46 protein-coding genes (2 of these 46 running past the window's edge) are annotated in these 57,671 nt (G+C 70.3%); 28 read left to right on the forward strand and 18 right to left on the reverse strand.

What is annotated here, in order from left to right:
- From FHX60_RS09525 to gabD, 7 genes are all read left to right on the forward strand, one after another.
- On the forward strand, positions 1-1,480 hold the 3' portion of the coding sequence (locus FHX60_RS09525) for a GMC family oxidoreductase (protein ID WP_183283182.1). It extends 191 nt beyond the left edge of the window; the window shows 1,480 of its 1,671 coding nt (coding positions 192-1,671); its start codon lies beyond the left edge, outside the window; it ends in the stop codon at positions 1,478-1,480.
- Between the two features lie 40 nt (positions 1,481-1,520).
- Positions 1,521-2,432, forward strand: coding sequence for a TauD/TfdA dioxygenase family protein (locus tag FHX60_RS09530; protein ID WP_183283183.1), 912 nt, complete (start codon positions 1,521-1,523; stop codon positions 2,430-2,432).
- Between the two features lie 30 nt (positions 2,433-2,462).
- Positions 2,463-3,884: an aldehyde dehydrogenase family protein gene (locus FHX60_RS09535; RefSeq protein ID WP_183283184.1), complete on the forward strand. Its 1,422-nt coding sequence runs from the start codon at positions 2,463-2,465 to the stop codon at positions 3,882-3,884.
- Positions 3,885-4,103: 219 nt separating this feature from the next.
- On the forward strand, positions 4,104-5,318 hold the full coding sequence (locus tag FHX60_RS09540; RefSeq protein WP_112776583.1) for an AI-2E family transporter: 1,215 nt from the start codon (positions 4,104-4,106) through the stop codon (positions 5,316-5,318).
- Positions 5,319-5,425: 107 nt separating this feature from the next.
- Positions 5,426-5,641, forward strand: a complete 216-nt coding sequence (locus FHX60_RS09545) for a hypothetical protein (RefSeq protein ID WP_092315739.1) — start codon at positions 5,426-5,428, stop codon at positions 5,639-5,641.
- 100 nt (positions 5,642-5,741) lie between these two features.
- Positions 5,742-5,954, forward strand: a complete 213-nt coding sequence (locus tag FHX60_RS09550) for a DUF3079 domain-containing protein (protein WP_112776582.1) — start codon at positions 5,742-5,744, stop codon at positions 5,952-5,954.
- Positions 5,955-6,026: 72 nt separating this feature from the next.
- Complete coding sequence (gene gabD, locus FHX60_RS09555; protein WP_112776581.1) at positions 6,027-7,475, forward strand: NADP-dependent succinate-semialdehyde dehydrogenase; 1,449 nt, start codon at positions 6,027-6,029, stop codon at positions 7,473-7,475.
- A 12-nt stretch (positions 7,476-7,487) separates the two neighbouring features.
- Here gabD and FHX60_RS09560 read toward each other — a convergent pair whose 3' ends face one another.
- Genes FHX60_RS09560 through FHX60_RS09570 form a run of 3 tightly spaced genes read right to left on the reverse strand, consistent with a single transcriptional unit; the run spans position 7,488 to position 9,507 of the window.
- A complete protein-coding gene (locus FHX60_RS09560) occupies positions 7,488-8,321 on the reverse strand; it encodes a hypothetical protein (protein ID WP_183283185.1) in 834 nt (277 codons plus the stop codon).
- 27 nt (positions 8,322-8,348) lie between these two features.
- Entirely contained in the window at positions 8,349-8,672 is a 324-nt protein-coding gene (gene flhD, locus FHX60_RS09565) for a flagellar transcriptional regulator FlhD (protein WP_311728441.1), read from the reverse strand.
- Between the two features lie 31 nt (positions 8,673-8,703).
- Positions 8,704-9,507 (reverse strand): helix-turn-helix domain-containing protein, encoded by an 804-nt coding sequence (locus FHX60_RS09570; protein WP_244981242.1) that lies wholly within the window; start codon positions 9,505-9,507, stop codon positions 8,704-8,706.
- Between the two features lie 248 nt (positions 9,508-9,755).
- On the opposite strand from FHX60_RS09570, the gene FHX60_RS09575 reads away from it, so the two are divergent.
- Together FHX60_RS09575 and FHX60_RS09580 are read left to right on the forward strand one after the other, a co-directional pair.
- Positions 9,756-11,729 (forward strand): PAS domain-containing hybrid sensor histidine kinase/response regulator, encoded by a 1,974-nt coding sequence (locus tag FHX60_RS09575; protein WP_112776577.1) that lies wholly within the window; start codon positions 9,756-9,758, stop codon positions 11,727-11,729.
- Positions 11,730-11,842: 113 nt separating this feature from the next.
- Positions 11,843-12,823, forward strand: a complete 981-nt coding sequence (locus FHX60_RS09580) for a Bug family tripartite tricarboxylate transporter substrate binding protein (RefSeq protein WP_183283186.1) — start codon at positions 11,843-11,845, stop codon at positions 12,821-12,823.
- 10 nt (positions 12,824-12,833) lie between these two features.
- On the opposite strand, the gene FHX60_RS09585 is transcribed toward FHX60_RS09580, so the two are convergent.
- Positions 12,834-13,664, reverse strand: coding sequence for an IclR family transcriptional regulator (locus FHX60_RS09585; protein WP_092315725.1), 831 nt, complete (start codon positions 13,662-13,664; stop codon positions 12,834-12,836).
- Entirely contained in the window at positions 13,661-14,488 is an 828-nt protein-coding gene (locus FHX60_RS09590) for an IclR family transcriptional regulator (protein WP_183283187.1), read from the reverse strand. Before FHX60_RS09590 ends, FHX60_RS09585 begins: the two co-directional genes overlap by 4 nt.
- 312 nt (positions 14,489-14,800) lie before the next feature.
- On the opposite strand from FHX60_RS09590, the gene FHX60_RS09595 reads away from it, so the two are divergent.
- The 4 genes from FHX60_RS09595 to FHX60_RS09610 all read left to right on the forward strand — a co-directional run bounded on the left by FHX60_RS09595 (position 14,801) and on the right by FHX60_RS09610 (position 19,334).
- Positions 14,801-15,760, forward strand: a complete 960-nt coding sequence (locus tag FHX60_RS09595) for an MBL fold metallo-hydrolase (RefSeq protein ID WP_183283188.1) — start codon at positions 14,801-14,803, stop codon at positions 15,758-15,760.
- A gap of 59 nt (positions 15,761-15,819) precedes the next feature.
- Complete coding sequence (locus tag FHX60_RS09600) at positions 15,820-17,562, forward strand: FAD-dependent oxidoreductase (protein WP_183283189.1); 1,743 nt, start codon at positions 15,820-15,822, stop codon at positions 17,560-17,562.
- 36 nt (positions 17,563-17,598) lie between these two features.
- Entirely contained in the window at positions 17,599-17,823 is a 225-nt protein-coding gene (locus tag FHX60_RS09605) for a DUF2783 domain-containing protein (RefSeq protein ID WP_183283190.1), read from the forward strand.
- 152 nt (positions 17,824-17,975) lie between these two features.
- Entirely contained in the window at positions 17,976-19,334 is a 1,359-nt protein-coding gene (locus tag FHX60_RS09610) for an MFS transporter (protein WP_183283191.1), read from the forward strand.
- Between the two features lie 56 nt (positions 19,335-19,390).
- Here the strand turns inward: FHX60_RS09610 and FHX60_RS09615 are convergent, their stop codons facing one another.
- On the reverse strand, positions 19,391-19,699 hold the full coding sequence (locus FHX60_RS09615) for a hypothetical protein (protein WP_010814535.1): 309 nt from the start codon (positions 19,697-19,699) through the stop codon (positions 19,391-19,393).
- A 173-nt stretch (positions 19,700-19,872) separates the two neighbouring features.
- Between FHX60_RS09615 and FHX60_RS09620 the strand changes: the two genes are divergently transcribed.
- On the forward strand, positions 19,873-20,094 hold the full coding sequence (locus FHX60_RS09620; protein WP_018007233.1) for a DUF2188 domain-containing protein: 222 nt from the start codon (positions 19,873-19,875) through the stop codon (positions 20,092-20,094).
- 59 nt (positions 20,095-20,153) lie between these two features.
- Complete coding sequence (locus FHX60_RS09625) at positions 20,154-21,539, forward strand: erythromycin esterase family protein (RefSeq protein WP_183283192.1); 1,386 nt, start codon at positions 20,154-20,156, stop codon at positions 21,537-21,539.
- A 34-nt stretch (positions 21,540-21,573) separates the two neighbouring features.
- Here FHX60_RS09625 and FHX60_RS09630 read toward each other — a convergent pair whose 3' ends face one another.
- The 4 genes from FHX60_RS09630 to FHX60_RS09645 form a co-directional block, all read right to left on the reverse strand.
- Positions 21,574-21,891: a hypothetical protein gene (locus FHX60_RS09630; RefSeq protein ID WP_092315711.1), complete on the reverse strand. Its 318-nt coding sequence runs from the start codon at positions 21,889-21,891 to the stop codon at positions 21,574-21,576.
- 84 nt (positions 21,892-21,975) lie between these two features.
- Positions 21,976-22,251 carry a BON domain-containing protein gene (locus FHX60_RS09635; RefSeq protein WP_112776567.1) on the reverse strand — a complete coding sequence of 92 codons (276 nt, stop codon included), beginning with the start codon at positions 22,249-22,251 and terminating at the stop codon, positions 21,976-21,978.
- A 25-nt stretch (positions 22,252-22,276) separates the two neighbouring features.
- Entirely contained in the window at positions 22,277-22,834 is a 558-nt protein-coding gene (locus tag FHX60_RS09640; protein WP_183283193.1) for a BON domain-containing protein, read from the reverse strand.
- Between the two features lie 32 nt (positions 22,835-22,866).
- Positions 22,867-24,030 (reverse strand): flavodoxin family protein, encoded by a 1,164-nt coding sequence (locus FHX60_RS09645; protein WP_260163808.1) that lies wholly within the window; start codon positions 24,028-24,030, stop codon positions 22,867-22,869.
- Positions 24,031-24,304: 274 nt separating this feature from the next.
- On the opposite strand from FHX60_RS09645, the gene FHX60_RS09650 reads away from it, so the two are divergent.
- Positions 24,305-24,883: a CinA family protein gene (locus FHX60_RS09650; RefSeq protein WP_183283439.1), complete on the forward strand. Its 579-nt coding sequence runs from the start codon at positions 24,305-24,307 to the stop codon at positions 24,881-24,883.
- Between the two features lie 81 nt (positions 24,884-24,964).
- Positions 24,965-25,321, forward strand: coding sequence for a hypothetical protein (locus tag FHX60_RS09655; protein ID WP_092315703.1), 357 nt, complete (start codon positions 24,965-24,967; stop codon positions 25,319-25,321).
- Between the two features lie 102 nt (positions 25,322-25,423).
- Here the strand turns inward: FHX60_RS09655 and FHX60_RS09660 are convergent, their stop codons facing one another.
- From FHX60_RS09660 to FHX60_RS09670, 3 genes are all read right to left on the reverse strand, one after another.
- Positions 25,424-26,041, reverse strand: coding sequence for a diguanylate cyclase (locus FHX60_RS09660; protein WP_183283194.1), 618 nt, complete (start codon positions 26,039-26,041; stop codon positions 25,424-25,426).
- A gap of 27 nt (positions 26,042-26,068) precedes the next feature.
- A complete protein-coding gene (locus FHX60_RS09665) occupies positions 26,069-26,521 on the reverse strand; it encodes a PA2169 family four-helix-bundle protein (RefSeq protein ID WP_112776564.1) in 453 nt (150 codons plus the stop codon).
- A 108-nt stretch (positions 26,522-26,629) separates the two neighbouring features.
- A complete protein-coding gene (locus tag FHX60_RS09670) occupies positions 26,630-26,929 on the reverse strand; it encodes a hypothetical protein (protein ID WP_244981243.1) in 300 nt (99 codons plus the stop codon).
- Positions 26,930-27,268: 339 nt separating this feature from the next.
- Here FHX60_RS09670 and FHX60_RS09675 point away from each other — a divergent pair, with 339 nt between their 5' ends.
- The 8 genes from FHX60_RS09675 to treY all read left to right on the forward strand — a co-directional run bounded on the left by FHX60_RS09675 (position 27,269) and on the right by treY (position 48,323).
- Positions 27,269-30,712 (forward strand): alpha-1,4-glucan--maltose-1-phosphate maltosyltransferase, encoded by a 3,444-nt coding sequence (locus FHX60_RS09675; protein ID WP_183283195.1) that lies wholly within the window; start codon positions 27,269-27,271, stop codon positions 30,710-30,712.
- A 21-nt stretch (positions 30,713-30,733) separates the two neighbouring features.
- Positions 30,734-34,087, forward strand: a complete 3,354-nt coding sequence (gene treS, locus FHX60_RS09680; RefSeq protein ID WP_183283196.1) for a maltose alpha-D-glucosyltransferase — start codon at positions 30,734-30,736, stop codon at positions 34,085-34,087.
- Positions 34,084-36,378: a 1,4-alpha-glucan branching protein GlgB gene (gene glgB, locus FHX60_RS09685; protein WP_183283197.1), complete on the forward strand. Its 2,295-nt coding sequence runs from the start codon at positions 34,084-34,086 to the stop codon at positions 36,376-36,378. The genes treS and glgB overlap by 4 nt, the downstream gene beginning before the upstream one ends.
- Positions 36,375-38,570 carry a glycogen debranching protein GlgX gene (glgX, locus tag FHX60_RS09690; protein WP_183283198.1) on the forward strand — a complete coding sequence of 732 codons (2,196 nt, stop codon included), beginning with the start codon at positions 36,375-36,377 and terminating at the stop codon, positions 38,568-38,570. The genes glgB and glgX overlap by 4 nt, the downstream gene beginning before the upstream one ends.
- On the forward strand, positions 38,567-40,810 hold the full coding sequence (malQ, locus tag FHX60_RS09695; RefSeq protein ID WP_183283199.1) for a 4-alpha-glucanotransferase: 2,244 nt from the start codon (positions 38,567-38,569) through the stop codon (positions 40,808-40,810). The genes glgX and malQ overlap by 4 nt, the downstream gene beginning before the upstream one ends.
- Before the next feature lie 120 nt (positions 40,811-40,930).
- Positions 40,931-43,474: a glycogen/starch/alpha-glucan phosphorylase gene (locus FHX60_RS09700; protein WP_183283200.1), complete on the forward strand. Its 2,544-nt coding sequence runs from the start codon at positions 40,931-40,933 to the stop codon at positions 43,472-43,474.
- Positions 43,475-43,665: 191 nt separating this feature from the next.
- A complete protein-coding gene (locus FHX60_RS09705; RefSeq protein WP_092315685.1) occupies positions 43,666-45,669 on the forward strand; it encodes a malto-oligosyltrehalose trehalohydrolase in 2,004 nt (667 codons plus the stop codon).
- Positions 45,666-48,323 carry a malto-oligosyltrehalose synthase gene (treY, locus tag FHX60_RS09710; protein WP_183283440.1) on the forward strand — a complete coding sequence of 886 codons (2,658 nt, stop codon included), beginning with the start codon at positions 45,666-45,668 and terminating at the stop codon, positions 48,321-48,323. Before FHX60_RS09705 ends, treY begins: the two co-directional genes overlap by 4 nt.
- A 10-nt stretch (positions 48,324-48,333) precedes the next feature.
- On the opposite strand, the gene FHX60_RS09715 is transcribed toward treY, so the two are convergent.
- Positions 48,334-48,912 (reverse strand): malto-oligosyltrehalose synthase, encoded by a 579-nt coding sequence (locus FHX60_RS09715; RefSeq protein WP_112776555.1) that lies wholly within the window; start codon positions 48,910-48,912, stop codon positions 48,334-48,336.
- A 469-nt stretch (positions 48,913-49,381) separates the two neighbouring features.
- On the opposite strand from FHX60_RS09715, the gene FHX60_RS09720 reads away from it, so the two are divergent.
- Genes FHX60_RS09720 through FHX60_RS09730 form a run of 3 tightly spaced genes read left to right on the forward strand, consistent with a single transcriptional unit; the run spans position 49,382 to position 50,472 of the window.
- Positions 49,382-49,753, forward strand: coding sequence for a BON domain-containing protein (locus FHX60_RS09720; RefSeq protein WP_092315679.1), 372 nt, complete (start codon positions 49,382-49,384; stop codon positions 49,751-49,753).
- Positions 49,754-49,801: 48 nt separating this feature from the next.
- Complete coding sequence (locus FHX60_RS09725; protein ID WP_183283201.1) at positions 49,802-50,032, forward strand: hypothetical protein; 231 nt, start codon at positions 49,802-49,804, stop codon at positions 50,030-50,032.
- A gap of 41 nt (positions 50,033-50,073) precedes the next feature.
- A complete protein-coding gene (locus FHX60_RS09730; protein ID WP_112776553.1) occupies positions 50,074-50,472 on the forward strand; it encodes a hypothetical protein in 399 nt (132 codons plus the stop codon).
- 69 nt (positions 50,473-50,541) lie between these two features.
- Here FHX60_RS09730 and FHX60_RS09735 read toward each other — a convergent pair whose 3' ends face one another.
- The 4 genes from FHX60_RS09735 to uvrA form a co-directional block, all read right to left on the reverse strand.
- The gene (locus FHX60_RS09735) at positions 50,542-51,216 is read right to left on the reverse strand and encodes a BON domain-containing protein (RefSeq protein WP_183283202.1); all 675 of its coding nucleotides are present in this window, start codon (positions 51,214-51,216) and stop codon (positions 50,542-50,544) included.
- Positions 51,203-52,090, reverse strand: a complete 888-nt coding sequence (locus FHX60_RS09740; RefSeq protein ID WP_092315671.1) for an endonuclease/exonuclease/phosphatase family protein — start codon at positions 52,088-52,090, stop codon at positions 51,203-51,205. The genes FHX60_RS09735 and FHX60_RS09740 overlap by 14 nt, the downstream gene beginning before the upstream one ends.
- Before the next feature lie 29 nt (positions 52,091-52,119).
- Positions 52,120-52,485 (reverse strand): endonuclease, encoded by a 366-nt coding sequence (locus FHX60_RS09745; protein WP_092315670.1) that lies wholly within the window; start codon positions 52,483-52,485, stop codon positions 52,120-52,122.
- 92 nt (positions 52,486-52,577) lie between these two features.
- A protein-coding gene (gene uvrA, locus FHX60_RS09750; protein ID WP_183283203.1) for an excinuclease ABC subunit UvrA crosses the window boundary here: on the reverse strand, positions 52,578-57,671 show its 3' portion. It continues 768 nt past the right edge of the window; the window shows 5,094 of its 5,862 coding nt (coding positions 769-5,862); the start codon falls outside the window, past its right edge; it ends in the stop codon at positions 52,578-52,580.

Consider the following 57,671-nt stretch of genomic DNA (forward strand, 5'->3'; position numbering starts at 1 on the left):
GGTGCCCAGGGCCGGGCCGCGCAACTACGCCTACTACACCGAGCCGCAGGCGGGCCTGAACGGCCGCCGCTCCTACCAGCCGCGCGGGCGCGGCCTGGGGGGCAGTTCGTCGATCAACGGCATGGTCTATATCCGCGGCCACCGGCGCGACTACGACGACTGGGCCGCGCTGGGTTGCAGCGGCTGGGGCTATGACGACGTGCTGCCCTACTTCCGCCGCAGCGAGCGCAATCCCCGCCTGGGAGGACACCAGGACGCACTGCATGGCAGCGACGGGCCGCTGCACGTCAGCGACCTGCGCTCGCCCAACCCGTTCGCGCAGCGTTTCGTCGAGGCCGCGATGCAGGCCGGACTGCCGCGCAACGACGACTTCAACGGCGCCACCCAGGAAGGCGCGGGCCTGTACCAGGTAACGCAGCGCAACGGCGAGCGCTGGAACGCGGCGCGCGCCTACCTGCACCGCGGCAACGCAGCCGACACCGCGCTGAACGGCGGCCGCCGCGGGCTGGCGGTGATGACCGACACGCAGGCACTGCGCATCGTGTTCGACGGCAAGCGCGCCACCGGCGTGGAGGTGGTCCGTGACGGCACGGTGCAGGTGATCCGCGCGCGACGCGAGATCGTGCTCAGCGGCGGCGCCTTCAATTCGCCGCAACTGCTGCTCGCCTCGGGCATCGGCCCGGCCGCGCACCTGCGCGAGGTCGGCATCAAGGTGATTCACGAACTGCCGGGCGTGGGCGAGAACCTGCAGGACCATCTCGACATCATCGTCAACAAGCAGCTGCAGACCACCGAGCTGTTCGGCAAGACCGGCCGCGGCATGCTGAAGCTGGCGCGCGAGGTGATGCGCTACCGCCGCACCCGCACCGGCATGGTGACGTCCAATATCGCCGAGGCCGGCGCCTTCCTGCGCAGCCGGCCCGAACTGGAGATCCCCGACGTGCAGCTGCACTTCGCGGTGGCGCTGCTCGGCAACCGCAACCTGGGCAACCTCGGCCACGGCTATTCCTGCCATGCCTGCGTGCTCCGCCCCAGGAGCCGCGGCCACGTGCGCCTGCGCAGCGCCGACACGCGCGCAGCGCCGCTGATCGACCCGCGCTTCCTGTCGGCCGAGGAAGACATGGCCGGCATGGTCGAAGGGGTGCGCGCGATTCGCCGCATCTTCGCCCAGCCCGCGCTGGCGCAGCACGGCGGGCGCGAGGTTCTGACCGATGCGTTCGGCCCCGACAGCAGCAACCAGGCGGCGATCCAGGACTTCGTGCGCAACCATGCCGATACGGTCTACCACCCGGTCGGCACCTGCAAGATGGGCGTCGACGACATGGCCGTGGTCGACCCCGAACTGCGCGTGCGCGGCGTGCAAGGGCTGCGCGTCGCCGACGCCTCGATCATGCCGACCCTGGTCGGCGGCAACACCAACGCGCCGGCCATCATGATCGGCGAAAAGGCCGCGGACCTGCTCAGGGCCGCGCGCCGCTGAGCCCGACCCGCATTGGCACGACACAACCAAGGAGACCACCATGCAAGCCACCGCACCCGCCACCATCAGCCCGCACGACTACCGGGCGCTCGAGCAGGAGCCCTTTCCCTTCACCGTGCGCCGCTGCACGCCGACCATTGGCGCCGAGGTCGAGGGCATCGATTTCCGCGAGGCCCTGGACCACGACACCTATCTCTCGCTGCGCCGCGCGCTGCTGAAGTACAAGGTGCTGTTCTTCCGCAAGCAGGCCATCACGCCGGCCCAGCACGTTGCGGTGGCGCGGCGCTTCGGCGAACTCGAAGTCCACCCGATGTTCACCAACCATCCGGAGCATCCGGAACTGGTGGTGTTCGGCCGCAACGACACGACCCGCGGCCGCGAGAACCTGTACCACTCCGACGTGTCGTGGCGCGAGATCCCGTCGATGGGCTCGATGCTGCGCTGCCTGGAGTGCCCGGAGGTCGGCGGCGACACCATCTGGATCAACATGGCCGCCGCCTACGACAACCTGCCGCAGGAGATGAAGGACCGCATCGCCAACCTGAAGGCGGTGCACGACGCCATGCCGGCATTCGGCACCGCGCTGAGCGAGGAAAAATACGCCGAGATGCGCGCCAAGTATCCGCCCATGGTGCACCCGGTGGTACGCACCCATCCGGAAACCGGCGAGAAGATCCTGTTCGTCAACGAGGCCTTCACCACGCATTTCGCCAACTTCGCCAAGGAACAGCCGTACCGCTTCGGTTCCGATTTCCGGCCGGCGGAACTGGACCTGATGCAGTACCTGTACCGCCAGGCCGCCGCGCCCGAATACCAGGTGCGGCTGCGCTGGCAGCCGGACACGATCGCGCTGTGGGACAACCGCTCCACCCAGCACTACGCCGTGCAGGACTATTTTCCCGCGGTGCGCCACATGAACCGCGCCACCATCATCGGCGACCGTCCGGTCTGACCGAAACCCAACCCATCGAGGCAACCGGACATGCATAGCGTCGACAAGTTCTATATCCAGGGCCAATGGGTGCAGCCCGCCCGGGGTGCTACCCACGCCGACATCATCGACCCCGCCACCGAAGCGGTGGCGGGCCGGCTCGCCATGGGCACCGCCGCGGACGTGGACCGCGCCGTCGCCGCCGCGCGCGAGGCCTTCCCGGCGTGGTCGGTATCCACCCGCGAGACCCGCATCGCGCTGCTCGAGCGCATCATCGCCGCCTACCAGGCGCGCATGGCCGATCTGGCGCAGGCGGTGCGCCAGGAGATCGGCGCGCCGATCACCCTGGCCACCAGCCTGCAGGCCGCAATCGGGCTGGGGCAGTTGCAGGCGACACTGCAGGCGCTGCGCGACTTTGCCTTCGAAAGCCCGCGCGGCAAGAGCCTGGTGCTGCGCGAGGCCATCGGCGTGGCCGCGCTGATCACGCCGTGGAACTGGCCGCTGAACCAGATCGCGGCAAAGGTGGCGCCGGCGCTGGCGGCGGGCTGCACCGTGGTGCTCAAGCCCTCGGAGATCGCGCCGCTGGACGCGCAGATCTTCGCCGAGATCATGGATGCCGCCGGCACGCCGCCGGGCGTGTTCAACATGCTCTATGGCGAAGGGCGCGTGGTCGGCGCCGCGCTGTCGTCGCATCCCGAGGTCGACATGGTGTCGATCACCGGCTCGACCCGCGCCGGCGTGGAAGTGGCCATCAGCGCCGCCCCCACCGTCAAGCGCGTGGCGCAGGAACTGGGCGGCAAGTCGCCGCTGATCGTGCTGGACGACGCCGACCTGCAGGCGGCGGTGACCAGCGGCGTGGCCCAGTGCATGGTCAATTCCGGCCAGACCTGCGTGGCGCCCACGCGCGTGCTGGTGCCGCGCGCACGCTACGAGGAAGCGGTGCAGATCGCGGCGGCGGTGGCCAATGCGGTGAAGGTCGGCGATCCGTCGGACCCCGAGACCAGGATGGGCCCGATTTCCAACCGCGGCCAGTACGACAAGGTGCAGCGCCTGATCGGCGTCGGCATCGAGGAAGGCGCGCGGCTGGCCGCCGGCGGGCCCGGCCGACCCGACGGCCTCGCGCACGGTTTCTATGCCCGCCCGACCATCTTTGCCGACGTGCGCAACGACATGACCATTGCCCGCGAGGAGATCTTCGGGCCGGTGCTGTGCCTGTTGCCGTACGACAGCGAAGAGGAAGCCGTGGCCATCGCCAACGACACGGACTTCGGCCTGGCCGCCTATATCGCCTCGGCCGACCCGGCGCGGGCGCGCAAGCTGGCGGCGCGGCTGCGCGCCGGCAACGTGCGCATCAATGGCGCGATGATGGATATCACCGCGCCCTTCGGCGGCTACAAGACTTCCGGCAACGGCCGCGAGTACGGCCCAGAAGGCATCGCCGAGTTCCTCGAGACCAAGACCGTGACGGGCTGACGGCGCCCCGGCCGAGTCATGCTCCGCCCGGCGGCCAGCGCAATGCTGGCCGCCGGGCGGTGTCGTTTACGGGGCGCATGCCGGGGCGCATGCGGCGGCGCATGCAGCCGCGCTGCCGCGCTTGTCTGACACCGGCAGGCGGCGGCGTCCGACAGTCCAACGCCTGCCAGGACGCTATCTTCGAGAGTAGCGCCAGGCCTTTTGCCGAAGCGCCCGGCTATGTCGACCGTTCCCGATCCCACCGCCCCGGCGCTGCCGCCAGCGCAGCCCGTCCCGCAACTGACCGACGATGGCCGCCCCGCTGGCGCCGCCGCCGATTCGTCCGCGCCAGCGCCCGCGCTGCTGACCGATGCCGCCGTCGCCGGCGCGCTGCATCGCGCCAGCACCGCGCTGATGGTGCTGGCGGTGCTGTTCTCGCTGTACGCCGTGCACGTGGCGCGCGACTTCCTGGTGCCGGTGGTGATCGCGGTGGTGATGGCCTACCTGCTCGATCCGCTGGTGTGCGCGCTGCAGCGGCTGGGACTGGCGCGCTCGCTGGCCAGCACCATCGTACTGCTGGCGCTGCTGGCCGCCTTGCTCAGCGGCGCCTACCTGCTGCAGGGCCAGGTCGAGTCGATGGTCAACAGCCTGCCGGAGATGGCCAGCAAGTTGTCGCGGTCCGTCGGCGCGCTGCTCAGCGGCGACGACTCGATGTGGCAGAAGATACGCCGCGCCGCCACCGTGCTCAGCGGCACCGGCCAGCCGCCGCCAGCGCGCGGCACGCAGGTGGTGGTGGAGCAGTCGTCGGGCCAGATCAACAACATGCTGCTCGCCGGCTCGGTCAGCATCTTCACCATGGCGGCGCAGGCGGTGGTGGTGGTGTTCCTGCTGTATTTCCTGATGCTTGCCGGAGATACCTTCAAGCGCAAATTCATCAAGATGGTGGGCACCACCATCTCGGAGAAGAAGATCAGCGTGCACATGCTGGATGAGGTCAACCGCTCCATCCGCCGCTACATGGGGATGCTGCTGGTGACCAACGCCGGCCTGGGCGTGTGCACCTGGCTGCTTTTGAAATGGCTTGGGGTCGACAATGCCGGCAGCTGGTCGATCGCGGCGGCGGCACTGCACCTGGTGCCCTACTTTGGGGCGCTGGCGATCGCGCTGTGCCTGGGCATGGTCACGTTCATGCAGTTCGGCACGTTGGGGATGGCTGCCGCGGCGGCCGGCGGCTCGCTACTGATCGCCACGCTGATCGGTTCGGTCATCACCACGTGGATGACCGGCCGTATGGCACGCATGAATGCCGTGGCGGTGTTCGTGGCGCTGCTTTTGTTCACGTGGCTATGGGGTGTGTGGGGAATGCTGCTCGCGATCCCGCTGATCACCATCGCCAAGGTGGTAGCGGATCACATTGAAGGCATGGAAGTGGTGGCCGAGTTCCTTGGCGAGTAACGTGCGTTTGCGCACCTGTCGCACCGGAGCCGCACCGCTATACTGAAACAGCGAATGCTGCACCACAGCATTATCGGGCACGGCGTTTCGCGCGGAGGAAAAACACCATGTCTTTATGCGACCTGTGCGAGTCGCAACTGGACCGCCCCGGCCATGTGCCGCCGCATCCGCGGCTGGCGATATCGGCGACGCTGCGCATGGCGAGCGGACAGAATGCGTTTGTGTACCGCTGCGGCCACTGCGGCGAAACACTATTGCTTGCAGCCGACGACGGTGAAGCGCCGGACCGCTGGACGCGCCTCGACGCCGACGGCTGGCGTTGAGCGGCGCTACGGCGCTGCTGGTGCCTTGTTGGTGCCTTGTTGGTGCCGCCTTGATCCCGCACAAGTCCGGGATCCGGAAGCGTCGAGATAATGGCCCATCATGGCCAAGAAATTTCCCATCCATCCCAGCCATCCCGAGCGCGTCTGCTGGGGCTGCGACCAATACTGCCCGGTCGACTCGATGCGCTGCGGCAACGGCTCCAGCCGCACCCAGCACCCCGTCGAGCTGCTTGGCGACGACTGGCTCGAATACGGCGACTGGGGCATCGAGGCGCCGCCCGCCAGGGCACCGTCCGGGACCACCCCCGGGTAGCGGGATTACAATCGTTGTCTCCGGCCCAACGACAAAGACCCGGCGCCACTGCCGGCATACACCGAGACAACCATGCTGAACCTCCAGGATTCCTCGCTGCTGCGGCAGCAATGCTTGATCGACGGCCGCTGGATCGATGGCGAGCGCCGCATCGACGTGACCAACCCCGCCACCGGCGAGCGCGTCGGCCAGGTGCCCCAGCTGGGCGCCGAAGAGACGCGCCAGGCCATCGAGGCCGCCAATCGCGCGCTGCCGGCGTGGCGCGCCCGCACCGCCAAGGAGCGCTCGGCGCTGCTGCGCAAATGGTTCGAGCTGATCATGGCGAACCAGGAGGACCTGGCCCGCATCATGACCGCGGAGCAAGGCAAGCCCATCGCCGAGGCGCGTGGCGAGATCGCCTATGCGGCCTCGTTCATCGAATGGTTTGCCGAGGAAGGCAAGCGGGTCTATGGCGATACCATTCCCGCCCCGGTCAGCAACCAGCGCATCGTGGTGACCAAGGAACCGGTCGGGGTCTGTGCCGCGATCACGCCGTGGAACTTCCCCGCCGCCATGATCACCCGCAAGGCCGGCCCGGCGCTGGCGGTCGGCTGCACCATGGTGGTCAAACCCGCGTCGCAGACGCCGCTGACGGCACTGGCGCTGGCGGCCCTGGCCGAGCGTGCCGGCATCCCCGCCGGCGTGCTGTCGGTGGTGACCGGCTCGGCCAGCGCGATCGGCGGCGAGATGAGCAGCAATGCGCTGGTGCGCAAGCTGACCTTCACCGGCTCGACCGAAGTCGGGCGCGTGCTGATGGCGCAGACCGCCGCCACCATCAAGAAGGTGTCGATGGAACTGGGCGGCAACGCGCCCTTTATCGTGTTCGACGATGCCGACCTCGACGCCGCCGTCGAAGGCGCGATCGTTTCCAAGTACCGCAATGCCGGTCAGACCTGCGTCTGCGCCAACCGCATCTACGTGCAGTCCGGCGTGTATGAGGCGTTTGCGCAGAAGCTGGTGGCCGCGGTGGCGGCGCTGAAGGTGGGCAACGGCATGGACGACGGCGTGCGCATCGGCCCGCTGATCGACGACAAGGCCGTGGCCAAGGTCGAGGAGCATATCGCCGACGCGCTCGGCAAGGGCGCGCGCCTGCTGCAGGGCGGCCAGCGCCATGCGCTCGGGCACTCCTTCTTCCAGCCGACGGTGCTGGCCGACGTCGCGCCCGGCATGCTGGTCGCGCGCGAGGAAACCTTCGGCCCGCTCGCGCCGCTGTTCCGCTTCGACACCGAGGACGACGTGGTCGCCATGGCCAACGACACCGAGTTCGGCCTGGCCAGCTACTTCTATGCGCGCGACCTGGGCCGGGTCTGGCGCGTCTCCGAACGGCTGGAATACGGCATGGTCGGCGTCAACACGGGCCTGATCTCGAACGAGGTGGCGCCGTTCGGGGGTGTCAAGCAATCGGGCGTGGGCCGCGAGGGCTCGCATTACGGCATCGACGACTACCTGGTGATCAAGTACACCTGCATGGCCGGCATCTGACCCGGCGCGCCCTCAGCCCGCCGCGTCCGCGGCGCGCCGGGGGCCGGACTGCGGCGGCGCCAGCCGGCAGCTGTCCCGAAAGCGCGCGATCTGGTCCTGCACCTGCTGCATCTGTTCGATCTGGTAGCTGGCCCGCTCCCGGCTGTAACGGGTGCCGAACTCGTACAGCGCCCCGTCCGCGGCGCGGGCCAGCCCTTCCAGCGACTGCGCCAGCGTGCGTCCCTCGACGCTGCGGTGCCGCCGCAGGCGCCAGGACAGCGCCTCCTGGCCCTGGTCGAGCAGGTTCTGCTGCAGGTAGCCGAGCCGCTCGGCAAGTCCCTGCGCGTCCTGCAGCACCGACAGATAGGCGCACACGACCGCGAGCCGCTGCTGCATCTCGCCGCCGGACAGCAGTTCACGCGCGCACGCGCCCCAGGCCTGCGCCCCGGGCCCGGGGTCCTGCCCGGCGCATTCGCGCGCATAGACCTCCAGCGGCAGCACCGACACCGCCAGCCCGGGCGGCAGCACGCTGGTGAAGCGGCTGGCGATGGCCTGCTGCAGGGTGCGGTCCAGCGCGCAGCACGTCTTGATATCCGCATCGACATAGAAGTCCAGCGCCGGCTGCCGGCCGTCGCCCACCGAGACCACCGCCCGTACCGGCGGGCGCCCGGCCATGGCCAGCGTTTCCAGGCCGGCTTCGATGCAGCGCTGCTCGGCGGCCTCGGCACCAAGGGCCTGGACGATGTCCTGCATCTGCAGCGTACCGGCGATTTCGGTGCGGTCGACCGCGGGCGGCCAGCCGCCGCGGCGATCGGCGGCCATGGTGATCCGCTTCAGCTCGACATGCGTCATCGCATTGCCCGTCATATACCCTCCGATTCCAGAAGTCGTGTCTCAATCCCGCCGTGATGCCATCACGATCGCCGCATGCATGCCGTGCAAGGCGTGCAGCGGCTCGGCCCGGGTCAGCGCGGCCACCAGCAGGCCGTCATCCAGCCGGAAGCGGTACCGCATCAGGCTGGACCGCGCCAGCGCGATGATCTGCGTCGGTGTCAGCGATGCCAGCAGGCGGCCCATCTCGCGCCCGAGGCCGAGCCGGAACAGCGCCTCGGCCTCGTTCTCGCGCATCAGCCGCTGTACCAGCAGCAGGTAGGACAGGTTCAGCGCCTCGAGCTGGCGCTGGCCGTCGGTGTCCGTTTCCTGTTGCGTGTCCGGCACGCTTGCGCAAGAGGGCCTGTCCTGTTCCATGTCATTCTTTCACCGGTGCGGACGCGCCGCCCGCCATGCGCAAACGCGGCGCGGGTGCGTGGGCGAGGATCATCGGGCGAGCGGCAATGGCCCGCAGCGCGGGCTTGTCGAGCAGCGTGATGGTGCGATGCCGTACCGTGATCAAGCCGCCCTCGGCCAGCCGCGAGAACTGACGGCTCACCGTTTCCAGCGTCAGGCCGATATAGCTGCCGATTTCCTCGCGGCTCATGCGCAGTACAAAGGCCGACGAGGAAAAGCCGCGCAGCGCGAAGCCGTCCGCCAGCCACAGCAGGAACGTCACCAGCCGCTCTTCGGCCGTCATCAGCGCCAGCATGGTCTGCACCGCCCGCGCGCGCTGGAGCTGGCCGTCCAGCGCCAGCAGCAGTTGCCGCCCGAGCGGCGCCAGCGTGGCCGCGGCCAGGCGCAGCGCGTCCACGGTGAACAGGCACAGCTTGGTGTCTTCCAGCGCGGTGGCGTACGACGCATAGTGCGGACGCGCCAGGCTGTCCAGTCCCACCATGTCGCCGGGAAAGTGGAAGGCGACCACCTGGGTGCGCCCGTCTTCGGTGGTGACATGGGTCTTGATGGTGCCGACGCGAATGGCATAGACCGAGGTCACCGGGTCTCCCAGCAGGTACAGGAATTCGCCCTTGCGCAGGCGCACCATGCGTTGCGCCGCTTCGACGCCTGGCGCGCCGCGTGCCTGGCCGGCCGGCACGCCGTCCGGGCAGGCGCCGGCCATCTGGCAACACGTGCTGCACGGCATGGCTTCGCGCTGCGGCTGGCGATCATCGGACTGTGTCATCGGCACTGTGGGCTGTGAGACCTTGAGAACCTCGTGCGTCAATTCTATGGAGCTGCCCTCACCAGACAATCCGTACATTCCGATTCTGGGCATGGAAGCGTCCGACCTTGCCGCGCGTGGGCCCCCGGGACGTCCGTGCTGCACATGACCGCGCGGGACGGTGCCAGCGAAGCGTAAGCAGGCGTATCCTTACCCCACCATCAGGATCGGATGCGCCGGCAGCGCCGGCACTTCGCCCAACCCATCCCATGACAAGACGCCCCGACGATCCACAACCCCTTGCCGGCAACGCCAGCAGCCCCGAGGCCAGCGGCCCCGACCATCCGAACGCGGCGGATACCCCTTACCGGACGCTGGTGGAAGCCGTGCAGGACTACGCCATCTTCACGCTCGACGTGGGTGGCCATGTCTCCAGCTGGAACAAGGGCGCGGCCCGCATCAAGGGATACCGGCGCGAGGAGATCCTGGGCAAGCATTTCTCGCACTTCTATACGCCCGACGCCGTGGCCCGGCGCTGGCCCGACGCCGAGCTGAAGGCGGCCGCCGAACTCGGCCGCTTCGAGGACGAGGGCTGGCGCGTGCGCAAGGACGGCAGCCGCTTCTGGGCCAACGTCGTCATCACCGCGCTGCGCGACCCCGACGGCCGGCTGATCGGCTTCGGCAAGGTCACGCGCGACCTGACCGAGCAGCGCCGCGCCGCCGAGGCGCTGCGCCAGAGCGAGGAATCGCTGCGCCTGCTGGTCGAGGGGGTCAAGGATTACGCGATCTTCATGCTCGATCCCGGCGGCCATATCGTCAGCTGGAATTCGGGCGCGTCCTATATCAAGGGCTACCGCCGCGATGAAATCATCGGCCGCCATTTCTCGCTGTTCTATCCGCAGGAGGACATCGCCGCCGGCAAGCCGGCGCGCCACCTGGACTTGGCCCGGCGCGCCGGACGCATCGAGGACGAAGGCTGGCGCGTGCGCAAGGACGGCTCGCTGTTCTGGGCCAATGTCACGCTGACCGCCGTCTACGACGATTCGCGCGCGCTGCGCGGCTTTGCCAAGGTGACGCGCGACATGAGCGAACGCCGCCGCCGCGAAGAGCTGGAACGCTCGAGCCAGCGCCTGAACGAATTTCTGGCCACGCTTTCGCATGAGCTGCGCAATCCGCTGGCGCCGGTGCGCAGCGCGCTGACCGCGATGCGGCTCGCCCCGGGCGACGGCGCGCTGGCCAACCAGAGCCTGGCCCTGATCGAGCGCCAGGTGACGCACCTGAGCCGGCTCGTCGACGACCTGCTCGATATCGGGCGCATCACCTCCGGCCGGATCGAGCTGCGCACCGGACCAGTGGAACTCGACGAGATCATCGGCCTGGCGATCGAGGGCGCGCGCCCGGCGCTCGATGCCAAGTCGCAGCGCGTCGACGTGCAGGGCGCGCCCGGCGCGATCCGCATGGATGCCGACAAGACCCGGCTGGTGCAGGTGCTGCAAAACCTGGTGCTCAATGCGTCGAAGTTTTCACCGGCGGGCACGGTGGTGACGATAGCCACGGCGGTGCAGAAACGTACCCTGGAGCTGCGCGTGACCGACCAGGGTCGCGGCATCTCGCCGCATGCGCTCGAGGACATCTTCCAGCTGTTCGTGCAGGAAAGCCGGCCGGGCACCGATGTGCAAGGCGGACTGGGCATCGGCCTGTCGCTGTGCCGCTCGCTGGTAGAACTGCATGGCGGCACCATCGAGGCCACCAGCGCCGGGCCGGGGCTGGGCAGCACCTTCACGCTACGGCTGCCGCTGCCGGCCGCGCGCCAGCCCGACGATGCGCACCACGCCGGCCTGCCCGCCACCGGCCAGGCCAATGCCGACCTGCAGGTGCAGCGCATCCTGCTGGTCGACGACAACCGCGACGCCGCCGACAGCCTGGCGATGCTGCTCGAAATGTGCGGCCATGAGGTGACCATCGCCTACGACGGCTCCGAAGCCCTGCACGTGGCGCCGCGCTGCCGTCCGCATATTGCGCTGATCGACCTGGCCATGCCGGGCATGGACGGCTTCGAGGTGGTGCGCGCCATGCGCGGCGTGGCGGGCACCGAATCGACCCGCTTTGTCGCGCTGACCGGCTTCGGCCAGCCCGCGGACCGGCAGCATACCGAGGCCGCCGGCTTCGATGCGCACCTGGTCAAGCCGGTGGAGCTGGAGACCCTGTTCGGCACCATCGCGCGGCTGCGCCAGCCCGACTGAGCGGCACGGCCTCCGGCCTAACCCGACCTTCGCCAATCCCGAACCCGCGCGCGCCGCGGCTGCGACACACTGACGCCCGTTCCATCGCAACAAATCAAGGAAAGGAGACAGCGATGCAGGGTTGGATCAGGCGTGCGGCCATGGGGCTGCTGTTTGCATGCGCGGCCACGGCCGCAGGCACCGCGCTGGCGGACTACCCCGACAAGCCGGTGCGGCTGGTGGTGCCGTTCCCGCCGGGCGGCGCCACCGACCTGCTGGCGCGCGAGATCGGCAACGCGCTGTCGGCGCGGCTGCAGCAGCCGGTGGTGATCGAAAACCGCCCCGGCGCCGGCGGCAACCTGGCGGCGATCGCCGTGGCGCGGGCCCCGGCCGACGGCTACACGCTGCTGTTCGGCACCTTCGGCTCGCTCGCGGTGAACAAGAGCCTCTATGACAAGCCCGGCTACGACCCGCTCAAGGACTTCGCGCCGGTGGCGTCGGTGGCCTACCTGCCCAACGTGCTGGTGGTGCATCCCAGCGTGCCGGCCCGCACCGTGCCGGAACTGCTGGCGCTGGCGCGCAAGGAGCCGGCCAAGCTGACCTACGGCTCGTTCGGCAACGGCTCGTCGTCGCACCTGGCGGGCGAGCTGTTCACGCACCTGGCTGGTGTCGACATCACGCATATTCCGTACAAGGGCAGCGCCGCGTCGATGACCGACCTGATCGGCGGGCGCATCACCATGATGTTCGACAGCGTCTCCACGGCACTGCCGTATATCCGCGACAAGCGCGTACGCGCACTGGCGGTGACCACGCAGAAGCCGTCCGAGCAACTGCCCGGCGTGCCGACGCTGGCCGCTGCCGGCGTGCCAGGCTACGAACTGACCGCATGGTTCGGCGTGGCGGCCCCGGCGGGCACGCCCAAGGCCGTGATCGACCGCCTCAACGGCGAGATCGTGACCGCGCTCAGGCAGCCGGACCTGGCCGCCCGGCTGGCCAGCCAGGGCACGGTGCCCTTCCCGGCCACGCCTGCGCAGTTCGGCAGCTATATCCGCGCGCAATACGAGAAGTGGGACGGCCTGATCAAGTCCGCCAACATCAAGCTCGACAACTGACCGCCTGGCCTCAGGCGGCGTCCGGCGCGCCGAAGCGCCACGACAGCCGTGCCGCCGCCTGCCGCACCAGCGCGGCGGTGGCGCCTTCGGTGCCGCTGTCGAAGCTGCCGCTGGAACCCATCACCGCGATCACCAGCGCCAGGCTGCCGGTGTGGTCGAACACCGGTGCCGCCAGCGTGTCGATGCCCGGCACCGGATGGCTCAGTGCATTGTCGATGCGCGCCGCGCGCACCTGCGCCAGGCGCGCGGCGTAGGCCGGCGCCAGCCTGCCGCCCGCGCCGAGCACCTGGCCGGCGGCGGCGCCCGCCATGCGCAGCGCATCGTTCTGCAGCAGGCCCGCCAGCACGTTGGCCGGCAGGTGCGCGGCGACGGTGCGGCCGATGGCGGTATGGACCAGCGACAGCACCGTGCCCACGCGCAGGCTGACATGCTGCGGCCGCGCCGATTCTTCCAGCCGCACCACCGTGGGCCCCAGCGGCCCCAGCACGGCCATCGCCACGCTCAGGCCCGTGGTCCCGGCCAGTTCGATCACCTCGGGTTCGGCCTCGCGCGTCGGCGACAGCCGCTGCAGCGCGATCAGCCCCAGCTCCAGCGCCAGTGGTCCGCACAGGTAATTGCCGGCGGCATCGCGCGCCAGCAGTCCGGTCTTCTGCAGGCTGACCAGGTGTGGAAATGCCTTCGCCGCGGGCATGCCCGCGGCCAGCGCCAGGTCGCGCAGCGGCAGCGGCCGGCCCGCGGCCACCAGCGCGCCGAGCAACTGGCCGGTGCTGTCGAGCGACTGGATGCCCCTCTGCGGCTTGCCGCCGTCGGGGTCCTGCGGAGTTTCGTTCGCGCCGCTCATGCCTGTTCACCGTTCGGTTTGCGCAGCGCCGCGCCGATCTCCGCGCCCGCGCACAGCAGCGCCCGCGCCGCCGCGCCGTGCCAGTCGACGTCGATGGCACCGGTCGATCCCACCAGCGTCAGCACCAGCCGCAGCGCGCCGGCGCCGTCGAGCACCGGCACGCTGAGGCTGCTGACGGCCGGGCTGGGGGCATCGATGCTGCGCTCGATGCCACGCGCGCGAATCTCCGCCAGCCTGGCGCCGAACGCGGCCAGGTCCGCCGCGGTGGCCTCCGGTTGCTGCGCGTGCCATAGCGGCTGCCACTGCGCCGGCGGCTGGAAGGCGCAAAACACGCGGCCAGTGGCGGTGGCGGCCAGCGCCATCACCGTGCCCACGTGCAGGTTGACGTGCAGCGGCGCGCTCGCCGGCACATAGCGCACGATGGTCGGCCCCTGCGGCCCGGCCAGGCAGATCGCCACGCTGCAGCCCAGCGCCTGCGCCAGCGCGTCCGCGCGTGGCAGCGCGGCGCGCCAGGCGTCGTCCTGCTCCAGGTGCAGCAGGCCCAGGCGCAGCGACAGCGGTCCGGGCTCGTAGCGACCGGACAGGTGGTCGCGCTTGATCAGGCCCAGCCGCGCCAGGCTGACCAGATAGGCATGCGCCTGCGCCGGCGTCAGCTGCGCGGCGTCGGCCAGCGCCGCCAGCGGCATCGGTACGCGCGCCGCGGCCAGCGCCGCCAGCAGGCGCGCGCCCACCTCCACGCTCTGGATGCCGCGCTGCGCCTTGTCGGCACGCGCCCCCGGCGCGCCCGCCGGCGTTACCGCTGTTCCCGCCCTCGGTCTGGCCATCAGCGTCCTGTGTGATCGGAAAAACCGGATATTAATCGAACGCTTCCCCGATCCCGCCGCACGCGGGTTTACCCCCATCCCGATACCGCCGACGTTCGTCGTCTCATTTATTTGTCATAGACTAATCATTTCGCTATTGATTAATTTCGCCAGCTTTCCTAAGATGGCATTACCCCGTCGCGACACGGCACACCCAGCCGTGCGACATCCGGAACTCCATACGAACGGGGGCGAGACAGCCAGTGCCACGCGCGCATCACCGGGATCCCCGGGGCCGTGCCGTCTTGCCCTCCCACAAAAGGAAAAGACGCCATGTCCAAGGCATTCGCATCGCAGGCTGACCTGGAAGCCAAGCAGATCACCTTCACCCAGCTGTCCGAGAACGCGTGGGCCTATACCGCCGAGGGCGATCCCAACTCCGGCGTGGTGATCGGCGACGACGGCGTGCTGATCGTCGACACCACGGCCACGCCGGCCATGGCGCAGGACCTGATCAAGCGCATCCGCACCATCACCGACAAGCCGATCAAGTACGTGGTGCTGTCGCACTACCACGCGGTGCGCGTGCTGGGCGCGTCGGCGTACTTTGCCGAGGGCGCGCAGCAGATCATCGCCAGCCGCGGCACCTACGAGATGATCGTCGAGCGCGGCGAGGCCGACATGAAGTCCGAGATCGAACGCTTCCCGCGCCTGTTCGCCGGCGTCGAGACCGTGCCCGGCCTGACCTGGCCGACGCTGGTGTTCGAGAAGGAAATCACCCTGTTCCTGGGCCGGCTGGAAGTGCGCATTGCCCACCTGGGCTCCGGCCATACCAAGGGCGATACCGTGGTCTGGCTGCCGCAGCAGAAGGTGCTGTTCTCCGGCGACCTGGTCGAATACGACGCCGCGTGCTACTGCGGCGACGCACAGCTGGCCGAGTGGCCGGCCACGCTCGATGCACTGCAGGCGCTGAACCCCGAAAAGCTGGTGCCGGGCCGCGGCCCCGCGCTGACCACGCCCGATGAAGTGAAGAAGGGCATCGCCTACACCAAGGACTTCGTCACCACGCTGTTCACCGCCGGCCAGGAAGCGGTGGCCGAAAAGCTCGACCTGAAGGCCGCGATGGCGCATACGCGCCGCGCCATGGATCCGAAGTTCGGCCACGTCTTCATCTACGAGCACTGCCTGCCCTTCGATGTCTCGCGCGCCTATGACGAGGCCAGCGGCATGCGCCATCCGCGCATCTGGACCGCCCAGCGCGACCAGGAGATGTGGGCCGCGCTGCAGGACTGACGACGGCACCCTAGCAAGCCATCGCATAACAGAGTTTTTCAGGTGGAGGAGACACAAGCATGAGCAGCATCGACTACCAGCGGCTATCGTTCCCATACCAGCCCTGCGCAGAACAGCAGCGCGCCGGCCAATCCGCCGATGCCGCGCCCGCGGCGGTGCATCCGGTGGTGGTGGTCGGGGCCGGCCCGGTGGGGCTGGCCACCGCCATCGACCTGGCACAACGCGGCGTGCCCGTGGTGCTGGTGGACGACGACTGCACGCTGTCCACCGGTTCCCGCGCGATCTGCTTTTCCAAGCGCACGCTCGATATCTTCGACCGCCTCGGCTGCGGCGAACGCATGGTCGACAAGGGCGTGCGCTGGCATGTCGGCAGGGTGTTCCTGCGCGACGAGCAGGTCTACAGCTTCGACCTGCTGCCGGAGAGCGGCCACCGCCGCCCGGCCTTCATCAACCTGCAGCAGTACTACCTCGAAGGCTATCTGCTGGAACGCGCGCAGGCGCTGCCCAATATCGAGATCCGCTGGCACAACAAGGTGGTCGGCGTGGAAAACCGCGGCGGCGCCGACGCTGGCGTGGTGCTGACCGTCGAGACCCCCGACGGCTGCTACCCGCTGGCCGCGCGCTATGTGGTGGCCGCCGACGGCTCGCGCAGCCCGATGCGCAAGCTGCTGGGTCTGGACAGCAAGGGCCGCACCTTCCGCGACCGCTTCCTGATTGCCGACGTCAGGATGGAGGCGGATTTCCCCGCCGAGCGCTGGTTCTGGTTCGATCCGCCCTTCCATCCCCATCAGTCGGTGCTGCTGCACCGGCAGCCGGACAACGTCTGGCGCATCGACTTCCAGCTCGGCTGGGACGCCGATCCGGTGCTGGAGAAATCGCCCGAGCGCGTGATCCCGCGGGTGCAGGCGCTGCTGGGCAAGGACGTGAAGTTCGAACTGGAGTGGGTCAGCGTCTACACCTTTTCCTGCCAGCGCATGGACAGCTTCCGCCACGGCAATATCCTGTTCGCCGGCGATGCCGCGCACGGCGTGTCGCCGTTCGGCGCGCGCGGCGCCAACAGCGGTGTCCAGGACGCCGAGAACCTGGCCTGGAAGCTGGCCTACGTGCTGCAGGGCCATGCCTGCGACCGGCTGCTCGACACCTACGCCAGCGAGCGCGAATTCGCCGCCGACGAGAACATCCGCAATTCCACCCGGTCGACCGACTTCATCACGCCCAAGAGCGCCGCCAGCCGCGTGTTCCGCGACGCGGTGCTGGCGCTGTCCAGGCGCCATGCGTTTGCGCGCGGCCTGGTGAACAGCGGCAGGCTGTCGGTGCCGGCGGCGCTGCATGACTCGCCACTGAACACCGAGGACGCTGCCCCGGATGCAAGCGGCAAGCTGGTGCCCGGTGCGGTCTGCTGCGATGCGCCGGTGTCCGCTGTGGACGGCGCGGGTTGGCTGCTGTCGCACCTCGGCGGCGATTTCACCTTGCTGGTGTTCGGCAATCCGGATGCCATCGAAGCCGGCACGCTGGCCGAGCTGGCCGCACTGAAGCAGGCCGGAACGCCGCTGCAGCTGGTCCATGTGACCGACGCCGCGCAACCGCCCATGACCTGCACCCACGCCACCGTGCTGCGCGACGACGAAGGCCTGGCGGCGGCACGCTACGGCGCCACGCCCGGCACCTGCTACCTGGTCCGTCCGGACCAGCATGTGTGCGCGCGCTGGCACCGCGCCGACCCGGCCGCGATCCGCGCCGCGCTGGCGCGCGCCACCGGCGCCGACCTGCGCGCGCCGCAGCCAGGCCGCATGGCCGCCTGATTGCCCGGACGCCAGCCCTGCCCTACGGAGATAGCCATGCCCAACCTGCTCAACACCCAGCCCAACCTGGCGCGGCCCGACGACTTCTACGAAGCGCTGATCGAGATGCACCGCGACCTCGACGAGTCCCAGAGCCAGGCCGCCAACGCGCAGCTGATCCTGCTGCTGGCCAACCATATCGGCGACCACGACGTGCTGCTGGCGGCGATGGCCGAAGCGCGCGCCGGCGTCGTCGCCAGCCCGGACACGACGCCGGCCTGACCGGATAGCCAGGCGCAGGCGCGGCACAGCCCGAGCCTGCGCTGCGCGCCGTCCTTCAACACATCCCGGGCAACGCGCACCAGACGCGGCCCACTGGCGGCAACCGCCCGGCTGCCTGCCGCCGCAGCCACCACCGCACGGAGACAATATCGATGAGCCATCCGGTCTCAGGGGAGCTTTCGTCCCTATCCAGCCTGGCGCCTTCCGCCCCGGCCCCCGCAGCACTCGCCGCGCGCGACGAGGACGCGCTCTACCGCAAGGTCTGGCTGCGCATCATTCCCTTCCTGTTCGTCTGCTACGTGGTGTCGTTCCTGGACCGCATCAACATCGGCTTCGCGCAGCTGCAGATGAAGCAGGACCTGGGCTTCAGCGACGCCATGTACGGCCTTGGCGCCGCGGTGTTCTACGTCGGCTACGTGCTGTGCGAGGTACCGAGCAACATGCTGCTGGCACGCTTCGGCGCGCGCCGCACCTTTACCCGCATCATGGTGCTGTGGGGCACCGTGTCGGTGGCGATGATGGCGGTGTCGACGCCGGCGCAGTTCTACGCGCTGCGCTTCCTGCTGGGCGTGTTCGAGGCCGGCTTCTTCCCCGGCATCGTGCTGTACCTGACCTACTGGTTCCCGGCGCGCCGGCGTGCCGCGGTCATGGCGATCTTCTTTGCCGGCGTGGCGGTGGCGGGCGTGCTGGGCGGGCTGGTGTCCGGCTGGATCATGCGCGACATGGCGGGCGTGCTGGGCCTGCAGGGCTGGAACTGGATGTTCGCGATCGAAGGCGCGCCGGCGGTGCTGCTGGGGCTGGCGGCCGCGCGCCTGCTGGTCGACGGGCCGCAGCAGGCCGGCTGGCTGAGCGAGCGCGAACGCGCCCACCTGCTGCGCGACACCGCCGCGCACACCCAGGGCGGCGGCCATTCGCTGCGCGCGCTGCGCCAGGTGATGCGCAACCCGCGCGTGTACCTGTTCGCCTTTATCTATTTTTCGCTGACCTGCGGCTCGCTCGCGCTCAGCTTCTGGATGCCGCTGATGATCCGCGATTTCGGCGTGACCGACGTGATGTCGGTGAGCCTGTATTCGGTGGTGCCCAACGCGGTGGGCGCGGTCGGCCTGATCCTGATTGCGCGGCATTCGGATCGCACCGGCGAGCGCCATCGCCATTTCCTGCTGTGCACGGCGGGCGGCGCGCTGGCACTGGCGGCGCTGACCTTGCCGCTGCCCGGACTCGCCGCGATGCTGGCCATCCTGTCGGTGGCGGCGGTGCTGATCTTTGCCGCGCTGCCGGTGTTCTGGGCGCTGCCGCCGGGCTACCTGCCGGGCGCCGGCACCGCCGCGGGAATCGCCTTTATCAGCAGCATCGGCATCACCAGCGGCATCGTCAGCCCGTGGGTGATCGGGCAGATCAAGACCCGCACCGGCAGCCTCGACCATGCCCTCTACCTGCTCGCGGCGCTGCTGCTGGCAAGCGGCCTGGCCATGTGGCTGGGCGTGCCGAAACAGCCCGCGCGGCCGGCGTAAGGCCGGTCCCGGGCAACTTCAATTCCGGATGGTCCGCACCCGCTCGGGTGCGGCGTTCAGTGGGATCGGCCGCAGGGAATCACGGAGGCGATTTCCTCGCGCATCACCTCGACCACATCGTCGATTTCCAGCCCCTCGGCGGTGACCAGCACGTCCTGCCCGCGGCCGATCGCGTAGACCACGCCGCGCCAGCGGCCGGGCTCGACGGCCTCGCACAGGCGGATATTGAATTCGGTGTCCTGGTCCTGGCTATACACCGTCACCAGGTCGCCCACCTGGGGAGTGCGCACCGCTTCTCCGTCGAACGCCCGGGCCACCACGGTCACCGGCGACTGCGTCAGCCCCCTGGCAAATCTTGCTCGCATGGTCCGCTCCTCTGATTGCGATCCAAGTCCAGCTTACAAGAGGCCGGATAAATAACCAGGGATTTCCATCGGAAAGTGGAACCGGAAGCGCTTCGCGCCTGTCAGACGCCGCCGGATAGACAGCGCGCGCAGATCGACCACAATAAAAGGACCGATATCCGAGGAGACCCGACATGGGCAGCAACATACACGTCGTTCCGCACGACGAAGGCTGGGACGTCATCCACGAAGGCGCACGCTACGCCGAATCGCACCACGCCACGCAGGAAGAGGCGGTCGCCGCCGGCACCTCGCAGGCCCAGCGCGAGCACGTCGAATTGCTGATCCATGGCCGCGACGGCCAGATCCGCTCGCGCAACAGCTTCGGCCACGATCCCCGCACCATTCACGGCTGATCCGCGCTGCCTGCCGCAACGCTGAGGATGCCGGCACGCCGCCGGCGTTCCGCGCAGCCATGCCTCGACACCTTGCCGACCCACACACCGTGGCCGCCATCGCGGCCGCGACGGTGCCGTGGCCGGCGGTCGACCATGCGGCCGAGAGCCCCTTCACCGGACCCTTCGCCAACGGCGCCGCGGCGCTGGCCGATCGGCTCGGCGGCCACCGCGTGGTGCTGCTGGGCGAGAGCACGCATGGCACCGCCGAGTTCTATCACGCCCGCGCCGCGCTGACCGCGCACCTGGTGGCGCGGCACGGCTTCGGCATCATCGCGGTGGAGGCGGACTGGCCGGACGCCGCCGCGGTCGACCGCCATGTGCGCGGGCGCCCGCCGCGGCCCGCCGAATCCCCCGGCGCCGCCTTTACGCGCTTCCCGGTCTGGATGTGGCGCAACCTCGAGGTGTCGCGCTTTATCCGCTGGCTGCACGCGCACAACGCCGCGCTGGCGCCGGGCCGGCGCGCCGGCTTCTTCGGCCTCGATATCTACAGCCTGGGCGCCTCGATGGCGGCGGTGCTGGCTTACCTGGAAGGCGTCGATCCCCGCGCCGCGCAGGCCGCGCGCGAACGCTATGGCTGCCTGGAACCGTGGCGGCGCGACCCGGCGCGCTACGGCCGCGCCGTGCTGCACGGCACTCATGCCGACTGCGAGGACGCCGTGGTGGAACAGTTGCAGGCCCTGCTCGACAAGCGCCTGGCCTACGCGCGCGACGGACACGAGGACTTCCTGGACGCCGCGCAGAATGCGCGCCTGGTGGCGTCGGCCGAACGCTACTACCGCGTCATGTACCACGGCAGCGACGACAGCTGGAACCTGCGCGACACGCATATGTTCGAGACACTGGAGCAGTTGCTGCACGCCCATGGGCCGGCATCGCGCGCGGTGGTATGGGCGCACAACTCGCATATCGGCGATGCTTCGCAGACCGAGATGGGCACCAGCCAGGGCCAGCTGAACATCGGCCAGCTATGCCGCGAGGCATTCGGCCACGCGGCCGCGCTGGTCGGCTTCAGCACCTACGAAGGCTCCGTCGCCGCGGCGACCTCGTGGGACGGGCCCATGGAAATCAAGCAGGTGCGCCCCGCGCGGGCGGACAGCTACGAGCACCTGTTCCATGCCGCCGGCCATGCGCAGGGCTGGACGGATTTGCGGGGTGGCGGCGTCGACGACGGCAATGGCAGCGCCGTGCACGCCGAATTGCGCGAACTGCTGATGCCGGCGCGGCAGGAACGCTTTATCGGCGTAATCTACCGCCCGGAAACTGAACTGCAGAGCCACTACGCGCGCGCCATCCTGCCGCGGCAGTTCGACGTGCTGGCCTGGTTCGACCGCAGCAGCGCGGTCCCGGCGCTGCCGGAGGCGCCGGCGCCGGGCGCGCCCGAGACCTGGCCTTGGGGTCTCTGAGACGCTGGCGCAACCCCGCCGCGCTTTGCCTCAGTTACTTGCGGCTCTTCGGCGCCTTTGGTTCCGAAGCCGGATAGTCGTACCGTTGCGGCGATTGCGGCCCCTCGTTGACGGCGGGGCTGGCCGGCGTGGCAGGCGTTGCCGGCGTGGCACGGGTGCCCGGGCCGCCCGGCGTCGCGGGTGTGGCCGGCGTTGCAGGGGTGGCGCGGCGCGTGTCGCCCTGCCCCGGCATGACGTCCGAGGCAGACGTGCCTGGCGCGCGCGTGTCGGCGCCAGGACGCGTGGTGGTGGTCTGGGCCCACGCGGGTACGCTGAGCAACGCGGCCAGCGCAAAAATCGCGGTGTATCTCATGACAGTCTCCTTCCTCGTGAACGGCCAGCGGCGTTTGGCAGTGGCCGGAACTGGCTCCGTTGCGAAAGCCATGCCAGCGCACACTCAGCCGCCGGTGCGGTCGGGCGCGACCTCGATGTGATTGACGACGTCGCGCCCGCCGGCATGCTTGCGCACGCAGGCCTCGATCGCGTCACGGTCAGCGGCGCTGCCGATCGCGCCGCGCAGCGTGATGCGGCCCTGCGCCACGTCCAGCGCAATCTCGCTGACGTCGAGGCCGCTTTCCCACAGGCGCTCGCACAGCGAGGCCTGCAGCGCCGTGTCGGCCGCGCCCACGGCGTTGCCGCGCGGGTTGGCGGCGGTCTTGGTGGAACCGGGCATGGGCATGGTCTGCGCGCCGCCGCCCTCAATACATGCGCATGCCGTGGCCGGGATGGCCTTCGGCCCCGGCCGGCCTTGCCACGTGCAGGTGGTTGACCAGGTCCCTGACGCCGAAAACCTCGTCGGCGATATCCTCGATGCGGTACTTCTGGTGCCGGTCCGGCACGCTGCCCTCCAGCGTCACCACGCCCTGCTCGACCCGCACCTCCACCTCGTTCAGGTCCAGCCGGCCACTGCGCGTCAGTTGCTCGCACAGGTCTTCCAGGATGCGCTCGTCGCTGCGCTGGTAGTTGCGCGGCCCGACCGGCCGCCATGATGGCTCCGTCCCGCCACGGTAGAGATCCATGCGCTCGTTGTAGCCGGTGAACTGGCGGTAGGGATCGGTCCTGCCCCGGGCTTGCGGGACGGGGCCCTCGTGCGGCCGCCATTCCCCGGTACCGCGGCCGCCACCGAATTCGCCGGGGTCGACGGGCTGGTCATAGTCGTACACGCCATAGGCACCCACGTAGTGGCTGCGCATATCGGCCTCGGGCACGGCACTTTCGTGCCATGGAGGGCCGCGCCAGTTGTCTCTGCGATCCATCGTTGCCTCCGTTGTTGCCTCGGTCCGCCGCGCTACTTCAGCCGCGGCGGTACCAGCCCGTGGTCCGCGGTGCGCAGCTGGCCATGGCGCAGCTGCTCGACCGCGCAAGCGAGCGCACGCGCCACGTTGTCGACTTCGCCCTGCACGCTGGTATCGCGGTCCAGCGCGACGTGGCTGGTGGCATATGGCTCGTAGTAGCCGATATACCGGTCCAGCCTCGCCTGGGCGCCGGCATCGATCAGTCCCATCCAGTCCAGCCAGTCCGACAGCGCGCGGCGCACGCCTTCGATGCCGGCGACGTCGCCATGCACTACCAGCCCGTAGGCGCGCCCGGCCAGGTGCTTGGGATAGTCCCAGCCCGACAGCTCGATCGCCTTGGCCCTTGCCACGTCCTTGCCGCGCGTGCTGGTGGGATCCGGGTTGCCGCCATCGGCGCAGACCAGCCGGTCCATCATCAGCTTGAGCGGGCTGCTGACCTGGTACCAGTACACCGGGGTGACGATCAGCACGCCGTGGCAGGCGGCCCAGCGCGGGTAGATCTCGTTCATCCAGTCATTGACCTGGCCCAGCGCATGGTTGGGATAGCAGCTGCACGGCCAGTGGCACAGCGGCATCGCGGTCGATACGCAGCCCTTGCACGGATGGATATGCAGTTGCGCGTCGGAAGTCAGGTGGCTCAGGTCGAGCAGGTCGACCTCGATGCCCTGCGCTTCCAGCCGCTCGCGCGCGCGCCCGGCCAGGCGCCAGGATTTCGACATTTCACCCGGGCAGGTGTAGTCGTTGCGCGCGGCCGCGCACACCAGCAGCACGCGCGAGCGCGTGGCAGGATCGGCCTGGCGCTGCTGGGCCACGCGCACCGCCTCGCTGGCCGCGCGCCATTCGTCGGAGAGGTCGTATTCCGGATCCGCATAGCCCGCCCCCGCCTTGTGCGTATGCGGCGCCTTGCGGCTTTGCGCATAGGCGTCCCACGCAATGCGCTCGAGGCGGTCCAGCGCTTCGTCCTCCTGCCGGTAGGCCGGGTCGGTAAAGCGCGCCAGGAAGCGCTGGCGAAAGACTTCGCGCGGCAGCGGACTGGTTACCTGGCCCTTGCGCACATCCTCGGGGTTGCCGGCGTGGCGCGGCGCCCGCGGCGCATCGTGTGCCGGACGATCGGGGGGCGCGGCGGGCATGGGCGGCTTCGGCGGCTGCTCGGGCATGTCGGTCTCCGTACAGGTCATTGCGCACCGGACATGCAAGATGAGCGCCACCGCCGCGCAAGGTGTGCGCCGCGCGCGGCGCGCAGCTTTTACAGGCACGGTCCGGCGCTGCATGTACATTTTTCCCCGCATTTGCCCCCGCCGCTGCCGCCAGCGGGCGCGCGGTGTCCCTGCGGCGCCGCGCGTGCGATATCCACGGTGCTGGCACGGAACCTGCCGCCCCTGCGGGAAATCGACTGCGGATACCGCAATGGAGAACATGCGAGTGATTGCGATGAGCCACGGCGGCGCAGGCGGCAGCAATAACGTCGGCATCGCGCGCTATCTGCTGCGCCATGGGCTGCACGTGGTCACGGCGGAATCCTGCACCGCTGGCCTGATCGCCTCGCGCATCGCCGAGGTGCCGGGCTGCGGCGATGTGTTGCGCTGCGCGATCGTGGCCTACTCGCCGTCCGCCAAGGAACAGCTGCTGCACGTCCCGGCCGAGACCATCCGGCGCCATGGCCTGACCAGCGAGGCGGTTTCGCTGGCGATGGCGCGCGGCGCCATGCAACTGACCGGCGCGGACCTGGCGATCGCCAACACCGGCGTTGCCGATGGCAACGGCGACGGGGATATCCCCGCCGGCACGCAATGCTTTGCCTGGGTGTTCCGCCGCCACGGCCATGCCGCGCACGACGTGGTGTCGCACGCGCACGGCATTGCGGTGTTTACCGAGACCCGCCGCTTTGCCGGCGCGCGCAACGCCGTGCGCGAAGCCGCCGCCGACTGGGCGCTGGCACGCATCTGCCATTACCACGAACTGGCGCGCAGCGGGCAAGGCCGCGCGCCGCGCGCATGGACGCGCGCATGAATGGCTGGCGCGCCGAAACGGCATGCCGCCAATCCCGAGGGCCCTGGGCCCGACCGACGTAGTCTTGCAACGGAGACCATCATGAAACGCACTCTCGCTACCACGGCACTGGTCGTCGGCACCGCGCTCTGCCTGCCGGCCTTTGCCCAACAAGCACCGGCGTCGCCGAACGTGCCGAACCCCAGCGCGCCGCCGATCGAAGGTTCCCCTCCGTCCTCGCGCAACCAGCCGGCTGCTACCGACATGGGCTCAGCTTCCGCCCCTGGCGCCAGGGACACCACGAAGGACACCATGAAGAAGTCGAAGTCCAAGTCGGACAAGGCCTCGAACACCGCGCGCAGCAAGAAGCCGCGCGAGCAAGGCGCGCCCGCCGCACCGACCGCCGATGCGCCAAGCGGCCCCAAGGGCGATTCGCCGGATCCGGCGCCGAAGCAGTAAGCGCCTGACCGAGCCTGAAGACGCGGCGCGCCGTGCGCGCCGGCTGGTCCCCTGCAGCGCCCGCGACCGACGGATCATCGCGTTCGCGGGCGTCGCGGCAGCCTAGCCGCCGCCGCGCATGGCCCGCGTCGCCTGCGCCAGCAGGGCCTCGCGTTCACGCCGGCGCCAGCGCACGCAGCGCCATAGCTCCTCCAGATACGGAATACCCGCCAGCAGCACTACCGCCACCAGCAGGCCGGCGAGATACGCCGGCGGCAGCGGCTCGGCCTTCCACCCCAGCGCCATCCGCGCCGGCTCGGTGCCGCGCCCGAACAAGGCGAGAAACTGGTCCCAGTGCAACACCACCACATATGATGCCGCGGCCAGCGGCAGCACCTCCAGCAGGCTGTGCATGTGCTGCTCGACCGGTGCGATATGGCGGCGCTTGCTGGCGTAGTGCACATCCCACCATGCGGTGATCTCGTGGATGACCAGCGCCGCCAGCACCACCGCGATCACCAGCGCGTTGACCTCCAGGAACAGCACCAGCAGCAGCGGCAGGCCCACCTCGGCCAGCATCAGCATGTGCAGCAGCGACTCGGTGACGCCGGCGTTGCGTTCGATCTGCGTGGCCCGGTGGCATAGCCAGTCGCCCACGCCCGCCAGCAGCCACAGCGGCACCAGCCCGTACATCAGCACGAGCCGGGCGGCATGTTCGAAGGCATGGAGGTCGGCCGGCATGGCAGGACTATGTTCCGATGCACGCCGCTACGGCCGCTCTTGCGGCGCGCGGTACTGCTGCCGCAGCACCCGGAACAGTTCGTGGTTCAACTGCACGCCGCGATACTGCCTGCGCACCACGGCGCGCAGGCGCGAGCCCAGCACATGCGTGCGCAGCGCCCGCGCGTAGCGCCGCTGCACGGCGTGCTCGCGCTTGCTGATGGCCTGCACGATGGATCGGTCGGAACTGTGCTTGCCGATGCCCTGGGTCGCCGGGGCCGGGCCAGCGGCCGGTGGCGGCAAGGCCTCCGGCACCTCACCCAGTTCGAGCAGGCAAGCCTGCAGTTCGTGCGCGGCCTGCGCGAACGCATTGGCGCGGCTGGTCAGCACCGACTTGAGATGCGGATTGGCGGCCGCGGTGGCAGCGCGGCGGCAGCCCAGCTCGCCCTCGCGCGAGGCCGCGATCAGCGCGTTGAGCAACAGGATTTTTTTCTTCGCCATGGCACACCTGCCCTGGTCCGCGGGCGGACCGTGAAGTCACCGATCGGAGCCGGCGCCTGCCGGCGGTTGCGCGTTGGCGCCGGACATGCGGCGCATGCCGGACTGGTCTCAGGATAGCGGCTGGCCGGGCCTGGCGCCAGTTGCGGCGAAGGCGTGCCGCGCGGCGGCCCGCCACGCCTTGCGCGCCTCGCGCATGCCGCGCAGGTTCATGACGATCAGCGCCAGTTGCAGCACGATCAGCGCATGGGCGTCGCCGTGCCAGCCCCATGCAATCCAGAGCACGTTGCTGGCCAGGAACACCCAGAAGCCGGCGCGCCGCCGCGCGATCGAGCGCGAGCCGACCAGCCAGGTCGCCAGTACCGTCACTACCATTGCCGGCCATTGCGCCGCCTCCAGCCACTGATCCATGGGTCCCCTTAGATGGCTTGTCAACGTGCCGGCCATGGCACGCATGGGCTCACAGGGGCAAGAACCATACCGGCGAATGCACCGGCCGGCAGCGCGCGCGCGGCCTTGCGCGATATTTCCATCAACGCGGCGGCCACCAGTACTTTTTACAAGCCGTTGCCGAATCGCCACATGCGCCGCGGCGGCGCACGCCCTTGCGGTGCTTCGGCGAACGGGCCCGTCGCCGCGCGCGGGCGCGCTGGCACGCACTTCGCATGGCTGAGCCATCCCGGCGGCTGGCCGCAAGGCGCCGCTCCGGGTTTTTTGTTGCTCCGCCGGAGCGAAACACCGGGAGGACATGTGCGGATCTGCCAGATCGACCTGACCGGAACGCCCGAAGCCGATCAGCATGCGCTGCAGCGCGTGGCGGCACTGGGGTTCGACCACGTATTGATCGGCGGCTGGCCGCACCTGCCTGAGGACGACACGCTCGCGGCGTGCGCCCGGCATGGACTGGCCCCCCTGCTCGATATTTCACTGGACCGCTATATGGCGGATGGCGCCGCCGGGACCGACGACCTGCCCGATGCCGCCTGGATCGACACCGCGGCGCCCGCCTTCGCGCCGCATGAGACTGACAACCACATCCCCGGCACGCGCCTGCGCTGGCATGACCGCCAGATTGCCGAGGCGCTGGTGCAATGGTGGGCGGCGCGGCTGCGCCTGGCGTGGGCCGCCGGCGCCGCCGGCTTCTGCTGCCGCGCGCCGGCCCGCGTGCCCGGTGCGTCCTGGGCCGCCCTGCTGGCAACCTTGCGCGACGATGCGGTGCCGGAAACGGCGCGCGGCACGCCGCGCTTCCTCGCCTGGACCCCGGGGCTGACGCCGGCACAGCTCGACGAACTGGCGCCCGCCGGCTTCGACGGCGCCTTCTGCTCGCTGCCGTGGTGGGACTACCGCAGCGCCTGGCTAACCGAGGAAATGGCGCGGCTGCGCCGCCTCGGCCGGGTGCTCGCGGCGCCGGCGCTGGCGCCGGCGCGCCATGACGCGCTCAGCGCGCGGCGCGCGCTGTGGACCGCCGCGGCGATCGGCGACGGCATCCTGGTGCCGGCGGGTTTCGAGACCGGCGGCGCGCAGGCGCGCGATCCGCTGGCACCAGACGGCCACGCGCACGACGGCGTCCCCTACGACATCACCCATGAAGTGCTCGAGGCCAATACCTGGCTGGCCGCGCGCGACCCCGCGCCGGCGCTGGCGGTGCGCCTGCTGAGCGGCCCCGACGCGCCGCTGACCGTGCTGGCGCGCCTGCCCGCCCCCGACGGCCATGGCAACGGGACCGATGCCGCGCCGCGCCGCGAGGATCCGGCCGTGCCCGATGCCGGCCCCGCGCTGGCGGTGGTGCTCAATCCCGATCCGATGGAGCCGGCCAGCCTCGGCGCCGACCGCGTGCTCAGTGCCATGCCGCATGCCAGCGCCCGCCTGGAGCCGGCCGCGGGCGGCCCGGGCGGCACCCTCGACGGCACCAGCCGGCTCGATGCGCTGTCCAGCATCACGCTGGCGCCGGCCGATATCCGCCTCTATGAAGTGCCGCCGGTGCCGCTGACCCGGCCCGGCATGCCGCGGCCCGACGCGACCGCGCCGCACGGCCACGAAACCCTGGCGGTCACCGGCCTGGGCAGCGTGGTGGCCGCGATGGAGGCGCCGCGCATCGCCATCGAACAGGTCGAGCCCGCCTGCGACGCCGGCCGCTTCGCCGTGCGCCGCGTGGTGGGCGAGCGCGTCGCCGTCAGCGCCGATATCTGGATGGATGGCCACGACAAGCTGGCCGCGGCGGTGCTGTGGCGCGCGCCGGGCGAAAGCGAATGGCGCGAGACGCCGATGCAGCCCGGCATCAACGACCGCTGGGAAGGCAGCTTCCCGCTGGTGGCGCTGGGCCGGCATGAATTCACGGTCGAGGCCTGGCGCGACACCTACGCCAGCTGGCTCGACGAGATCGGCAAGAAGCGCGCGGCGGGACTCAACGTCGCGCTCGAGACCGAGGAAGGCGCGCGGCTGGTGGCCGATGCGCTGCTGCGGCCGGTGGGGAATGGAAAAGCGGGCAACGGCAAGACAGGCAACGGCAGGAAGTCCGGCAGGAAGGACAGCCAGAAGACCGCCATCGACAGCGAACTGTCCGCCATCGTCGATGAGCTGACCGCCGCCGCCGGCGATGACGAACGCCGCCTGCAGCTGCTGCTGTCCGAGCGCACCGCCGCGGCCATGCAGGCCGTGATGCAGACCCCGGCCGGACGCCCGTTCGCGTCGCGCCATCCGGTGGCGATGCCGGTCGAGGCCGACCGGCTGGCCGCGCGCTTCGCCAGCTGGTATGAGCTGTTTCCGCGCTCGCAAAGCAACGACGCGCAGCGCCATGGCACCTTCGACGACGTCATCGCGCGCTTGCCCGCGATCCGCGCGATGGGCTTCGACGTGCTGTACTTCCCGCCGATCCACCCGATCGGCCGCACCCATCGCAAGGGCCGCAACAACAGCCTGCGCGGCGAGCCGGGCGACCCCGGCAGCCCCTATGCCATCGGCAGCGACGAAGGCGGCCATGATGCGCTGCATCCCGAGCTGGGCACGTTCGAGGACTTCAGCCGCCTGATCGACGCCGCCGCGGCCAACGGCCTGGAACTGGCGCTGGACTTCGCGATCCAGTGCTCGCCCGACCATCCGTGGCTGAAGCACCATCCGGAATGGTTCGCGCACCGGCCAGACGGCTCGCTGCGCTACGCCGAGAACCCGCCGAAAAAATACGAGGACATCGTCAACGTCGATTTCTACGCCGCGCCGCCGGCCGGTGCCGCGCTGTGGCAGGCGCTGCGCGACGTGGTGATGTTCTGGGCCGACCACGGCATCCGCATCTTCCGCGTCGACAACCCGCACACCAAGCCGCTGCCGTTCTGGGAATGGATGATCGCCGACGTGCGCGCGCGCCACCCCGACACCATCTTCCTGGCCGAGGCCTTTACCCGGCCCAAGATGATGGCGCGCCTGGCCAAGCTGGGCTTCAGCCAGTCGTACACCTACTTCACCTGGCGCAACGCCAAGTGGGAGCTGACCGAGTACCTGACCGAGCTGACGCAGAGCCCGCTGCGCGATTTCTTCCGGCCGCACTTCTTCGTCAATACCCCCGACATCAACCCCTACTTCCTGCATCACGGCGGCCGCCCCGCCTTCCTGATCCGCGCGGCGCTGGCGACGCTGCTGTCCGGGCTATGGGGCATGTACAGCGGCTTCGAGCTGTGCGAGAGCGCGCCCTTCGTGCTCGACGGCAAGGTGCGCGAGGAGTACCTGGACTCCGAGAAATACCAGCTGCGCGTGCGCGACTGGCAGCAGCCCGGAAATATCGTTGCCGAGATCTCGCGGCTCAACGAGATCCGTGCCGGCCACCCCGCGCTGCAGAACCACCTGGGGCTGCGCTTCTACCAGGCCGGCAGCGACGCGGTGCTATGGTTCGCGCGCTTCGTGCCGGGCACCGATTACCTGTTCGGCGACGACGTGCTGCTGGTGGCGATCAACCTCGATCCGCGCACCGCGCACGATGCCGATATTGAAATCCCGCTGTGGGAATGGGGCCTGCCCGACCAGGCCGGCCTGGCGGTGCAGGACCTGATGCGCGGCCAGCGCTTCGAGCTGCGCGGCAAGCACCAGCGCATCCGGCTCGACCCCGCGCAGCTGCCGTTCGCAGTCTGGCATGTGCAGCCGCTGGAACGTCCCGCCCCCCGCCCACCTGCTGCGCCGGTCTCGACCGACCCGCACGGCGCCTGACAGGCATACGTGGAGACACGGATGAAACGCCTTACCGAAACCGCCAGCGCCGCCCTGCTCAACGCCGATCCGCTCTGGTACAAGGACGCGGTCATCTACCAGCTGCACATCAAGTCCTTCTTCGACGCCAATGGCGATGGCGTGGGCGACTTCGCCGGCCTGCTCGGCAAACTCGACTACCTGGTCAACCTGGGCGTCGACACGGTGTGGCTGCTGCCGTTCTATCCGTCGCCGCGCCGCGACGACGGCTACGACATTGCCGACTACCGCAACGTCCACCCCGACTACGGCACGCTGGCGGACGCGCGGCGCTTTATCGCCGCGGCGCATGCGCGCGGACTGCGCGTGATCACCGAGCTGGTGATCAACCACACCTCGGACCAGCACCCGTGGTTCCAGCGCGCGCGCAAGGCCAAGCCCGGCTCGGCGGCGCGCCGCTACTACGTGTGGTCGGACCATGATCAGGCCTACGCCGGCACGCGCATCATCTTCTGCGATACCGAGAAATCCAACTGGAGCTGGGACCCGGTGGCGGGCGCGTATTTCTGGCACCGCTTCTACTCGCACCAGCCAGACCTGAACTTCGACAACCCGCAGGTGCTCAACGAAGTGCTGTCGGTGATGCGCTTCTGGCTCGACATGGGGGTCGACGGACTGCGCCTGGACGCGGTGCCCTACCTGGTCGAGCGCGAAGGCACCAGCAACGAGAACCTGCCCGAGACCCACGCCGTCATCCGCAGCATCCGTTCCCACCTGGACCAGCATTTCCCCGGCCGCATGCTGCTGGCCGAGGCCAATATGTGGCCGGAGGATGCGCAGCAGTACTTCGGCCTGACCGGGCCTGAGCCGGAAGGCGACGAATGTCACATGGCGTTCCACTTCCCGCTGATGCCGCGCATGTACATGGCGATCGCGCGCGAAGACCGCTTCCCGATCACCGACATCATGCGCCAGACGCCGGAGGTGCCGCCCAACTGCCAGTGGGCGATCTTCCTGCGCAACCATGACGAGCTGACGCTGGAGATGGTGACCAGCAGCGAGCGCGACTACCTGTGGGAGGTCTACGCCACCGACCGGCGCGCGCGCATCAACCTGGGCATCCGCCGCCGCCTGGCGCCGCTGATGGAACGCGACCGCCGCCGCATCGAACTGATGAACAGCCTGCTGTTCTCGATGCCGGGCACGCCGGTGATCTACTACGGCGACGAGATCGGCATGGGCGACAACATCCACCTGGGCGACCGCGACGGCGTGCGCACGCCAATGCAGTGGTCGCCCGACCGCAACGGCGGCTTCTCGCATGCCGATCCCGAGCGCCTGGTGCTGCCCCCGCTGCAGGGCCCGCTGTACGGCTACGAAGCGGTCAATGTCGAAGCCCAGGCGCGCGATCCGCACTCGCTGCTGAACTGGATGCGGCGCATGCTGGCGTTGCGGCGCAAGCACCGCGCCTTCGGGCGGGGCACGCTGCGCTTTCTGTTCCCCGGCAACCGCAAGATCCTGGCATACCTGCGCGAGTTCGAGGGCGAGCACATCCTGTGCGTGGCCAACCTGTCGCGCGCGCCGCAGGCGGTTGAGCTGGACCTGTCCGCCTTCAACGGCCGCGTGCCGGTGGAGATGATGGGCGCGACGCCGTTCCCGGCGATCGGCACCCTGACCTACCTGCTGACGCTGCCCCCCTATGGCTTCTACTGGTTCGTGCTGAGCGACGAGGCGCAGCCGCCGTCGTGGCACGTGGAGGCGCCCGAACAAATGCCAGACCAGATCACCCTTGTGATGCAGAACACCGGCCGGCCCGAACTGACCGAGGCCTCGCGCCGGCTGATGGCCAGCGAGGTGCTGCCGCACTACATCGGCCGGCGCCGCTGGTTCGGCGCCAAGCACGAGCGCATCGAGCGCGTCGCGCTGGCCTACCTGCTGCCGTTTGCGCGCGGCAGCGCCGGCGAAGACATCTACCTGGGCGAGGTCGAGGTGGCACTGCCCGGGCGCACCGAGCGCTACCAGTTGCCGGTGGGCATCCTGTGGGACCGCGAAAGCGCCGACGGGGTCTCGCAGCTGGCGCACGGGCTGTCGATGGCGCGTGTGCGCCAGGGCAGCCGCGTCGGGCTGGCCACCGACGGCTTCGTGGTCGAACCGTTCGCGCGCGAGGTGGTGCGCGCCCTGCGCAACGATGTCCAGGTCCACGCCGGGCACGACATCATCCACTTCCGCGCCGAGCCCGGGCTGGCCGCGCTGGAACTGGAACGCGACCCGATCGAGTACATGTCGGCCGAGCAGTCCAACAGCTCGCTGTCGTACAACAACACCGCCGTGCTCAAGCTGGTGCGCCGGCTCTCGGGCGGCATCCACCCCGAAGCCGAGATGACGCGCTACCTGACCGCGCAGGGCTATGCCCACGCCGCGGCGCTGCTGGGCGAGGTGGTGCGCACCGGGCCGGACGGCGTGCCGCATACCATGATGCTGCTGCAGGGCTATATCCTGAACCAGGGCAACGGCTGGGACTGGACCCTGGACTATCTGGGCCGCGCCATCGACGATGCGCTGCCGTCACAGGACAGCGAGGACGAGTTCGCCGAGGCCATGAACGGCTACGCCGCGCTGGCCGGCACGCTGGGGCGCCGGCTGGCCGAACTGCACGAGGTGCTGGCGCGCCCCAGCGACGACGACGCCTTCACGCCGCTGCCTGCCACCGCGGACGATGCACGCGCCTGGGCCGGGCAGGCGATGGAGGCGCTGCAGCGCGCCCTGGACCGGCTGCAGGCGCGGCCCGCCGCCGAGTCTGCCAGCCCGGCCTTCGAGGCCGATGTGCAAACCCTGATGGCCGCGCGCGACGCGCTGCCCGGGCTGGTCGAGCAGCTTGCCGCCGCTGCGCCGGGCAGCCTGCAGACCCGCATCCACGGCGACTTCCACCTGGGCCAGGTGCTGATCGCGCAGAACGACACCTACCTGGTCGACTTCGAAGGCGAGCCCGGCCTGCCGCTGGACTGGCGCCGGCGCAAGACCTCGCCGCTGCGCGACGTGGCGGGGCTGCTGCGCTCGCTCGACTATGCCGCGGCCACGGTCGGCACCGACCGCCGCGAACGCACCCACAGCGAGCTGCCGCCGCAGCTGGCCGAACGGCGCGCGGTGCTGCTGGAGCGCTTCCGCAGCACCGCCAATGAGGCCTTCCTGAGCTGCTACCGCCAGCACATGGAGGCCGCGCCCGCGCCATGGGCGGCGCCCGACCAGCTGCAGCCGCTGCTCGACCTGTTCCTGCTGGAACGCGCGGCGTATGAAGTCGAGTACGAAGCCGCCAACCGGGTCGCGTGGATCGACCTGCCGGCGAGCGGGCTGGCCCGCCTGCTGCGCAAGCTGGCGCCACTGGGAGACCGGCCATGAGCCCCCCCGCCAGCGCCGGCGGCGACCCGCGCATCGGCAAGCAGGCGGGACTGCTGTCCGGCCATGAACTCGACGCCCTGCTGGGCGGCCGCCATCCCGATCCGTTCGGCGTGCTGGGACCGCATCCGGATGGCGACGCCACGCTGGTGCGCGCCTGCCTGCCCGGGGCAGCGTCGGTGCAGCTGGCCGATGCCGGCGGCGCGCCGCTGGCTGAGATGGAGCGGCTGCATGGCGGCGGCGTGTTCGCCGCCCGCCTGCCGCGCGGCACCGGCACCGGCGCCGCGGCTTACCGCCTGCGCGTGCAATGGTCCGACGGCACCGAGCAGTGCAGCGCCGACCCCTACGCCTTCGGCCTGCTGCTGGGCGAACTGGACCTGCACCTGATCGCCGAGGGCCGGCACTTCGAGCTGAGCGCCTGCCTGGGCGCGCAATGCCAGCGCGTGGACGGCATCGACGGCGTGCGCTTCGCGGTGTGGGCACCGAATGCGCGGCGGGTCTCGGTGATCGCCGACTTCAACGGCTGGCACCCGGCGCGGCATCCGATGCGGCTGCGCCATCCCAGCGGCATCTGGGAGTTGTTCGTCCCCGCCGCGCTGGGGGCGCGGCCGGGCAGCCGCTACAAGTACGACCTGCTCGACCCGCACGGCACCGAACTGCCCGACAAGGCCGACCCGCTGGCGCTGGCCGCCGAGCCGCCGCCCGCCACCGCCTCGGTCGTGACCGGTCCCGGCCAGGGCGCACCCCCGTTCACCTGGCACGATGACGACTGGATGGCCCGCCGCCAGCAGCGCGACCCGTACCGCACGCCGATGTCGGTCTACGAGGTCCACGTGCTGTCGTGGCTGCGCGCGGCCAACGACGCGCAGCACGGCTGGAACCTCCTGGCCGACCGGCTGGTGCCCTACGTGCAGGAACTGGGCTTCACCCATATCGAGCTGCTGCCCATCACCGAGCACCCGTTCGGCGGCTCGTGGGGCTACCAGCCGCTGTCGCTGTATGCCCCCACCGCGCGGCTGGGACCGCCGCAGGCCTTTGCCGCCTTCATCGACCGCTGCCACCAGGCCGGCATCGGCGTGATCCTGGACTGGGTGCCGGCGCACTTCCCCACCGATCCGCACGGGCTGGCACAGTTCGACGGCACCGCGCTGTACGAGCACCAGGATCCGCGCGAAGGCTTCCACCAGGACTGGAACACGCTGATCTACAACCTGGGCCGCAACGAAGTGCGCGGCTTCCTGCTGGCCGGCGCGCTGCACTGGCTCGAGCACTTCCACGCCGACGGCCTGCGCGTCGATGCTGTGGCTTCGATGCTCTACCGCGACTACAGCCGCCAGCCCGGCCAGTGGGTGCCGAACCGCTTCGGCGGCCGCGAGAACCTCGAAGCGGTGGACTTCCTGCGCGAACTCAACGCGGTGGTCCATGAACGCTGCCCGGGCGCGCTGACCATCGCCGAAGAGTCGACCGCGTGGCCCGGCGTGACCGCCAGCGTGGCCAGCGGCGGGCTCGGCTTCGACTTCAAATGGAATATGGGCTGGATGCACGACACCCTGCACTACCTGGCCCATGAGCCGGTCCACCGCGCCTGGCACCACCAGAACATGACCTTCGGCCTGGTCTACGCCTGGTCCGAAGCCTTCGTGCTGCCGCTGTCGCACGACGAGGTGGTGCACGGCAAGGGCTCGATGCTCGGCAAGGCGCCGGGCGACGACTGGCAGCGCTTTGCCGGCCTGCGCGCCTATTACGGCTTCATGTGGGCGCATCCCGGCAAGAAGCTGCTGTTCATGGGCGGCGAGCTGGCGCAGTGGCAGGAATGGAACCACGACGCCGAACTCGACTGGCCGCTGCTGGACCAGCCCATGCACCGCGGCATGCACACGCTGGTGCGCGACCTGAACCGGCTCTACCGCGAGCTGCCCGCGCTGCATGCGCTGGACCACAGCCCCGAAGGCTTCCAGTGGGTGGTCGGCGACGACAACCACAACAGCGTGTTCGCGTGGCTGCGCCGCGCGGGGGCGGACAGCGCCGAGGTGGTGCTGGCGGTGGTCAACATGACGCCGGTGCCGCGCCAGGGCTACCGTGTCGGCGTGCCTTTTGCCGGCGCATGGCGGGAATGCCTGAATACCGATGCCGCCGCCTACGGCGGCAGCAACGTCGGCAACGGCGGCGCCGTGATGGCGGTCGAGGTGCCTTCGCACGGCCAGCCGGCTTCGCTGGCGCTGACGCTGCCGCCGCTGGCCACGCTGGTGCTGCGCTTCGACCAGGGTGACGGCAGCGAAGGCGCCGCGACATGACCCGCCAGTTCGCTGACCGGCTGCTGCCGGGCAAGCCGTTTCCGCTGGGTGCCCACTGGGACGGGCTGGGGGTCAATTTCGCGGTGTTCTCGGCGCACGCCTCGCGCGTCGAGCTGTGCCTGTTCTCCGACAACGGCCGCAAGGAACTGGCCCGGCTGCCGCTGCCGGAATGCACCGACGAGATCTGGCATGGCTACCTGCCCAACGCGGCGCTGGGCACGCTGTATGGCTATCGCGCGCACGGCCCTTACGATCCCGGCCACGGGCACCGCTTCAACCCCCACAAGCTGCTGCTGGACCCGTATGCGCGCCAACTGAGCGGCCCGGTGCGCTGGTCCGACGCGCTGTTCGGCTACCGGCTGCAGAGCGCGCGCGCCGACCTCACGCCGGACCGCCGCGACAGCGCGCCGACCATGCCCAAGGCGGTGGTGGTGGACGAAAGCTTCCACTGGGGCGACGACCGGCCGCCGGCAGTGCCCTGGCCCGCCACCATCCTCTACGAGGCCCACCTGCGCGGCCTGTCGATGCTGCGCGACGACCTGCTGCCCAACCTGCGCGGCACCTTCGCCGCGCTGTGCGATCCGCGCTTTATCGACCACCTGGTGCAGCTGGGGGTGACCACCGTCGAGCTGCTGCCGGTGCACGCCATCCTGCAGGACCGCTTCCTGCTGGAGCGCGGCCTGCGCAACTACTGGGGCTACAACACGCTGTCGTACTTCGCCCCCGAGCCGGCCTACCTCGGCACCGGGCAGCTGCAGGAATGCAAGGTGGCGATGCGGCGCCTGCATGCCGCCGGCATCGAGGTGATCCTGGACGTGGTCTACAACCACACCTGCGAAGGCAACGAGCTGGGACCGACGGTGTCGTGGCGCGGACTCGACAACGCCAGCTATTACCGGCTGGTGCCCGGCGACGAGCGCCACTACATCAACGACACCGGCTGCGGCAACACGCTCAACCTGTCGCATCCGCGCGTGCTGCAGATGGTGATGGATTCGCTGCGCTACTGGGTGGATTGCTACCACGTCGACGGCTTCCGCTTCGACCTGGGCAGCACGCTCGGGCGCGAAGGCAACGGCTTCGACGCCGGCTCGGGGTTCTTCGATGCACTGATGCAGGATCCGGTGCTGAGCCGCGTCAAGCTGATCTCCGAGCCCTGGGACCTGGGCCCGGGCGGCTACCAGCTCGGCAACCATCCGCCCGGCTTTGCCGAGTGGAACGACAAGTTCCGCGACGTCAGCCGCCGCTTCTGGCGCGGCGACGCCGGGCACCGCGGCGAGATGGCGGCGCGGCTGGCGGCCTCGGCCGACCTGTTCGACCGCCGCCACCGGCGCCCGTGGGCCAGCATCAACTTCATCACCGCGCACGATGGCTTCACCCTGGCCGACCTGGTCAGCTACAGCGCCAAGCACAACGAGGCCAATGGCGAAGACAACCGCGACGGCACCGACGACAACGCCAGCGCCAACTGGAGCCCGGACGGCAGTGTCGAAGGGCCCACCGACGACCCCGACATCCTGATGCGCCGCAACCGCGTGGCGCAGGCGCTGATGGCCACGCTGCTGCTCTCGCAGGGTACGCCGATGCTGACCGCCGGCGACGAATGGGGCCGCAGCCAGCACGGCAACAACAACGCCTATTGCCAGGACAACGAGCTCTCGTGGCTGGACTGGAAGCAGGCCCAGGCGCCCGGCGCGCAGCCGCTGCAGCAGATGGTGCGCCGGCTGCTGGCGCTGCGGCGCAAGCTCCATGCGCTGACTGGCGACCGCTTTGCCCACGGGCGCGAAGAACTGGCGCCGGGCATTGCCGACATTGCCTGGTTCGACACCGACGGCAAGCCCCCCACGCCAGAGGAATGGGCCGATCCGGAGATCCGCACGCTGGCACTGCGGCGCGCCGCCGCCCCGCCGCAGCCCGAGCGTCCGCTGCTGGGTTCGCTGGCCGACGCCGCGCCGGACGATGCGCGCGCGGTGCAGGTGACGCTGCTGCTGCTCAACGCCGGCGACAGCGACGCTACCTTCCAGTTGCCCGAGCCCGCGCTGCCGTGGGCCCTGCTGTTCGACAGCAGCCGGCCCGAGACCAGCGACGCCGAGCTGGCTGGCACGCAGGTGCACGAGTCCCAGCCGGTCGCCGCCCACTCGCTGGTGCTGCTGGCAGCGCAGGCCCCCACGCCTCCGGAGGACCACGCGTGAGCCGCGCAGGCGCAACCTCGCCACTGCACGCGCTGGCGCTGCGCGCCGGCCTGCAGCCGCACTGGACCGATGCCTGGGACCAGCCGCGCGAGGTCGGCGAGGCGGCCCTGCGCCGCGTGCTGGAAGGACTGGGCCTGCCCTGCGGCAGTCCCGGCCAGTGCGCCGCCTCGCACGCGTGGCTGGCCGCCGACGACGCGGCCCATGCGCTGCCGCCGCTGCTGACCGCGGAACGCGGCCTGCCGGTCGCGGTACCGTGGCCGCATACCGTGCCGCAGCGCGCCTACCGGGTAACGCTGGAAGACGGCGCGATCATCGCCGGCACCGCGGTGCGCGGCGCGGGTGCCGATGCCGCGCTGATGCAGTTGCCCGCCATCGATGTCTGCGGCTACCACCGGCTGGACCTCGGCAATGCCCATGCCACGCTGGCGGTGGCGCCGCGGCGCTGCTACGGCGTCGCCGACGCGCTGCGGCATGCCGGCCGGGGCAAGGAGGGCGAAGGCGCGCGCACGCCGCCGTGGGGCCTGGCGGTGCAGCTCTACAGCCTGCGGCGCGGCGCGGCCTGCGGCATGGGCGACCTGACCGCGCTGGCCGAAGGCTGCGCCAGCGCCGCGCGCGCCGGCGCGGACGCCATCGCCATCAACCCGCTGCATGCGCCCTTCGCCGCGCTGCCCGAGCGCTACAGCCCGTATGCGCCGTCCAGCCGGCTGTTCCTGAACCCGCTCTATGCCGACCCTGCCACGGTGTTCGGCCAGGCCGCGGTGGATGCCGCAATCGCCGGCCTGGGCGCGGCCGACAGGCTGCAGGCGCTCGACGCCCGCGGCGAGATCGACTGGATCGCGCTGGCGCCGCTGCGCTACGCCATCCTGCGCTGGCTGTGGCAGCGCCGCGAGTCCCTGCTGCCGCGCGCGGCGCTGGACGACTATGCCGCGTTCCGCGCGCGCGGCGGCACGGCGCTGCATGCACACGCGTGCTATGAGGCCATCCAGGCCCGGCGGCTCGGCGACAGCGCCAACGGCAACAACCAGCACGCCGCGCCGGACTGGCGCTGCTGGCCGGTCACGCTGCGCTCGCCGGCCGATGCCGCGGTGGCCGCCTTCGCGCAGGCTCACGCCGACGACGTGGCCTTCCACGCCTTCCTGCAATGGCTGGCCGATGATGGCCTGGCGCGGGCGCAGCGCGCGGCGCGGGACGCCGGCATGGCCATCGGCATCATCCGTGATCTTGCCGTCGGCGCCGACCCCGGCGGCAGCCAGGCCTGGACGCGCCAGCCCGAAACGCTGGCCGGCTTCCATGCCGGCGCGCCGCCGGACCTGTACAACCCGCTCGGGCAGGACTGGGGCGTGGCGGTGTTCTCGCCGCGCGGGCTGCGCCGGCACGGCTACGCGGCGTTCCTGGAGATGCTGCGCGCCAACCTGTCCCACGCCGGCGGACTGCGCATCGACCACGTGCTGGGCCTGGCGCGCATGTGGCTGGTGCCGGCCGGCGCGCCCGCCAGCGACGGCGCTTACCTGCGCTATCCGCTGCAGGACTTGCTGCGGCTGGTGGCGCTCGAGTCGTGGCGGCATCGCGCCATCGTCATCGGCGAGAACCTCGGCACGGTGCCGCCGGAGCTGAATGCGGCACTGTCGGCGCGCGGCGTGCTGGGCATCGACGTACTGTGGTTCCAGCGCGAGGCGCGCGCGCAGCAGGCCCAGGCTGAGGCAACGGAAGATGCCGCCGGCCTGGCCGGCCAGGGAGCCGGGGCAGCGGCCTTCCTGCCACCGCAAGACTGGCCCGCCGATGCCGTCGCCACCACCACCACCCATGACCTGCCCACCGTCGCCGGCTGGTGGGCCGGCCAGGACCTGGCGTGGCGCGACCGCCTGCGGCTGCTGGCGCCCGGCGAAACCCTGGCGCAGGCGCAGGCGGGCCGCGCGCGCGAGCGCGGGGCGCTCTGGCAGGCCTTGTGCGAGGCCGGGCTATGCAGCGGCGCCGTCCCCGCGCCGGAACGCGCGCCGCTGGACGCGGTGCTGGCCTGGCTGGGCACGGCACGCACCGCGATGCGGCTGCTGCCGGTGGAAGACCTGCTGGGCCTGGCCGAGCAGCCCAACCTGCCCGGCACCACCAGCGGCCATCCCAACTGGCAGCGCCGGCTCGATACCGAGGTGCGTGCGTGGTTCGGCACCCCGGCGCTGCGCGCGCGCGCCGACGCATGGCGTGGCATCCGCCCCGGCGCACGCCATCCGCCGACGCAGCCATGAGGGCTGCAGGCCCCACCGCCCGCCCCAATGTGCTGTGTCCGAAACCGCCGTCCGCATCGATCGTGCAACCGCCGTGCGATCCACTAAGCTTGACCCACTCCCATGCGCAGGAGCCCCGCCATGAACGAAGCCATCCGGCCCGAGCATGCCGATGACACCCGCACCGCCCTGTCCGGCGCCAGCCTGCGCCAGGCCTTTCTCGACCACCTGTTCCATACCCAGGGCAAGCTGCCCGGGCACGCCAGCCAGAACGACCTCTACCAGGCCGCCGCGCATACCGTGCGCGACCGCCTGGTGCAGCGCTGGATCAGCACCGCCGAAGCCTACCTGGGCCAGCCGTCGCGCACGGTGGCCTACCTGTCCGCCGAATTCCTGATGGGCCCGCACCTGGGCAACAACCTGATCAACCTGGGCATCTTCGAGGAGGTCTGCGAGGCCATGGAGGAGGCCGGACTCGACCTCGCCCGCATCCTGGACCAGGAAGTCGAGCCAGGCCTCGGCAACGGCGGCCTGGGCCGGCTGGCGGCGTGCTTCATGGATTCGCTGGCAACGCTGGAGATCCCCGCGCTGGGCTACGGCATCCGCTACGAGTACGGCATCTTCCAGCAGACCATCATGGACGGCATGCAGGTCGAGAAGACCGATACCTGGCTGCGCAACGGCAACCCGTGGGAAATCCAGCGCTCCGAATGGGCGGTGCAGGTGCGCCTGGGCGGGCACACCGAGCACTACACCGACGACCGCGGCCACTACCGCGTGCGCTGGGTGCCGGCCAAGACCGTGGTCGGGGTGCCGTTCGATTCGCCGATCCTGGGCTACCGCGTCAACACCGTGAACACGCTGCGACTGTGGCGTGCCGACGCGACCGAGGCGTTCGACTTCCACACCTTCAACCGCGGCGACTACCTTGGCGCCGTCAGCAAGAAGGTGACCTCCGAGAACCTGACCAAGGTGCTCTACCCCAACGACGAAACCACGCAGGGCAAGGAACTGCGGCTCGAGCAGCAGTATTTCTTCGTCGCCTGCTCGCTGCAGGACATGCTGCGGCTGCTCGCGGTCGACGGCATCCCGGTGACGCGCTTCCACGAGAAGTTCGCGGTGCAGCTCAATGACACCCACCCCGCCGTGGGCATCGCCGAACTGATGCGGCTGCTGGTCGACGAGCACGACCTGCCATGGAACGAGGCCTGGCAAATCACGCAGAACGCCTTCGCCTATACCAACCACACGCTGCTGCCCGAGGCGCTGGAACAATGGCCGCTGCCGCTGTTCGGGCGGGTGCTGCCGCGCCATCTCGAGATCATCCTGGAGATCAACGCGCGCTTCCTGGACGAGGTACGGATCCGCTTCTACGGCGATGAATCGCGCCTGGCACGGCTGTCTCTGATCGACGAGCATGGCCAGCGGCATGTGCGCATGGCCAATCTGGCGTGCGTGGGCAGCCATGCCGTCAATGGCGTGGCCGAGCTGCACTCGCGCCTGATGCGCGAGGATGTGCTGAAGGACTTCTACGAGATGTGGCCCGAGAAGTTCACCAGCATCACCAACGGCGTGACGCCGAGGCGCTGGCTGGCGCTGTCCAACCCGCGGCTGACGCGGCTGGTATCGGATGCGATCGGCGATGGCTGGATCTCGGACCTCGAGCAACTGCGCGCGCTGGAGGCGTATGCCGACGACGCCGGCTTCCGCGATGCCTGGCAGGATGCGCGGCGGGCCAACAAGACCGACCTGGCGCAGCTGGTGCGCGACACCACCGGCGTGGTGGTCGACCCGTCATCGATGTTCGACGTGATGGTCAAGCGCATCCACGAATACAAGCGCCAGCACCTGGCGGTGCTGCATGTGATCGCGCTGTACCACCGCATCAAGTCCGACCCCGGCGCGCAGGTCCAGCCGCGCACCTTCCTGTTCGGCGGCAAGGCCGCGCCGGGATACGCCTATGCCAAGCTGATGATCCGCTTCATCACCTCGGTGGCCGACGTGGTCAACCGCGACCCGCAGGTGCGCGACCGGCTCAAGGTGGTGTTCCTGCCCAACTTCAACGTCACCTACGGCCAGCGCATCTATCCGGCGGCCGACCTGGCCGAGCAGATCTCGCTGGCCGGCAAGGAGGCCTCCGGCACCGGCAACATGAAGTTCGCGATGAACGGCGCGCTGAATATCGGCACCATGGACGGCGCCAATATCGAACTGCGCGAAGCGGTGGGCCATGACAACTTCTTCCCGTTCGGCCTGACCGCGCCCGAGGTCTATGCGCTGCGCGACAGCGGCTACGACCCGGCGGCGTATTACCACAGCAACCCGCAGCTGCGCGCCGTGATCGACCTGGTGCAGCAGGGCTTCTTCTCGCGCGGCGAGCCCGGCCTGTTCCGCCCGCTGTTCGAGCCCCAGCATGGCCACGACCCCTACCTGCTGATGGCGGACTTCGCCGCCTATATCGATTGCCAGCAGAAGGTATCGGACGCCTATGCCGACCACGCGCGCTGGCAGCGCATGTCGGTGCTGTCGTGCGCGCGCTCGGGGCGCTTTTCATCGGACCGGGCCATCCGCGAATACTGCGAGCGCATCTGGCATGTCGCGCCGGTGCCGGTGCGGCTGCTGCACCGCGCCAGCGGCGAGCCGTGGCAGGTGGAAGCCGGCACGAACGGGCCGCGCGCACCCTGAGGCGCGCAACGGTTGCTTGCGTTGATGGCATGGGCGCAAGGCGCAGCGTAGTTTCTACAATGCCACAGGTAACAAAGCCCGCGCCGCGCTGCGCTGCGGGCTTGCCGGTGGCGCCGCGAATGCGCCGTTCTGCTGGCATGGAGTTCGCATTGCGCAAGGATCCTATTCCCCCCAGAAAGCAGGAGCCGAATTTGAACGCCGACCCCTTTCTGCTCGCCCCCGGCACCCGCTCCGCGGTGCCGCCCCTGGGGCCGTTCGACTGCTTTGCAGCGCCTTCGGCCTCCGCCTTCAGCGCCCACGACGAACCCACCCAGGACTACCTGTTCGGGCCGGCCTGGCTGCCGGACGGGCGGGTACGCTTCCGGCTGTGGGCGCCCGACGCCGCCGAGCACGGCCAGGCGGTGCGCGTGGAGATCGCCGGGCTGGGCCCGGTGCCGATGGCGTGCGGCCCCAACGGCTGGTTCGAGGCGATCGTGCCGGGCTGCGCGGGCGCGCGCTACTGGTTCCGGCTCGACGACGGCACCACCGTGCCGGACCCCGCCTCGCGCTGGCAGGCCGACGATGTCCACGGCCCCAGCATCGTCCCGGCACCGGACGCCGCCGGCGCGTTTGCGTGGACCTGCCCCGACTGGCGCGGCCGCCCCTGGCCCGAAGCCATCGTCTATGAAATGCACGTGGGCCTGTGCGGCGGCTACGCGGGCGCCGCGCGGCAACTGCCGCGGCTGGCGGCGCTGGGCTTTACCGCGGTCGAGCTGATGCCGGTCGCCGAGTTTCCCGGCACGCGCAACTGGGGCTATGACGGCGTGCTGCCGTTTGCGCCAGAGTCCGGCTACGGCACGCCCGACGAACTGCGCGCACTGGTCGATCGCGCCCACCAGCTAGGCATGATGGTGCTGCTCGACGTGGTCTACAACCACTTCGGTCCCGAGGGCAACTACCTGCACCGCTATGCCAGCGCCTTTTTCCGTACGGACCGCCAGACCCCCTGGGGACCGGCCATCGATTTCCGCCGGCCGCAGGTGCGGCGCTTCTTTACCGAGAACGCGCGCTACTGGCTAGAACAGTTCCGCTTCGACGGCCTGCGCCTGGACGCCGTGCATGCCATCGAGGACGAAGGCTGGCTGGCGGCGCTGCCGGGCGAACTGCGCGCCGCGCTGGCCGATGGCGATGGCCCGCGCCGCCATGTCCACCTCGTGCTCGAGAATGACAACAACGATGCCGCGCTGCTGGCCGCGGGCTACGACGCGCAGTGGAACGACGACGCGCACCACGCGCTGCACGTGCTGCTGACCGGCGAGGACGATGGCTACTACCGCGACTACAGCACGGCGCCGGACCCGGGCGACAGCGGCAATGGCGACAGCGCCGCCGCCGGGCGCGGCGTGCCGGCGCTGCGCCACCTCGCGCGCGTGCTGGGCGAAGGCTTTGCCTACCAGGGCGAACGCTCGGCGTTCCGCTCGGCCGCGCTGCCCGCGGCGGCGGATGGGGTGCGGCGCGGCCAGCCCAGCGCGCACCTGCCGCCGACGGCCTTTGTCTGCTTCCTGCAGAACCACGACCAGACCGGCAACCGCGCACTCGGCGAACGGCTGGCGCAACTGGCCGGGCGCGACGCGCTGCGCGCGGCAATCGCCTTGCAGCTGCTGTGCCCGCAGGTGCCGCTGGTGTTCATGGGCGAGGAAACCGGCAGCGCGCAGCCGTTCCTGTATTTCACCAGCCATCCCCCCGAACTGGCCCGGGCCGTGCGCGACGGGCGCCGGCGCGAGTTTGCCGCGACCGCCGCGTTCAGCGACGACGCCCGCGCGGCGGCCATTCCCGATCCCAATGACCCCGCCACGTTCGAAGCCTCGCGCCCGCGCCTGGACGATGACGGCGACTGGACGCCGTACTACCGCGAACTGCTCGCCGTACGGCGGCGCGAACTGCTGCACCGGCTGGCCGGCTGCCAGAGCGCCGGCGTCGACGTGCTGGGCCCGGCGGCGCTGTGCGCGCGCTGGCGGCTGATGGACGGCGTGGAGCTGAGCCTGTGGCTCAACCTGGGCGACCAAGCCGTGCCGTGCACGCGGCCGTGCCACGACCGCAGCACCGCGCTGCATGAGAGCAGCGCCGGTGCGGCCGCGGCCCTGTCGGCCGGGCTGCTGCCGCAACGCTCGTGCGTGGCCACCGTGTGCGAGCCCGCCGCGGCACGCGCGCGATGATGCCTGACGGCGCGCCGCAAGCGCTGCCGCGCGCAACCGCCCGGCTGCAGCTGCACCCGGGCTTCACCTTTGCCGATGCCGCCGCCGTGGTCGGCTACTACGCCGCGCTGGGCGTCAGCCACCTGTACCTGTCGCCCATTTGCGGCGCGCGGCCCGGCTCCACCCATGGCTATGACGTCACCGATTTCACCGCGGTGCGCGCCGAGCTGGGCGGCGAGCCCGGCCTGAAAGCGCTGGCCGCGCGCGCCCGCGACGCCGGCCTCGGCCTGATCGTCGACATCGTGCCCAACCATATGGCAGCCGACCCCACCCACAACGGCTGGTGGCGCGATGTGCTGGCACATGGCCGCGGCAGCCCTTGCGCGGCTACCTTCGACATCGACTGGACCCCGCGCGACCCGGCGCTGCACGGCAAGGTGCTGCTGCCGATCCTGGGGCAGTCGTACTGGGACACCGTGGTGGCCGGCGAACTGCGCTGGGTCCCGGCCAGCCACGCTGCCCCCGCCCACCTGCGCTATTTCGACCACACGCTGCCGCTGGCGCCGGGCAGCGTCGATGCCGAAGCCGAGCGCGACGGCCCGGCCTGGTACGACGCCACGCATGGCGACGGCCGCGGCCGGCTGCATGCCTTGCTGGAACGCCAGCACTACCGGCTGGCCTGGTGGCGCACCGCCGCCGCCGCGCAGAACTGGCGCCGCTTCTTCGAGATCAGCGACCTGGTCGGCGTGCGCGAGGAGGACGAGCGGGTGTTCGATGCGGTCCATGCGCTGGTCCTGCGGCTGCTGCGCGAAGGCTGGATCGACGGGGTGCGCGTCGACCACGTCGACGGCCTGGCCGATCCCGCCGGTTACTGCCGCCGGCTGCGCGCCGAACTGGACCGCCATGCCGCCGCGCGCCCGCCCACGCTGCGGCTGGAGCGTCCGTGGCTGGTGGTCGAGAAGATCCTGGGCCCGCGCGAGCGCCTGGCGCCGGACTGGCAGGTGCATGGCACCACCGGCTATGACTTCATGGACGAGGTCGCCGCGGTGCTGCATGACGGCGACGGCGAGGCGCCGCTGGAGGCGCTGTGGGCGACGGTCAGCGGCGATGCGCGCGGCTTTCCCGAGCATGTCGAGGCCGCGCGGCGCCAGCTGCTGGAGCGGCACCTGGTGACGGAATTCGAAGGCGCCGCCGCCTGCCTGCGCGACTGCGCCGAGCAGGAGCCCGGCACGCGCGACCTGACCCGGGCGGCGCTGCGGCGCGCGCTGGCCGCGCTGATGGCCGCGGTGCCGGTGTATCGCAGCTACTTCGACGCGCGTCCGGCCGAACGCGATGCGGCCGCGGCGCATGCCGATGACGCCATGCTCGAACAAGCCATGCGGGCCGCGCGCGCCGGCCTGGCGCCCGACGAAGCGGTGGCGCTGGCCTTTATCGGCGGCTGCCTGCGCACCGCCGCGCCAGCCGACAGCGAGACCGGCGCACTGCGCCGCCGGCTGCAGCAACTGATGCCAGCACTGGCAGCGAAGGCCGGCGAGGACACCGCCTTCTACCGCTACGGCCGGCTGCTGTCGCGCAACGAAGTGGGCAGCGATCCGGCCCGGCTGGCGATGCCGCCGGCGCAGTTCCACGCCCGCATGGCGGCGCGGCGGCTGGCCTGTCCCTACGCCATGCTCGCCACGGCTACCCACGACCACAAGCGCGGCGAGGACGCGCGCATGCGCCTGGCGGTGCTGAGCGAGGTGCCGCGCGCATGGGCCGATGCCGTGGCGGCATGGGAGGCTGCGTCGGCCGGGCTGCTGGCGACCTTGCCGCAAACGCCGGACCCGGGCGACCGGCTGATGCTTTACCAGACCCTGGTCGGCGCCTGGCCGATGGAAGACCTGAGCCTTGCCGACGATGCCGGCGCCGCGCAGCCCTTGCTGGAGCGCGTGGGTGCGTGGCAGCGCAAGGCCATCCGCGAAGCCAAGCGCCATGGCAACTGGACCTGCCCCGACACCGACTACGAAGCCGCATGCGAGGCCTGGCTGCGCGGCCTCGCCGCGGGCGGAGCCGGCAGTGTGCTGGCGCAGATCGGCCAGTTCGCGCAGCGCATTGCCGCGGCGGGGGCGCTCAACAGCCTGGCGCAGGTGCTGGTGCAGCTCACCGCGCCCGGCATTCCCGACCGCTACCAGGGCTGCGAAGGCTGGGACCTGAGCCTGGTCGATCCCGACAACCGGCGCCCGCCTGACTACGCCCGGCTGCAGGCGCGGCTGAGCTGCAGCGCGGGCTGGGCGCACTGGCTGGCGCACTGGCGCGACGGCCGCATCAAGCAGCAGCTGGTGCGCCAGGTGCTGGCGGTGCGCCGCGCGCATGCGGCGCTGTTCGCCGACGGCCAATACAGCATGCTCGCCGCGCAGGGGACGCTGGTGCCGCAGGTGCTGGCGTTCGCGCGCAGCGCCGACGGGCGCCAGGCCATCACCGTGGTGACCCGGCTTGCCGCCGCGCGCGTCGACCCTGCCCTGCCGCGCATTCCCCCATCGGCCTGGGGCGATACCACGCTCAACGTCGGTGCGCCGCAACCGAGCCGCTGGACCGATGCCCTGACCGGCCATGTCATCGACGCACCCTTGGGCCGCCTGCGGCTGCGCGAAGTGCTGGGCGGCCTGCCGGTCGCGCTGCTGCTGCGCGAGCCCTGACGCGCCAGGCTCACGAGTGCGGCGGCGCCGCCGACTGCCATACGACCGGCCATACGACCGGCGCGAACGGCCCGCGCGAGGCCTGGGTCGGCGAGGCGCTGCGTTCCTGCGGCAGGTAGGGCCGGATCACCACGGCCACGTAGTCGTCTTCCTTGGGCGTGACCACGATGTACGCGAGCCCCGACATCACCAGGCCGACTTCGCCGAGTTCGGTGGCAATGCGCGCCACGATAAAGCGCTGCAGCAGCATCGGATTGACGCTGTCGTCGATGGCAAGGGCGGCGGTGCAGATGGTCAGGAAGCAGCGTTCGACCTCGCGGCACACCACCACCACTTCATCGATGGCGTAGCCGGCGCGGCTGGCGCGCACCAGCACCGACACCCCCGAACTGGGCGCGGCGCGGTGCCATCCCGGCTTGACCTTGAAGCTGGGCAGGGCCAGGCCGGAACCGGTGTCCTGTGCGACGGTGTTGAAGCGCTGGGCGAAGTCCGAAGGCGTGATCGCAAGCAGCTGGCGCTCGACCGGTGCCGACGACACCGATACCGACGACGCCAGGACCACGGTGGACAGAATGCTGGCTAGGTTCATAGCTTCCTCGCAACGGCTATACGCTCCCCCGCGCTGTCGAGCCCGGCAGCACACGGCCGCAAGCTGGGCCGCGGCGCGAAGGCCGGCGTTGCGGGTGCTCGCCGGCACCTGCCGCACGCCAGTTGTTGCCAGCATCTCCTTCACTATAGACAGGACCGCACGGCAGCACAGGACGGAACGCAAGCGGCACGCCAGCCGCCGCGCCACAGCCCCGCGCAGCGCCGCCGGCGCCCTGCGCCGGCTCAGCCACGCCCGCCATGCAGTTTCTGCAGCGCCGGTAAAAACTACGGCGCATGCGGCACCACGCCGCGCCGGCGGCTCTGCCGCATGGCGCACAGCCCGCGCCGTGGCGCAGCATCGGCCGGCTGGTGGCAGTGCCTGCGCCAGTGGCCAGGCGGGAACGGAGCTTGCAGGCAAATTGCAGGTGCGGGCTGAACCGCAGGCCCGCCAGCATGTACAGGAGGGCCTTATGACAGCACGCTACCGCTTCCGCATCGCCGCGCTGGCGTTGCCGCTGGCCGTGCTGGCCATGGCGGCCTCCGGGCCGGGCATCGCGGCACCGACCGACGCGCCCGCCGCGCCGTCTTCCACCGGCCGCACCGCGGCGCCGCGCGACACGGCTGCCACCAGCGACCGTACCATCACTGCCGAGGTGCAGGCGCGCCTGGCCAACGCGCGTACGCTCGATCCGAGCAAGATCCGGGTTTCGACCACCGACGGCGTGGTCAAGCTCGAAGGCACCGTGCGCGACGACAAACAGCGTACGATGGCCATGGAACTGGCCCGTTCCGTACGCGGCGTCAGCGCGGTTTCGGATGAACTGCGCGCCGGCACCGATTGACGAGCTGTCGCCAGACCGGCAGCGCCATGCCAACATGATGGAGACGTGATGAGCACCCATCGCCAGCCCGACCACGACAGCACCCGTCGCCGCAGCGAGCCCCGCGACCCGCACAAGGGCGGCCCCGACACCGAGCACGAACGCGGCAAGCCGGGACGCGACCGGCGCCACGATGTCGAGCGCGAGCACGACATCCCCGACGAGAACGGCGAGCCGCCCTCGGTGAAACGCCCCGGCGGCAAGCCCGAGGAAAGCGAGCCGCCGGTCGAGAACTACTGAACCTCGGCGACCCGCTTGCACCTACCCGAACAGGAGGCATGATGAGCAAGACCGTACGTACCGGCCCCACCCGGCATGCCGGCACCCGCACCGACCGCGTGGGCAGCCCGTCGGCGGGCCGGCGCGAGGGCGCGCAAGCCGCCTCGGGCCGCGGCCGTTCGCGCCAGAACACGGCCACCGGTGCGGCGCGCGCCGATGCAGGCAACATTCCCAGCACGCTGGACCCGGACCTCGACCAGGAAACCAACGATATCGAGGACGAACTCGCGCAGCGCGATGAGGACGCGCATAGCCCCGAGGAAGAGGAAACGCCCGAAGAAGAGATCGCCGATGAAGTGGTGCGCGCCGCCGAGGCACTGCCAAGCGACGTGCCGGTCGACAAGGCCGACCGCACCGACGAGCGGGAAGAAAATCCGCCGCGTCCGCCCCGGGGGGATTAACCCGGCGCCGCGGCGCGGCTTCGCAAAACCACAAGCCCGGCGGCTCCGGAGGCTACGGAGCCGCCCTGTTCATTCGGACGCCAGGATGCCGTAGGGCCGCACCCGGACGTGGTTGATCACGTCCTGCACGCCGAACACGCGTTCGGCGATTTCTTCGATGTCGTATTTGCTGCGGCGGTCGCCGACGTGCCCTTCCAGCGTCACCAGGCCATCCTGCACCCGCACCGTGACTTCGCTGACGTCGAGCTCCTGCGCATGCGCGAGCCGGTCGCAGACTTCATCATGGATGCGGTCGTCGCCACGGCGGTAGTTCTTCGGGCCGCCGCGGCGGTAGCCCCGGTACGCCGGCACGTCCCAGTCGTCGGCACCGTAGCCGCCCCCGCTGCCGTACGGCGCGCCGGCTGGCCCGCCATACCAGTCGCGCCGGCCCTCCCACCGCTCTGCGCCATACGGTACGCGGCGGCGCGACCATTCGTCTTCATAGCGGGCTTCGTCCCAGGGCTTGGTCGCCGGCCCCCAGCGCGAGGATTCGACCTCCCGGCCGTACCAGCCTTCCTCCGTGCCTTCGAACGGACGGGGGTCATCGCGCGGCAGACGTTCGGCGGTATTGCCATAGCGGCCCGCGGTCAGGTTGCGCTGCCTGCGGTTGTGCGCCTGCGCGGGAATGCCGCTATAACCCTGGTCGCTGCTGCCGTACTGGTGATCGGGGCGCCTGCGCAGATATTCATCGTCACGGTGTTTCATTGAAATCCTCCTTCGCGTGCGCAGTGGTACGCCGCTCATTCCACCCGCCTTCCGGCACCTCGAAACAGGCCACCAGCGGCAGGTGGTCCGAGGCCACGCGCGCCAGCGGCGAGCGGTGGCTTGCCACCGACACCAGGTGCGCGCGCGGCGACACCCAGATGCGGTCGAGCGCAAACAAGGGCAGCCGCGACGGAAAGGTCGCCGTGTGCGGCGTGTGTTCGAAATAGGCGTGCAGCCAGCGCAGCGGCCGGCCCCACAAGAACCATTCGTTGACGTCGCCCAGCAGGATGGTCGGCAACGGCGGCGCGGTGGCGACGTAGTTGAGCAACTGCTGCACCTGGTGGCGGCGCTCGCCCGGGCGCAGGCCCAGGTGCGTGGCGATCACGCGCAGCGGATTGGCGCAGCCGGAAGCCGTGCACGCCACGGTCGCATCGATGGCGCCGCGCGGCTCGCAGCCCTTGACGGTCAGGTCGATCTGGTTCACGGCCTCGGGTGCGAAGCGCGTCAGCAGCGCATTGCCGTAGTCGGCGCTGCCGCGCACCCGCGTAAAGCCCGACACCACATGCATGCCGGTATGTCCGGCAAGATATTCCAGCGTATGGTCGTTGCTGCTGCCCGATTCCACCTCCTGCAGCGCCACGATATCGGCATCGAGTTCCTCCAGCACCGCGGCGATCCGGTCCGGGCGGTAGCGGCGGTCGGTGCCGACGGCGCGGTGGATGTTGTAGCTGACTACTGTCATCTGGGCCAGGCCCGCCGCGCGCGTCGGCGGACAGTGCAGCGCCGCCGAGGCCTCGGCCACGACACGGGTATCGTCGGGCTCACGCGCGTGGGCAGGATTTACAAGGGACGGTAAGTCCGGTTGCATTCGCATGGCCGGTCTCGATGAGCGGTTGGAGATGCTCAGGCCCCGTCGAGGAACTGGTTGGGCTTGCCGGTGCGACGGCCCAGGTCAGGGCTTTCCCAGCGGGCGCCTTCCATATACGGGTCCGGCGTGCGCTGCATGGTGGTGCCAGGCATGCCAGGCTGCGCCGGCATGGTCGACGGCTGTGCCTCGGGCGCGGTGGCCGGTGCCGTCGGGGCCAGGTCAGTACGCGTTGGCGCGTTGGCGCCCTGCGAGTAAGGGTCGAATTTGTCGGTGCTGCGCGCGCCCTGCGAATACGGGTCGTAGGAGCCGCGCGGCGTACCCGGCGTCTGTGCCATGGCGGGGATGGCGACCGCGGCCACGGCGATGGCAGCGAGGAGTCGGCTGGTGCGGATATGCTTCATGGTTACCTCCATTGGGGCGCGATGTGCGCGCCAGTAACCATGGGCAAGCGAAAGGCGTGCCCGTACGCCTTTCGCGCCGCCGCACGCCGGCCTCAGGCGGTGCTCACCTTGCCCGCGTCGGCGTTGCCCCGCGCCAGCACCGGTACCAGCGCCGCACCCGTATGGCTGGCGCGGTTGCGCGCCAGGGCTTCGGGATCGGCAGCGCCGACGATGGTGCCGCCGCCCGCGCCGCCCTCCGGGCCGAGATCGATGATCCAGTCGGCCTCGGCAATCACGTCGAGGTCATGCTCGATCACCACCACGCTGTGGCCGCCGTCGGTGAGCCGGTGCAGCACGCGGATCAAACGCGCCACGTCGGCCATGTGCAGGCCCACGGTGGGTTCGTCCAGCACGTACAGCGTATGCGGCGCCTTCTGGCCCCGGCGCGTGATGTCGTCCCGCACCTTGCTCAGTTCGGTGACCAGCTTGATGCGCTGTGCCTCGCCGCCGGACAGCGTCGGCGACGGCTGGCCCAGCGTCAGGTAGCCCAGGCCCACGTCCTTCATCAGCTGCAGCGGATGGGCGATGTTCGACATCGCCGAGAAGAACTCCACCGCCTCGTCGATCTCCATGGTCAGCACTTCGCCGATATTCTTGCCGCGCCAGGTCACCGCCAGGGTCTCGGGGTTGAAGCGCTGCCCGTGGCAGACATCGCACGGCACCTTCACGTCCGGCAGGAAGCTCATGCCGATGGTGCGCACGCCCTGCCCTTCGCACGCCGGGCAGCGCCCGTCGCCGGTGTTGAACGAGAAGCGCGACGCGGTGTAGCCGCGCGCGCGCGCTTCCAGCGTATCGGCGAACAGCCGGCGGATGGTGTCCCACACGCCGATATAGGTCGCCGGGCAGGAGCGCGGGGTCTTGCCGATCGGGGTCTGGTCCACTTCCAGCACGCGGTCGATCGATTCCCAGCCGGTGATCGCTTCGCAGCCATGCCAGTTGTGCTGGACGTTGAGCGGCTTCCTGGCAGTGGCCTTGCCCGCGCCGTTGTCACCCTTCGCCGCATTGCGCGCGCGCCGGGTCGCCGGCGACGACAGCACCGAGCGGCCCACCGCATCGAGCAGGTTGGTCATCAGCACATCGCGCGCCAGCGTCGACTTGCCCGACCCGGACACCCCAGTGATCGCCACCAGCCGCGACAGCGGCAGGCGCGCGGTCACATTGCGCAGGTTGTGCAGCGACGCGCCGTGCACCGTCAGCCATTCCGGCGGATCCGCCGGCTTGCCCGCGGCGCCGGGCCTGACCGTGCGCCGCGCCTGCAGCGGATGGACGATCGGGTTGGCCAGGAACTGGCCGGTGGTGGAAGCCGTCGCCGCAGCCAGTTCGGCCACGCCGCCCTGCGCCACCAGCGTGCCGCCGCGCTTGCCGGCCCCCGGGCCGATGTCGATGATGTGGTCGGCGCGGCGGATGGTGTCTTCGTCATGCTCCACCACCACCAGCGTATTGCCCTTGTCCCCAAGCTTGCGCAGCGCATCCAGCAGGATCTGGTTGTCGCGCGGATGCAGGCCGATGGTGGGCTCGTCCAGCACGTAGCAGACGCCCTGCAGGTTGCTGCCGAGCTGTGCCGCCAGCCGGATGCGCTGCGCCTCGCCGCCGGACAGGCTGGGCGCGGCACGGTCCAGGCTGAGGTAGCCCAGCCCCACTTCTTCCAGGAACTGCAGGCGGCTGCCGATCTCGCTGACCACGTCGCGCGCGATCTCGGCATCGCGCCCGGCCAGGCGCAGGCCATCGACCCAGCGGCGGGTCTCCGATACGGTCCACTGCGCCACCTCGACGATCGCGTTTTCATCGAACGTCACCGCGCGCGCCACCGGGTTCAGGCGGGTGCCGTGGCAGTCCGGGCACGGCGTGTCGACCACCCCTTCGGGCTCCTGCTCTTCCGACGGCAGGCTCTGCTCGCGGCCGCGGTTGTCGTCGGCCAGCACGGTGTCGTCGAAGGCCGCGCGCTGCTCGCGCGTCAGCGCCAGCCCGGTGCCGACGCAGGTGCCGCACCAGCCGTGCTTGCTGTTGTACGAGAACATGCGCGGATCCAGTTCCGGATAGCTGGTGCCGCATTGCGGGCAGGCCCGCTTGGTCGAGAACACCTTGACCTCGCCCACGTGCGCGGTGCCGCCGTTGTGCATGGCATGGTCCAGGCCGTCCAGCGGCGCCAGCAGGTGCATCACGCCCTTGCCGGCTTCCAGCGTCTGCGCCAGCAGCGCGCGCAACTCGGCCTCGTTCTCGGCCGACACCACCAGGTCGCCGACGGGCAGCTCGATGGTGTGCTCGCGGAAGCGGTCCAGCCGCGGCCACGGGTCCACCGGCAGGAACTCGCCGTCGACGCGCAGGTGCGTATTGCCGCGCGCCTTGGCCCACTTGGCCAGGTCCGTGTAGACCCCCTTGCGGTTCACCACCAGCGGCGCCAGCAGCCCCACGTGCTGGCCGCGATGGTCGCGCAGCAGCTGCGCGGCGATCGACTCGGGACTCTGCGACGTCACCGGCGCGCCGTCATGCACGCAGTGCTGGATGCCCAGCTTGACGTACAGCAGGCGCAGGAAGTGCCAGACCTCGGAGGTGGTCGCCACCGTGCTCTTGCGGCCGCCGCGCGACAGCCGCTGCTCGATCGCCACCGTCGGCGGGATGCCGTAAACCGCATCGACTTCGGGCCGGCCCGCGGGCTGCACGATCGAACGCGCGTACGCATTGAGCGATTCCAGGTAGCGGCGCTGGCCCTCGTGGAACAGGATGTCGAACGCCAGCGTCGACTTGCCGGAACCCGACACACCGGTGACCACGTTGAACTTGCCGTGCGGGATGTCGACGTTGAGCGCCTTCAGGTTGTGCTCGTGCGCATTGACGATGCGCACCACGTCCTCGCCCTCCACCTCGCGGCGCGCGCGCCGCGCCTGCAGCGCGGCCTGCAGCGGCACGCCTTCGCTCTCGGCGCGTTCGGCTGCCAGCGTGCCGGCTTCCCCGAGCGCCGCGTCATAATGGATCAGCGCCTGGCCGGTATGCGAATCGGGGCAACCCTTTACGTCCTCTGGCGTGCCGGTGCAGACCACGCGCCCGCCCGCATCGCCGCCCTCGGGACCGAGGTCGATCAGCCAGTCGGCGGCACGGATCACGTCCAGGTTGTGCTCGATCACGATCAGCGAATGGCCGCCATCGAGCAGCTTGCCGAAGGCCCGCATCAGCTTGGCGATATCGTCGAAATGCAGGCCCGTGGTGGGCTCGTCGAACATGAACAGCCGGCGCGGCATGGTGCTGGGCCGGGTCCGCGACGGCGTCGCCTGCGCGGCTTCGGCGAGGAAGCCGGCCAGCTTGAGGCGCTGCGCCTCGCCGCCCGACAGCGTCGGCACCGGCTGGCCCAGCTTCATGTATTCGAGCCCGACATCGACGATGGGCTGCAGCACGCGCAGTACCGCCGCATCGCCAGCAAAGCAGGCCGCGGCCTCGCTGACCGTGAGTTCCAGTACGTCGGCGATGCTGAGCAGGCGTGGCGGCTGGCCGGGCGCGGCGCGCTCGATCTTCACCTCCAGCACTTCCGGACGGTAGCGCGTGCCGTCGCAGTCCGGGCAGCGCAGGTAGACATCGCTGAGGAACTGCATCTCGACGTGCTCGAAGCCCGAGCCGCCACAGGTCGGGCAGCGCCCGTCGCCGGAGTTGAAGCTGAAGGTGCCGGCGGTATAGCTGCGCTGCAGTGCCAGCGGGGCCTTGGCAAAGAGCTTGCGGATCTCGTCGAAGGCGCCGACATAGCTGGCCGGGTTGGAGCGCGCGGTCTTGCCGATCGGCGACTGGTCGACAAAGACCACGTCATCGACCAGCTCCGCCCCGGTCAGCGCGCGGAACGCCCCCGGCGACTCGGTGGCCTTGCCGAAGTGTCGCGCCATGGCGGGATACAGCACATCCTGCAGCAGCGTCGACTTGCCCGATCCCGACACACCGGTGACGCACACCAGCCGCTGCAACGGGATTTCCACCGTGACGTCCTGCAGGTTGTGCTCGGTCGCGCCCGCCAGCACGATGCGCGGCTGCTTCTGGTCAACCGGCCGGCGCTGCCAGTGCGAGGCATCGGCGACGCGCCGGCGCCCGCCCAGGTATTCGCCGGTCAGCGTGCCGGCCTGGCGGATCGCCGCCGGCGTGCCGTCGAAGATGATGTTGCCGCCGCGCTCGCCGGGGCCGGGGCCCATGTCGATCAGGCGGTCGGCGGCCAGCATCACCGACGGATCATGTTCCACCACCACCAGCGTATTGCCCGCGTCGCGCAGCCGGTGCATGGCCTCGACGATGCGGTTCAGGTCGCGCGGGTGCAGGCCGATGCTGGGCTCGTCCAGCACGAACAGCGTGTTGACCAGCGACGTGCCCAGCGCCGTGGTCAGGTTGATGCGCTGCACCTCGCCGCCGGACAGCGTGCGGCTCTGGCGGTCCAGCGTCAGGTAGCCCAGGCCCACGTCGCACAGGTACTTCAGGCGCGTACGCACCTCGGCCAGCAGCAGCTTGAGCGCATCGTCCAGCATCGCGCTGGGCAGCGACAGCGCGTCGAAGAAGCGGCGGATGCGCTCGATCGGCAGCAGCATCAGGTCATGCACGGTCAGGCCCGGCAGCGCTTCCAGCTGGTTGCGGTCCCAGTCGACGCCGCGCGGCAGGAAGCGGCGCTGCGGCGCCAGCACGGCGTCGGCATTGTCCCGGGAGCCCAGGCGCCACAACAGCGACTCGGTCTTCAGGCGCGCGCCGCCGCAGGTTTCGCACGGCGTGTAGCTGCGGTACTTCGACAGCAGCACGCGGATATGCATCTTGTAGGCCTTCGACTCGAGGTAGTTGAAGAACCGCATCACGCCGTACCACTGCTTGTTCCACTGCCCGTTCCAGTCCGGCGAGCCGTGGATGACCCAATCGCGCTCGGCTTCGGTCAGCTCCGCCCAGGGCGTGTCGCGCGGGATGCCGGCCTTGCCGGCATAGCGCATCAGGTCGTCCTGGCATTCTTTCCAGGCCGGCGTCTGCATCGGCTTGATCGCGCCGCCGCGCAGCGTCTTGCGCGCATCGGGAATCACCAGGCCCAGGTCGACGCCGATCACGCGACCGAAGCCGCGGCAGGTTTCGCAGGCGCCGTAGGCCGAGTTGAAGGAAAACAGCGCGGGCTGCGGGTCGGCATAGCGCAGGTCGCTGTCCGG

The organism is Cupriavidus alkaliphilus (genome assembly GCF_014191175.1).
GTDB classification, from domain to species: Bacteria; Pseudomonadota; Gammaproteobacteria; order Burkholderiales; family Burkholderiaceae; genus Cupriavidus; species Cupriavidus alkaliphilus.

What these genes read in the sequence shown, in the direction of transcription:
- FHX60_RS09670 (WP_244981243.1), bottom strand. Translation starts at nt 26,929, where the DNA reads ATGGATCAGTGGCTGGAGGCGGCGCAATGGCCGGCAATGGTAGTGACG.
- treS (WP_183283196.1), top strand. Translation starts at nt 30,734, where the DNA reads ATGAAACGCCTTACCGAAACCGCCAGCGCCGCCCTGCTCAACGCCGAT.
- gabD (WP_112776581.1), top strand. Translation starts at nt 6,027, where the DNA reads ATGCTGAACCTCCAGGATTCCTCGCTGCTGCGGCAGCAATGCTTGATC.
- FHX60_RS09540 (WP_112776583.1), top strand. Translation starts at nt 4,104, where the DNA reads ATGTCGACCGTTCCCGATCCCACCGCCCCGGCGCTGCCGCCAGCGCAG.
- FHX60_RS09535 (WP_183283184.1), top strand. Translation starts at nt 2,463, where the DNA reads ATGCATAGCGTCGACAAGTTCTATATCCAGGGCCAATGGGTGCAGCCC.
- FHX60_RS09700 (WP_183283200.1), top strand. Translation starts at nt 40,931, where the DNA reads ATGAACGAAGCCATCCGGCCCGAGCATGCCGATGACACCCGCACCGCC.
- FHX60_RS09605 (WP_183283190.1), top strand. Translation starts at nt 17,599, where the DNA reads ATGCCCAACCTGCTCAACACCCAGCCCAACCTGGCGCGGCCCGACGAC.
- FHX60_RS09570 (WP_244981242.1), bottom strand. Translation starts at nt 9,507, where the DNA reads ATGACACAGTCCGATGATCGCCAGCCGCAGCGCGAAGCCATGCCGTGC.
- FHX60_RS09550 (WP_112776582.1), top strand. Translation starts at nt 5,742, where the DNA reads ATGGCCAAGAAATTTCCCATCCATCCCAGCCATCCCGAGCGCGTCTGC.
- FHX60_RS09730 (WP_112776553.1), top strand. Translation starts at nt 50,074, where the DNA reads ATGAGCAAGACCGTACGTACCGGCCCCACCCGGCATGCCGGCACCCGC.
- FHX60_RS09665 (WP_112776564.1), bottom strand. Translation starts at nt 26,521, where the DNA reads ATGGCGAAGAAAAAAATCCTGTTGCTCAACGCGCTGATCGCGGCCTCG.
- FHX60_RS09530 (WP_183283183.1), top strand. Translation starts at nt 1,521, where the DNA reads ATGCAAGCCACCGCACCCGCCACCATCAGCCCGCACGACTACCGGGCG.
- FHX60_RS09715 (WP_112776555.1), bottom strand. Translation starts at nt 48,912, where the DNA reads ATGAACCTAGCCAGCATTCTGTCCACCGTGGTCCTGGCGTCGTCGGTA.
- FHX60_RS09720 (WP_092315679.1), top strand. Translation starts at nt 49,382, where the DNA reads ATGACAGCACGCTACCGCTTCCGCATCGCCGCGCTGGCGTTGCCGCTG.
- FHX60_RS09640 (WP_183283193.1), bottom strand. Translation starts at nt 22,834, where the DNA reads ATGGATCGCAGAGACAACTGGCGCGGCCCTCCATGGCACGAAAGTGCC.
- FHX60_RS09650 (WP_183283439.1), top strand. Translation starts at nt 24,305, where the DNA reads ATGAGCCACGGCGGCGCAGGCGGCAGCAATAACGTCGGCATCGCGCGC.
- FHX60_RS09575 (WP_112776577.1), top strand. Translation starts at nt 9,756, where the DNA reads ATGACAAGACGCCCCGACGATCCACAACCCCTTGCCGGCAACGCCAGC.
- FHX60_RS09600 (WP_183283189.1), top strand. Translation starts at nt 15,820, where the DNA reads ATGAGCAGCATCGACTACCAGCGGCTATCGTTCCCATACCAGCCCTGC.
- FHX60_RS09725 (WP_183283201.1), top strand. Translation starts at nt 49,802, where the DNA reads ATGAGCACCCATCGCCAGCCCGACCACGACAGCACCCGTCGCCGCAGC.
- FHX60_RS09625 (WP_183283192.1), top strand. Translation starts at nt 20,154, where the DNA reads ATGCCTCGACACCTTGCCGACCCACACACCGTGGCCGCCATCGCGGCC.
- FHX60_RS09745 (WP_092315670.1), bottom strand. Translation starts at nt 52,485, where the DNA reads ATGAAGCATATCCGCACCAGCCGACTCCTCGCTGCCATCGCCGTGGCC.
- FHX60_RS09615 (WP_010814535.1), bottom strand. Translation starts at nt 19,699, where the DNA reads ATGCGAGCAAGATTTGCCAGGGGGCTGACGCAGTCGCCGGTGACCGTG.
- FHX60_RS09740 (WP_092315671.1), bottom strand. Translation starts at nt 52,090, where the DNA reads ATGCGAATGCAACCGGACTTACCGTCCCTTGTAAATCCTGCCCACGCG.
- FHX60_RS09580 (WP_183283186.1), top strand. Translation starts at nt 11,843, where the DNA reads ATGCAGGGTTGGATCAGGCGTGCGGCCATGGGGCTGCTGTTTGCATGC.
- treY (WP_183283440.1), top strand. Translation starts at nt 45,666, where the DNA reads ATGATGCCTGACGGCGCGCCGCAAGCGCTGCCGCGCGCAACCGCCCGG.
- FHX60_RS09735 (WP_183283202.1), bottom strand. Translation starts at nt 51,216, where the DNA reads ATGAAACACCGTGACGATGAATATCTGCGCAGGCGCCCCGATCACCAG.
- glgB (WP_183283197.1), top strand. Translation starts at nt 34,084, where the DNA reads ATGAGCCCCCCCGCCAGCGCCGGCGGCGACCCGCGCATCGGCAAGCAG.
- FHX60_RS09630 (WP_092315711.1), bottom strand. Translation starts at nt 21,891, where the DNA reads ATGAGATACACCGCGATTTTTGCGCTGGCCGCGTTGCTCAGCGTACCC.
- FHX60_RS09585 (WP_092315725.1), bottom strand. Translation starts at nt 13,664, where the DNA reads ATGAGCGGCGCGAACGAAACTCCGCAGGACCCCGACGGCGGCAAGCCG.
- FHX60_RS09635 (WP_112776567.1), bottom strand. Translation starts at nt 22,251, where the DNA reads ATGCCCGGTTCCACCAAGACCGCCGCCAACCCGCGCGGCAACGCCGTG.
- FHX60_RS09545 (WP_092315739.1), top strand. Translation starts at nt 5,426, where the DNA reads ATGTCTTTATGCGACCTGTGCGAGTCGCAACTGGACCGCCCCGGCCAT.
- FHX60_RS09655 (WP_092315703.1), top strand. Translation starts at nt 24,965, where the DNA reads ATGAAACGCACTCTCGCTACCACGGCACTGGTCGTCGGCACCGCGCTC.
- FHX60_RS09660 (WP_183283194.1), bottom strand. Translation starts at nt 26,041, where the DNA reads ATGCCGGCCGACCTCCATGCCTTCGAACATGCCGCCCGGCTCGTGCTG.
- FHX60_RS09560 (WP_183283185.1), bottom strand. Translation starts at nt 8,321, where the DNA reads ATGACGGGCAATGCGATGACGCATGTCGAGCTGAAGCGGATCACCATG.
- FHX60_RS09620 (WP_018007233.1), top strand. Translation starts at nt 19,873, where the DNA reads ATGGGCAGCAACATACACGTCGTTCCGCACGACGAAGGCTGGGACGTC.
- FHX60_RS09645 (WP_260163808.1), bottom strand. Translation starts at nt 24,030, where the DNA reads ATGCCCGAGCAGCCGCCGAAGCCGCCCATGCCCGCCGCGCCCCCCGAT.
- glgX (WP_183283198.1), top strand. Translation starts at nt 36,375, where the DNA reads ATGACCCGCCAGTTCGCTGACCGGCTGCTGCCGGGCAAGCCGTTTCCG.
- FHX60_RS09590 (WP_183283187.1), bottom strand. Translation starts at nt 14,488, where the DNA reads ATGGCCAGACCGAGGGCGGGAACAGCGGTAACGCCGGCGGGCGCGCCG.
- FHX60_RS09610 (WP_183283191.1), top strand. Translation starts at nt 17,976, where the DNA reads ATGAGCCATCCGGTCTCAGGGGAGCTTTCGTCCCTATCCAGCCTGGCG.
- FHX60_RS09595 (WP_183283188.1), top strand. Translation starts at nt 14,801, where the DNA reads ATGTCCAAGGCATTCGCATCGCAGGCTGACCTGGAAGCCAAGCAGATC.